This window comes from Chloroflexota bacterium (genome assembly GCA_016219275.1).
Classification (GTDB): Bacteria; Chloroflexota; Anaerolineae; order UBA4142; family UBA4142; genus JACRBM01.
The window spans coordinates 1-57,671 of sequence record JACRBM010000071.1 but is presented as its reverse complement, the minus strand read 5'-3'; the positions used below and the strand labels follow the sequence as shown (position 1 = coordinate 57,671).

Annotated in this window: 47 protein-coding genes (1 of these 47 running past the window's edge); 23 read left to right on the top strand and 24 right to left on the bottom strand. The window is 56.9% G+C overall.

Annotated features, from left to right (window positions below; all coding sequences use genetic code 11):
* The 5 genes from recR to HY868_20175 form a co-directional block, all read left to right on the top strand.
* Positions 1-189, top strand: partial view of a recombination protein RecR gene (gene recR, locus HY868_20195; protein MBI5304465.1) — the end only. Its footprint begins 414 nt before the window's first position; the window shows 189 of its 603 coding nt (coding positions 415-603); its start codon lies off the left edge, out of view; it ends in the stop codon at positions 187-189.
* 83 nt (positions 190-272) lie between these two features.
* Positions 273-974 carry a response regulator transcription factor gene (locus HY868_20190; GenBank protein ID MBI5304464.1) on the top strand — a complete coding sequence of 234 codons (702 nt, stop codon included), beginning with the start codon at positions 273-275 and terminating at the stop codon, positions 972-974.
* A gap of 15 nt (positions 975-989) precedes the next feature.
* The gene (locus HY868_20185) at positions 990-1,235 is read left to right on the top strand and encodes a DUF433 domain-containing protein (GenBank protein MBI5304463.1); all 246 of its coding nucleotides are present in this window, start codon (positions 990-992) and stop codon (positions 1,233-1,235) included.
* Complete coding sequence (locus tag HY868_20180) at positions 1,232-1,588, top strand: DUF5615 family PIN-like protein (GenBank protein ID MBI5304462.1); 357 nt, start codon at positions 1,232-1,234, stop codon at positions 1,586-1,588. The genes HY868_20185 and HY868_20180 overlap by 4 nt, the downstream gene beginning before the upstream one ends.
* A gap of 20 nt (positions 1,589-1,608) precedes the next feature.
* Entirely contained in the window at positions 1,609-3,060 is a 1,452-nt protein-coding gene (locus HY868_20175; protein MBI5304461.1) for a hypothetical protein, read from the top strand.
* 604 nt (positions 3,061-3,664) lie between these two features.
* Here the strand turns inward: HY868_20175 and HY868_20170 are convergent.
* The 4 genes from HY868_20170 to HY868_20155 form a co-directional block, all read right to left on the bottom strand.
* Entirely contained in the window at positions 3,665-4,030 is a 366-nt protein-coding gene (locus HY868_20170; protein ID MBI5304460.1) for a transposase, read from the bottom strand.
* 963 nt (positions 4,031-4,993) lie between these two features.
* Complete coding sequence (locus HY868_20165; protein ID MBI5304459.1) at positions 4,994-5,539, bottom strand: hypothetical protein; 546 nt, start codon at positions 5,537-5,539, stop codon at positions 4,994-4,996.
* Positions 5,540-5,761: 222 nt separating this feature from the next.
* Positions 5,762-7,051, bottom strand: a complete 1,290-nt coding sequence (locus tag HY868_20160; protein ID MBI5304458.1) for a PrsW family intramembrane metalloprotease — start codon at positions 7,049-7,051, stop codon at positions 5,762-5,764.
* 483 nt (positions 7,052-7,534) lie between these two features.
* Positions 7,535-13,267 (bottom strand): hypothetical protein, encoded by a 5,733-nt coding sequence (locus HY868_20155; GenBank protein ID MBI5304457.1) that lies wholly within the window; start codon positions 13,265-13,267, stop codon positions 7,535-7,537.
* Positions 13,268-13,666: 399 nt separating this feature from the next.
* On the opposite strand from HY868_20155, the gene HY868_20150 reads away from it, so the two are divergent.
* The 12 genes from HY868_20150 (at position 13,667) to HY868_20095 (ending at position 28,258) form a co-directional block, all read left to right on the top strand.
* Positions 13,667-14,203 (top strand): helix-turn-helix transcriptional regulator, encoded by a 537-nt coding sequence (locus tag HY868_20150; GenBank protein MBI5304456.1) that lies wholly within the window; start codon positions 13,667-13,669, stop codon positions 14,201-14,203.
* A gap of 171 nt (positions 14,204-14,374) precedes the next feature.
* Complete coding sequence (locus tag HY868_20145) at positions 14,375-16,396, top strand: hypothetical protein (protein ID MBI5304455.1); 2,022 nt, start codon at positions 14,375-14,377, stop codon at positions 16,394-16,396.
* Between the two features lie 362 nt (positions 16,397-16,758).
* Positions 16,759-17,745 carry an ABC transporter permease gene (locus HY868_20140; protein ID MBI5304454.1) on the top strand — a complete coding sequence of 329 codons (987 nt, stop codon included), beginning with the start codon at positions 16,759-16,761 and terminating at the stop codon, positions 17,743-17,745.
* A 58-nt stretch (positions 17,746-17,803) separates the two neighbouring features.
* Positions 17,804-18,919, top strand: coding sequence for an ABC transporter permease (locus HY868_20135; protein MBI5304453.1), 1,116 nt, complete (start codon positions 17,804-17,806; stop codon positions 18,917-18,919).
* Between the two features lie 30 nt (positions 18,920-18,949).
* The gene (locus tag HY868_20130) at positions 18,950-19,963 is read left to right on the top strand and encodes an ABC transporter ATP-binding protein (protein ID MBI5304452.1); all 1,014 of its coding nucleotides are present in this window, start codon (positions 18,950-18,952) and stop codon (positions 19,961-19,963) included.
* Entirely contained in the window at positions 19,963-20,994 is a 1,032-nt protein-coding gene (locus tag HY868_20125) for an ATP-binding cassette domain-containing protein (GenBank protein MBI5304451.1), read from the top strand. The genes HY868_20130 and HY868_20125 overlap by 1 nt, the downstream gene beginning before the upstream one ends.
* A gap of 87 nt (positions 20,995-21,081) precedes the next feature.
* Positions 21,082-22,743 (top strand): beta-xylosidase, encoded by a 1,662-nt coding sequence (locus HY868_20120; protein MBI5304450.1) that lies wholly within the window; start codon positions 21,082-21,084, stop codon positions 22,741-22,743.
* A gap of 224 nt (positions 22,744-22,967) precedes the next feature.
* Positions 22,968-23,585 (top strand): aspartate/glutamate racemase family protein, encoded by a 618-nt coding sequence (locus HY868_20115; GenBank protein ID MBI5304449.1) that lies wholly within the window; start codon positions 22,968-22,970, stop codon positions 23,583-23,585.
* Between the two features lie 142 nt (positions 23,586-23,727).
* Complete coding sequence (locus HY868_20110; protein ID MBI5304448.1) at positions 23,728-24,558, top strand: transketolase; 831 nt, start codon at positions 23,728-23,730, stop codon at positions 24,556-24,558.
* Positions 24,546-25,514 carry a transketolase family protein gene (locus HY868_20105; GenBank protein MBI5304447.1) on the top strand — a complete coding sequence of 323 codons (969 nt, stop codon included), beginning with the start codon at positions 24,546-24,548 and terminating at the stop codon, positions 25,512-25,514. Before HY868_20110 ends, HY868_20105 begins: the two co-directional genes overlap by 13 nt.
* Before the next feature lie 6 nt (positions 25,515-25,520).
* Positions 25,521-26,807, top strand: coding sequence for a nickel-dependent lactate racemase (gene larA / locus HY868_20100; GenBank protein ID MBI5304446.1), 1,287 nt, complete (start codon positions 25,521-25,523; stop codon positions 26,805-26,807).
* A gap of 506 nt (positions 26,808-27,313) precedes the next feature.
* Positions 27,314-28,258, top strand: a complete 945-nt coding sequence (locus HY868_20095; GenBank protein MBI5304445.1) for an NAD(P)H-binding protein — start codon at positions 27,314-27,316, stop codon at positions 28,256-28,258.
* A gap of 134 nt (positions 28,259-28,392) precedes the next feature.
* Here HY868_20095 and mreC read toward each other — a convergent pair whose 3' ends face one another.
* From mreC to HY868_20050, 9 genes are all read right to left on the bottom strand, one after another.
* On the bottom strand, positions 28,393-29,316 hold the full coding sequence (gene mreC / locus HY868_20090) for a rod shape-determining protein MreC (protein MBI5304444.1): 924 nt from the start codon (positions 29,314-29,316) through the stop codon (positions 28,393-28,395).
* A 97-nt stretch (positions 29,317-29,413) separates the two neighbouring features.
* Positions 29,414-30,472, bottom strand: coding sequence for a rod shape-determining protein (locus HY868_20085; protein ID MBI5304443.1), 1,059 nt, complete (start codon positions 30,470-30,472; stop codon positions 29,414-29,416).
* Positions 30,473-30,681: 209 nt separating this feature from the next.
* Complete coding sequence (locus HY868_20080) at positions 30,682-31,371, bottom strand: 50S ribosomal protein L25 (protein MBI5304442.1); 690 nt, start codon at positions 31,369-31,371, stop codon at positions 30,682-30,684.
* A 106-nt stretch (positions 31,372-31,477) separates the two neighbouring features.
* Positions 31,478-32,563, bottom strand: a complete 1,086-nt coding sequence (locus tag HY868_20075; protein ID MBI5304441.1) for an aminopeptidase P family protein — start codon at positions 32,561-32,563, stop codon at positions 31,478-31,480.
* A gap of 26 nt (positions 32,564-32,589) precedes the next feature.
* Positions 32,590-34,098, bottom strand: a complete 1,509-nt coding sequence (locus tag HY868_20070; protein MBI5304440.1) for a tetratricopeptide repeat protein — start codon at positions 34,096-34,098, stop codon at positions 32,590-32,592.
* Positions 34,095-34,832, bottom strand: a complete 738-nt coding sequence (locus tag HY868_20065; protein MBI5304439.1) for a gamma-glutamyl-gamma-aminobutyrate hydrolase family protein — start codon at positions 34,830-34,832, stop codon at positions 34,095-34,097. Before HY868_20065 ends, HY868_20070 begins: the two co-directional genes overlap by 4 nt.
* Positions 34,833-34,930: 98 nt before the next feature.
* Complete coding sequence (locus tag HY868_20060; protein MBI5304438.1) at positions 34,931-35,848, bottom strand: fumarylacetoacetate hydrolase family protein; 918 nt, start codon at positions 35,846-35,848, stop codon at positions 34,931-34,933.
* A gap of 112 nt (positions 35,849-35,960) precedes the next feature.
* Positions 35,961-37,757, bottom strand: coding sequence for a M3 family oligoendopeptidase (locus HY868_20055; GenBank protein ID MBI5304437.1), 1,797 nt, complete (start codon positions 37,755-37,757; stop codon positions 35,961-35,963).
* Positions 37,758-37,834: 77 nt separating this feature from the next.
* Positions 37,835-40,123: a ComEC/Rec2 family competence protein gene (locus HY868_20050; GenBank protein ID MBI5304436.1), complete on the bottom strand. Its 2,289-nt coding sequence runs from the start codon at positions 40,121-40,123 to the stop codon at positions 37,835-37,837.
* A gap of 141 nt (positions 40,124-40,264) precedes the next feature.
* On the opposite strand from HY868_20050, the gene HY868_20045 reads away from it, so the two are divergent.
* From HY868_20045 to HY868_20020, 6 genes are all read left to right on the top strand, one after another.
* Positions 40,265-40,582 carry a hypothetical protein gene (locus HY868_20045; GenBank protein ID MBI5304435.1) on the top strand — a complete coding sequence of 106 codons (318 nt, stop codon included), beginning with the start codon at positions 40,265-40,267 and terminating at the stop codon, positions 40,580-40,582.
* Positions 40,583-40,661: 79 nt separating this feature from the next.
* Complete coding sequence (locus HY868_20040; protein ID MBI5304434.1) at positions 40,662-41,714, top strand: hypothetical protein; 1,053 nt, start codon at positions 40,662-40,664, stop codon at positions 41,712-41,714.
* Position 41,715: 1 nt separating this feature from the next.
* Complete coding sequence (gene yhdJ / locus HY868_20035) at positions 41,716-42,582, top strand: adenine-specific DNA-methyltransferase (GenBank protein MBI5304433.1); 867 nt, start codon at positions 41,716-41,718, stop codon at positions 42,580-42,582.
* On the top strand, positions 42,583-43,710 hold the full coding sequence (locus tag HY868_20030; GenBank protein ID MBI5304432.1) for a restriction endonuclease: 1,128 nt from the start codon (positions 42,583-42,585) through the stop codon (positions 43,708-43,710).
* Positions 43,707-46,157, top strand: coding sequence for a hypothetical protein (locus HY868_20025; protein ID MBI5304431.1), 2,451 nt, complete (start codon positions 43,707-43,709; stop codon positions 46,155-46,157). The genes HY868_20030 and HY868_20025 overlap by 4 nt, the downstream gene beginning before the upstream one ends.
* A gap of 103 nt (positions 46,158-46,260) precedes the next feature.
* Positions 46,261-46,839 carry a hypothetical protein gene (locus HY868_20020; protein MBI5304430.1) on the top strand — a complete coding sequence of 193 codons (579 nt, stop codon included), beginning with the start codon at positions 46,261-46,263 and terminating at the stop codon, positions 46,837-46,839.
* On the opposite strand, the gene HY868_20015 is transcribed toward HY868_20020, so the two are convergent.
* From HY868_20015 to HY868_19965, 11 genes are all read right to left on the bottom strand, one after another.
* Complete coding sequence (locus HY868_20015; protein MBI5304429.1) at positions 46,836-47,180, bottom strand: methylated-DNA--[protein]-cysteine S-methyltransferase; 345 nt, start codon at positions 47,178-47,180, stop codon at positions 46,836-46,838. The genes HY868_20020 and HY868_20015 overlap by 4 nt on opposite strands.
* Entirely contained in the window at positions 47,180-47,485 is a 306-nt protein-coding gene (locus HY868_20010; protein ID MBI5304428.1) for a hypothetical protein, read from the bottom strand. Before HY868_20010 ends, HY868_20015 begins: the two co-directional genes overlap by 1 nt.
* 12 nt (positions 47,486-47,497) lie before the next feature.
* On the bottom strand, positions 47,498-48,325 hold the full coding sequence (locus HY868_20005; protein MBI5304427.1) for a HEPN domain-containing protein: 828 nt from the start codon (positions 48,323-48,325) through the stop codon (positions 47,498-47,500).
* Positions 48,326-48,375: 50 nt separating this feature from the next.
* Entirely contained in the window at positions 48,376-49,380 is a 1,005-nt protein-coding gene (gene tsaD, locus HY868_20000; GenBank protein ID MBI5304426.1) for a tRNA (adenosine(37)-N6)-threonylcarbamoyltransferase complex transferase subunit TsaD, read from the bottom strand.
* A gap of 107 nt (positions 49,381-49,487) precedes the next feature.
* The gene (locus tag HY868_19995) at positions 49,488-51,866 is read right to left on the bottom strand and encodes a hypothetical protein (protein MBI5304425.1); all 2,379 of its coding nucleotides are present in this window, start codon (positions 51,864-51,866) and stop codon (positions 49,488-49,490) included.
* Between the two features lie 113 nt (positions 51,867-51,979).
* Positions 51,980-53,221, bottom strand: a complete 1,242-nt coding sequence (locus tag HY868_19990) for an efflux RND transporter periplasmic adaptor subunit (protein MBI5304424.1) — start codon at positions 53,219-53,221, stop codon at positions 51,980-51,982.
* 37 nt (positions 53,222-53,258) lie between these two features.
* Complete coding sequence (locus HY868_19985) at positions 53,259-54,209, bottom strand: ABC transporter ATP-binding protein (GenBank protein MBI5304423.1); 951 nt, start codon at positions 54,207-54,209, stop codon at positions 53,259-53,261.
* On the bottom strand, positions 54,202-54,723 hold the full coding sequence (locus HY868_19980; GenBank protein MBI5304422.1) for an isoprenylcysteine carboxylmethyltransferase family protein: 522 nt from the start codon (positions 54,721-54,723) through the stop codon (positions 54,202-54,204). Before HY868_19980 ends, HY868_19985 begins: the two co-directional genes overlap by 8 nt.
* Positions 54,720-55,658: an ABC transporter ATP-binding protein gene (locus HY868_19975; GenBank protein MBI5304421.1), complete on the bottom strand. Its 939-nt coding sequence runs from the start codon at positions 55,656-55,658 to the stop codon at positions 54,720-54,722. The genes HY868_19980 and HY868_19975 overlap by 4 nt, the downstream gene beginning before the upstream one ends.
* On the bottom strand, positions 55,655-56,776 hold the full coding sequence (locus HY868_19970) for an ABC transporter permease (protein MBI5304420.1): 1,122 nt from the start codon (positions 56,774-56,776) through the stop codon (positions 55,655-55,657). The genes HY868_19975 and HY868_19970 overlap by 4 nt, the downstream gene beginning before the upstream one ends.
* Positions 56,773-57,432 carry a TetR/AcrR family transcriptional regulator gene (locus tag HY868_19965; protein MBI5304419.1) on the bottom strand — a complete coding sequence of 220 codons (660 nt, stop codon included), beginning with the start codon at positions 57,430-57,432 and terminating at the stop codon, positions 56,773-56,775. The genes HY868_19970 and HY868_19965 overlap by 4 nt, the downstream gene beginning before the upstream one ends.
* Positions 57,433-57,671: the final 239 nt, after the last annotated feature.

The following is a 57,671-nucleotide window of genomic DNA, read 5'->3' as shown; positions in this document are numbered from 1 at the left end:
ACCGAAATCGTGCTCGCGACGAATCCGAATCTCGAAGGCGAAGCAACCGCGATGTATCTCGAACGCCTCATCAAGCCGCTCAACATTCGCATGACGCGCCTCGCGCGCGGCTTGCCCGTTGGCGGCGATTTGGAGTACGCAGACGAAATCACGTTGACGCGCGCGCTCGAAGGACGACGCGAAGTGTAGCAAAGGATGAAGGATGACAATTTACAATTGACAAAATTTCATCCTTCATCCTTCCGCCTTCATCCTTAATTTAGAGAGGAACCATGCGACCCGCAAAAATTTTAGTGGTGGACGATGAACCGCATCTCGTCAAACTGGTACGCTCGAACCTGGAAGCGCAGCATTACAAAGTGGTCACCGCGATGGACGGACCGACCGGTCTTTCGATGGTTGAGAAAGAAGGACCCGATCTCGTCGTGCTCGACATTATGATGCCGGGGATGGACGGGTTCGACGTTTTGCAAAAGATTCGCGAATTCTCGACCGTACCAGTGATTATGCTGACCGCGAAAGATCAAGACGTGGACGTGGTCAAGGGTTTGCATCTCGGCGCGGACGATTACGTGCGCAAGCCGTTCAGCGTGCACGAACTGCTCGCGCGCGTCGAAGCGGTGCTGCGCCGCGCCGCGCCCAGCGACGACGTGCAAGCGCGTCCGCCGTTCAAGTGTGATGATTTCGAAATGGATTTTCAGCGCCGCCGCATCACCGTGCGCGGCAAGGAAATCAAAGTCGGTCCGACCGAGTACAAACTTTTGTCGCAACTCGTGCAGAACGCGGGACGCGTAATGTTGCACGCGGACTTGCTCCGCAAAGTGTGGGGACCCGAGTACGGCGGCGAGACCGAGTACTTGCGCGTGTACATCAGTTACCTTCGCAACAAGGTCGAGGAAAACGCGGCGCACCCCAAGTACATTCTCACCGAGCACGGCGTCGGTTACTTGTTCAAGCGACCGGATGAGACGTAACACGGAGAACGAATAATGCCACAACCAGAAACACGCAAATGGATTCATTCTGATCCCAGGATAATGATGGGCAAACCGGTCATCACCGGCACGCGAATCACCGTCGAATTGATTTTGGAAAAATTGGCGGCGGGTGAAACCTGGGAGCAGATTCTGTCCGAGCATCCGCGACTAACCAGCGAAGGTATTCGCGCCGCCCTCGCCTTTGCCGCAGAAGCGCTACGCGCCGATGTGATCTATCCGCTTGAGGTCGCCGCGTGAATTTGTTCGCCGACGAAAGCGTTGACCGTCAAATTGTAGACCGTCTCAGGCAAGCCGGGTTCAGCGTACCTTTTGTCGCGGAGATGGAATCCGGTATTTCTGATGACATCGTACTCGACCGCGCCAATCAAGCGCAAGCTGTATTGCTAACGGCGGACAAGGATTTTGGTGAATTGGTCTATCGCCAAAAACGAATTGCGCGCGGCGTCATTTTGGTTCGCTTTGCCGGACTCCCGCCCGATCGCAAAGCTGAGATTACGATGACGGCTATTCGCCGACACGAAAACGAACTAGCCAACACCTTTACTGTGATCACGGCCGGTACTGTCCGCGTCAGACACAACAGATCTTGATTGCATTACGGAGGTGGAAAATGCCACACTCGCACCGAGCAGTTTTTCTGCGATCCTCGATTTTTGGGTGCGTTATTTTCCTCCTCTCTGCCTGCGCCTCCGCCCCCACACCGACCGCACCAATCGCGCCAACACTTGCTCCCACACGCGCGCCGAGTGCAACCGCAACGTTCGCTCCCACCGCCACTCCTACACTCTCTGCAATTCCTACTCCGACATTTACACCGACGATCACGCCGACTCCCGCGCCTGATACAACCGCCGCGCTCGCATTAGCCCGCGCACAGATCAAGGGTTTCAACGAGCAAGATTTTTCCGTCCGCGCGGACTGGCTCGCGGATAAACGCGTGGTCGTTGTCATTCAATCAAAAACATTACCCAACGTGTGGATGCTTTTGCCCGGCGCGAAAGAGTTGACCCAGGTTCCTACATCTGCAGGCATTGACAACAACGTCAAACTCGACCGCTTCGCGGTTGAAAATGGCAAAATAGTGGCATTCACCGCCGAGGGAACAAGAGTTTTTTGGTATCCAGAACTGGCAGATCCACAAAAATATCCCGACGGTCGCTGGGCGCAAATCAATCGCAAGGAATATGTTCGTCTCGAACCAGGCAAAGAGTTTGGTGCCTTGAAAGAGTGGATGGCGCGGGTAAAAGTAGTTGGTGGGGATATGAAGTTGGAACGAGAAGGAAGTTATACAAATCCCCAGATGGTTAAAGAAAAAACAGTGGTTGAGGCGTGGGCTGTGACTTCGTACGGGCTAAACCGCTATGGTCCGTTCGTTTCTGGTCCCAGACCGATCACCCCAGAAATGGGCTTGCCAAAAAATGTGGTTGATCAGATTGACCCGATGGTCACTCGCTCGGCAGTAGAAAACCTGGTCAACTTTGTCGGACGAGTGCGGTTCGTCTCTCCCAGCGACACCCCTGCCCCGTACTCCCAGATCGCCGCCGACGGCGTCGGCGAACTCGTCATCCCGTTTCCCCCAAAGACTTTTGTGGAGAAATTTGGTTATAAGCCAGTAACCATGACTGGTTATGGAGGATTCCCCGATGGATTAACGACTAGGTATTGGCCAGCGATGCTTTCGGGCATAGTCCTCCTTAGTGCTGACGAAGCAACTCTTTTGGCTGTTACCCCTGGCCCAGATGTGTGTAGCTTTGAAAAAATTCCGCGTGTGATTACCACTCCCATCCAATACTCCGAATATAACTATTTTTCTAGGTTAGATAAAGCTGTTCATGACAATGAAACTAACCAGCCTGGAAACCTCGACCCGCTTCTTATTAACTTCTCTGGTGCTTTTCAGGGCAGAAATACAGCACTCAACGGTTTCAGTCAAGGATCTAAAAGCTATCTGCAATCTGGACAGAATCAGCCAATTTGTATCCAGACTGCCGAGGGGTTGCGTGTGGCTGGCGGGGCGCACGTGAATGGAGTATTATCCAACAAGGTGAGTTGGGGAAAATAATTTCCCTCCCTTGATTTTTCTCCAACAAATCTTCTATATTGGATAGAGATGAGAAAAGTCCTTCTTGGTTTTCTGGTGCTTATCGTTTCGGTCTTTGGCTTCAGTTTGATTCTGGGAACGATAAACCATACGTTTGCCTGCCCCCCCGACTCGCGTCCGTGTATGGGTGAATGGGACACGGGTGGTGGTGGCGACGGAGGAGATGACCCTTGCCAGTCTTGTGATGGGCAGGATCATGATGAAACTGACAACGCTAGCAGTGGTGATACCTCCGTCCCGCCTGATGTGCAGGCATTGGCTGACACAGCGAGAATATATGGGGGAACGCATACCTCTCCTGATGGCACAACGACGACGGTGTCAGGGGATACGATATCAATCCCCATACGCATCAAGCTAATACCTTCTCACCACAGGCGAGCAGGAGTTGATACAAATTCGGTTTAGTTTTGCGAGTGTTTAGGCGTGCACCTTTCGCCAGACAGGTTTGAATCGTGTGCAATACTTTGGTCATCTGTTCTTCGGAACCCAGGGCACTGGCTAACGTGATGACGTATTGCCGAATCGCTTGCGCGGTTTTCAACCAACTGCGATTTGGATGTTGTCAGCCACAGGTGATGGCGACCCAGTGCTGCATCAGCATGATCAACAACTTGGCATACACTTCGCACAGAATGCGATACGGCTTGGCACTGCGCGATTCATCGACGCGCCCATAGGATTTCCAAAGTTTGAACAAGAGTTCAATTTGCCCACGGGCGCGTGCGAGGACGAGCACTTCCGCAACACTCAAGCGTTCGGATGGCACATTGGTCAAGAAGATCACCCAATCGCACAACGCCAATTGGCGCGCACTCGGCGTGCGTCCATCGTCTTTCGCCTCGGCACGTAATTTGCGCCGACGTTCTTCCGCGACCTGGGAGGGGACACGCACCGCCACTAACCGACCCGTCAGGCGCTGGGCCGTCACTTGCACCCTGCGATCCAGTTGCGTTTGTTCCGAGGCGGGCAATCAGCGCAATAGGTCAAGTGGTTGGCCTGCTGCATCAAACAGCAGGAGAGTGGCTTGGTAGCGGGTTAGCCAAAATACCCCTTGGTGATCATAAGCCGCCAACACCGGAATTGAGAAATAACCTAAGTCGGCAATACGGAGCGCACCTTTGGGCAACGCGGCAGTTTGCATGGCATCAGGCAGACCGCAACGACGCCGCCAACGCTTTGCGGCTGGCACAAGCAGCCTCCGCCAGGACAATCGCACGGCGCTTCGGTGCACGCCACGCGCAATGGCGAAACTGAGTCACTGATCTAAAACGCCGGCGCGGCGTGATCACTCGCGTTGCTCGATGTCGTCAACGAAGGGAGCACGGTCGCCATGACGCCGACGAGCAACAACGCGACGACTAGACACACGACTAGGGTCTTCAATTGTTTTCTCCTCTTTTGTTGTGGTGATTCGCTTGGTTTTAGTTCAGCGAACCACGAAACTTGTTTCTGGGAGTACTCCATCCGAAAGCCGTCTTCAGCTTTCGCAGGTAGAATAACCGCGTGGTGTTGAAGAGAACATCTTTTTTTTTGAAATTGGCTTCCGGTTTTATGAAGAAAACTTGAGAGGACCAAGGATGAGGCAATACGACTAGCATTCCGGAGAGCGAGACAAAAAAGATGCATGTGTTTCCAATCCAACGCACCGCGCATACTCTAACAAGTTGAGCAAAAAAGACAGTTTAGAAGAGACTGTAGCATGCCCGCCGGTAAAATGGCAATTGAAATTGCCCCGCGTGAGCCGTTGGCTGGTCGGTCGCCATGTTACACTGTCGTTTAGAACGCGGGTTTTCGCGGATTCTTGCGGATAAGATAATTATCCGCGTTCATCCGCGTTTATCCGCGTCCCAATGGTTTATGCTTTTTGCGCGACAATTTCGTTGGACACGCACTATCGAATCACCCCGCGCACGACGACGATGCCGTTGCCCCACTCTGCGGATGTGAAGCGCACTGGCAACGCGTCTGCGCGACGCAACTGCGATTGAATTTCATCATCGAGCGCGCGGCGAATCGGCGCGGGGAGTGGCAAACTCAAATCCACAATCTGCACAACCGGCAAGCCGTTCGCGAGCGTGATGCGCGCTTTGCCGCCGACATGCACGCGCAACCCGGCAATCGTCGCGTCGCCTTCGCCGCTGACGTAATCGGGCGTGAGCTTGACGCGTGGATGCGCGAACGGAATTTGTGGATAGCGTTGCAGATACCAGGTAATCGTTTGTTCCGCTTCCAACTCGGTCAATGTAATTTGCCAGGTTTCGCCGGAATGAGTGCCCGCTTGGATGTACTCGAGCAACGCGACGACTTCAGGATCGCGAATCGGCGCGACGACGTACGGCGCAGCCGTCGCGAGCAGTACGTTCGCCCACGCGTACGCATTCGCGACAATGAGAATTGTCGCGATCCAAACATTCAAGCGATTGAAAAAAATTCTCATCAATCTATTTTTCATAACCCAATTTTTTGCCCACGAAGGACACCAAGGTCACATCGAATTCATCAAGCACAGATTACACTGATTTCACTGATGAAAAAAACAAAATCTGTGCAATCTGTGAAATCTGTGGTTGACTATCGGTCAGCGTGCTACAGCATCAAAAAATTCGTGTTCTTCGTGAGAGAAATGTAGGGAACGCTCGCCGTAGCGTTCTCCTTCGTGTCACCGCAACAACGCGCGCAACGCGGTCACGCCAACCGGCACAATCGCGACCAGGCACACGAACGCCCAAATCGTCACCGCGCGATCCGACACGACGAATTGCGCTTCGCCTTCCGATTCGATTTCAAACGCGAGCCGCGTGCCTCGCACGACCGTGCGTCCCATCCACAACGCGGCGAGTCCCAGCACGATCACTAAGGCGAGCGTCGTCCCCGCCGCCGACAGACCCAGCACGTCGAGCTTGGGCGGCGTCGCGCCAAAGAATTGCGCGCCCGCGAGTGTGAGGACGATCAACGTGCCGCCGTTCCACAACGCATGTATCCCCACCGCGATGCCGAACCGCGCGAAACCATATCGCCACGCGTCGCGTTCGCCATTCAGAATATCGCGCCAACTCAAACCGACCAGCCCCGCGCCGAGCGGATGTAGCGCGCCGCCAATCGCGCGCAAGACGAGCACGCCCGACCAGAGATATGCACCGAAACTCGTGTACAACACATTCTCCAACGTGGCGAATCCCGCGCCCGCCATCGCCGCGACGAGAAACGCATCGCGCCGCGACAAACGACCCAGGATTGGCAACGTCACGAGGGGCTTGGCGATCTCTTCGGCAAGCGGCGCGATGACCGCGACCTGGATGAACGCGTACACAAATCCTGGGGTCGTGAGTGCGCGCGCGATTTGTCGCCCGGCTAAATCGGCGAGCAAATTCTCCACGCTCTTGACCACGATGTTGCTCAGGTTCCCGATCAACGCGAGTACGGTGAGTGGCAACACAATTTCGAGCGCGAGCGCGATGAGCACACTCACGGTTGCGCCGCCAGCGAATGCGACGAGCGCGCGGCGAAACGTCAGTCCCTCCGCGCGCGGGTACGCGAACCATGCCATCGCCAGCAACGGTGACATCGCCGCGGCGATGAACAGAATCGGCGGAAAGAAAAACGCGGCGAGCGTTTCGTTGGTTCGCGTGACGATGCCCGCGAAGATGCACAATCCAAAGATGCCAGCCATCATCCACGCTGGCGGCAAGCGCAACGGGCGCGACGCTTTGCCCTGCAAGCATTGCAACGCGTGCAACACGACCACGCCACCCGCGCCAAAAGTCAGAACAAGCAACGCAAAACTTGTCATACCGATGGTGAGCGCATCATGCCGCGAACTCAGAATCGTCAAGGGCACCAGGCACGCGTATGGCATCGCGATGATTATGCCCGGCACGAACAACACGAGACCCGCGATGAGAATCGCGGTCTTCCAACTTTTGGGCATTGGCTCAGTCAAGTATCTCATCGCTACTCACCACGGTTCAGTAGGAATAATCCGTCATAAACAGATTGCCAGTTTCTGTGTCTACAAAAACAAAAAACTACTTTTGGGGTCATCCCAGACTTCATAAGTCTCAATGGGCTTGGGTAGGAACCATTGAGGCGGACTGTAAATCTTGTTTTTCACTGTCGCGGTATCTTTGCCTTCAAGTCGAATCATTTTGTTGTGTGTGAGCAGTTCCTGTTTCATTTGCTCACTGACTTTGACCTCAAAGAAGTAGGCGAACTCCTATGACCAATGCGGTGAACGCCAGTACTTGGAATGCACTACTCGAACATCCGGTGGTTTCTTGGACTGAAACGCGCGTTCCTAATTGCCGGGATCATCCTCCCAAGCGCCACTTGAAAGATAGCCGCACATACAACAGGGATGGATCAGCAATATCGCAAAAATGAAAGCCACGATTTTCATCGTCATCCTCACGCATCACGCGTCATGTTTCACGCTTCACTCCCACGTCTCCAACACTTGCCGCCACGCCTTGATGTCTTCCATCTTGCGCTCGATCACAATTGCGAGGATGACGACGACCAATCCAATGCCGCCAAACACAAGCCACTGATTCACGGATTGCAACGAGTTGATCAACTGCGCGACGGTCGCGAGCACGATGCCCATCAAGCCCGCGTAGAGAAATCGGCGCAGACGACGCGCGCTCCCCCACCAAAACGCGGCGAATCCTTCCGCACCCAGCATCAACGCAAACGTCCACCCGTACAACAACGTCTGCCAAAACAATGAACCCATCATCAACACGACCGCCGCGTAATCCAACCAGCGCGCGAAATTTCGGTTGCCGCGTTGCCATTCGAGAAACGCGATGCCGAGCAGATACATCCCGGCCGGCAGCGCGTACCACTGCACGTTCGATGTCCCATCCCAGATTTGCACGTAGAACGCGTGGAGCATCCACGCGCACAACAACATCGCGACGGCGAAATAGCCGACGCGCAATCGCCGATGATTGAACGCCGCGGTTACGTAGAGCAAGCCCAGCAACGCCAACACGTTGACCGCCATCTGCGCGACGCGCACATCCACGATTTGACGGAACGGCAGACCCAGCATCGCACGCACGGTCCACTGTGCGAGATTGATACCCAGGATTCCGGCGAACGCGAGGACGCCGTACGAAACCAAAATGCCCGACCACTGCAATGACGTTTCCCAAATGGTAAGCCACGCCGGAATTTCGCGTCGTGTGCGCGTGAACGCCAAGCCATAACCGAGCAACCCATACGCCAATGCCAACTGCGCGAGCGGCGTCGGCGCGTTGATGATCGTCCCAGGTTGCGTCGTCATGTATTGCACGAGTGCGATCACGCCCAACGCCGCGCTGGCGTGCGGCAAATTGCGCGACGCCCAGAACGATGCGAGTATTGCAATCAAAATCGCGTGCGCGAGCGAGATGACCGCGCCTGCGTTGGCATCGTACGAACTAAACGTTTGCCCGGCGAAAATATCCACCAACGCGATGAAATACAACGGACGCGACCACGCCGCGCCAGAAACATCAAAGCGCGTCGGCGGCGACTCGTTCCGCCGACGTTCGATGACGAGCGCGAGCAACGCGGTGAGCACCGTGACCGGCAAAAATCGCGCGGCGAGGTCTGCCGGGTAACGCGACCAACCCAGGTCGTTGAGATAGAGCAATACCGCGAAATGTCCGGCGAGTACGGTCGCGATCAACCACACACGCAAGCGAAAACGATAAATCGCCCACGCGCCGAACGGCATCGCGAGCAAACAGTTCAACGCGGCGAGACCTGGCTTGCCCTGAGTAAAGAATGGACTCGCCGCGATCAATCCAAAGCCGAGCGCGTACAACGGGAGCGCCCACCAATTCAATATTCGCTCCGCGAGTGCGACGCCCCAACGTATCGGCTCGCGCCAGGGGAAATCGCGCCACGTACCGAGCCGCGTATCCACCACCCAGCCGACTGCCAACGTGATGAGCGCGCCGGGGAAGAACGCCAAACCGTAATACTCTGGCGTCAACGCCGATTCGAGCAAGCCGACCGCGTACGGCACGACGATGAGCGCGCACGCTGGCGTCAACAACAACGGCTGGCGCAACCATAATGCACTCAACGCGTACAGAATCGCGGTGCTCGCATAACCCCAGAACGCGCCGACGCGATCCTGGCTCGACGGCGGCAACGCGAACGCGAGCAACGCGAACGCGAGCATGAGCGGCGCGGTACTGTACGGCGCGAGTCGCGCGCGGCGCAACGTCCACGCGCTCAACAAATAAATCGCGGCGAGACCAATGAGCCACCAGCCATGCCGATTGCCTGGCACGTTCGCTTGATTCAACGCGAGCCAGAACGAAAACGGCGCGAGTGCGGACGCGACAAACACCCACAATGGATTTTTGAACAAGCGTGCCGCGACGAGCATCAACAACGCGTCGTATAAAATCGCGAGCGACATCAACACCGGGTCATGCGCGACGAGCAACGTGCCGACCATCGCCGCGACAAAGCCGGTGAGGTACGCCGGCAATCCGTACCGTCGCGCAATTTCGACATGGGACGCAACACGTTCGAGCGATTGTCCAGCGAGCAACCCGAGTGCGCCAAATGTCAACAGCATCAATCCGAAATGTTCATGCCGCGCGCCGGGAAGCAGGTTCAACAAGTACACACACCACACCGGCACGAGTCCGAGCGCGGGATACAAGAATGCAGTGCGTTGCGATTGGCGCAACTCGCGAATCGCTTCGAGCGCGTACAACACAATCGCGAGCATGAATGTCACGCGGCTTGTGCTTGCGTCCGCGATGCCCCACAACAACGCGAACGGCATGACGATGTGTGCGAACACGCGCAGCGGCAACGCGTACCCCACCCTAGCCCTCCCCTTGTTAAGGGGAGGGTTGGGAGGGGTTGCTTGATTCATCGTTTTGACCGGCGCGAATCGCCGCACGACGAGACCGATGAGGTACGCCAACCACGCAAGCGCCATCCAACTGATCGCGAACGCCGCCGTCCTGGGTCGCTCGGCGACGAGCCAACCCAGGTTCGTCAGAATCGTCCAGGGCACGAACGCGAGGAACGCGGCGAACCACACGAACCGCGCCAACCGAAACATCCGCGCCGAGAGCGCGTACAGCGCGACGATCATCGTCAGTCCGACGACTGCCCAGATTTGTTGCGTGCGTCCGCCGCCGAGCAAAATCAAATTGCGACCGAGCGCGACGCCGATCACCGCGACCGAGGTGAGCCAGCCCGCGACCAACAATGGACGCCGATACAATCGCCACGCGAGCCAAACGTACGCGCGCACGGGCGAACCCAGGTTTGCGCGTCGCCGTGCCGAAAACAGCGCGCGCTCGGTGAACACGTATGCCAACGCGCCCAACGCCGCGCGCGCGGCAAGCGACCCGGAGCCGGTGCTGTAACTGATCGCGACAAGACCGCCGCCCGCGATGAACAACCACGCCGCCGCGTGCGCCCAGTATTCCTGGAATGTGTTCCACGCGTAGAGCGCGTAGACGATGCCGAGTAAAACAAAACTCGCGGCTTGCCACAAACGCATCTCGTCCGTCCATGCCGCGCGATAAATCAGTTGCGCGAGCGGCGAATTGGTCGCGCGTAGAAGCACGACGAGCGCGAGCGCGTGACTCGCCCAATACAACGGCGTGAGAAATTCGCGTGTAAACACGCGCGACCGACGATGCTCGTACCACAACCCCGCACCCACGTACAGCGCGATGAGCAGCGTCACGGCGAACGTGACCGCGTCGAAACTCACACGCGCGTGGTCGAGCAACCACACCCAGCCCCACGCCGCGACGAGCGCGCCCGGCAACAATTCCCAGCGTTGCCGTTTGGAAATCGCGTCGGCGAGATAAAGCGCGCCAGCCGCAAGGATGCACAACGCCGGCGTGTATCCTCCGCGCGCGACGACGAACGCGAGCATCGGCGCGAGAACGCTGACGAACAGACCGGCGAGATACCAGGGCAGGTCGCCGCGCGCCACAAGAATTTTGAGTGGTGCGAGCGGCTCGCTCGTACGGGCGGGCGAGCCGCCCGCCGCCACACGGTAACTCAGCGCGACCATGCCCCACGCCAACGCGCTCAACGCGAGCGGCGCATCGTAACCGAGCGGTCCGCGATTCGCAAACAGAATCAGAATCCACACCGGCAAGGGCAACGCGGTCATCCAATGAAAGCGCGTGCGTCCAAACCCAGGTTGCCCGGTGTGCGCCAAGCGCGCCGACCATGCCGCGAGACCCAGCCAATTGCCGAGCGCATACGCGAGCGTGTTTCCATCGTACGGGAGAAACGGTGGGACGAGCGCGAGCGCGGCGATGACAAAACCGGCATTGACCAACGTTGTCGTCACGCGCGAACTGAATTCGCCGCGCGCGCGCGAACCGATCACGACCGCGCCCACGAGGTAGACAATCGCGAGCGATGACCAACCAATCGCGAATTGATGCGGCGACAAATTCAACTCGGTCATCGCAAACGCGCTTGTCGTGAGCGCAAAGAACGACGCCGCGTACAAAATCCGCGTGCGTCGCCACAACATCAACGCGAGAAACATCGCGGCGCACAACACGGCATGGCTTGCCGCGGCGGCGGCGCTGCTCGTCAAATTCGTCAGCGACCACAGCGCGGCGACGACCGTGAGCGCGATGCCCCACCCGGTCGCGGTGCGTCCATGCCCGCGCAAAACCGTGTCGTCGGCGCGCGCGAGCAGTTGGTTGCCCGCCGTGAAATAAATCGGCGTGAGCCATGCCAAACCGAACGCGTGCCACGCCGGACTCGTCCGCGTTTGATCGAACAGCGCGGCTTGCGCGAAGAACGTCGCGACCGGCAACGTGAGCGCGGCGAGAATGCCGAGTGTCCGACTGCGATAATGAATCGCGCCCCAACCAAACAAGAAACCGCCGAGCCACCAACTCGTCGTCATCGAAGCGTGCAACGCGTCGAACGTGTGACGATCAATGTAGCGCCAACCAAAACTCAGCAGCATGATCGCACCGGCGGCAATCAACGCGAGATTGCGAAACGGCTCCGCCAGGATGCGCCACCGATTCGGCTTGGCGCGCGTCCACGCGGTCGCGAGCAACATCAACACAACCGCTAATGCCGCAAGCGCCGCGGCGTTCCAATCGCGCGCGAGCGCGAAATGCTGATGCGCGATCTCGACGAGTGCGCTGACCGTGCTGCCCGCCGCCGTTCCGACGAGATAACCAATGAACGCGCTGCCGGTGGAGAAAGTAATCGCGATGTACGCGGCGAGACACGCGAGCGAGGTAATGAACCAAAATGCCGGCGTGTGTTCGGGCGGAATGTGAAAGTTGACATAGAGCGTGTAGAAATCAATCGGGATGAGCAACGCGCCGATCGCGGTGAGCGCGATGCCGGAACGATACATCCGCGTTTGCATCCGAACGTACCAACCCAGTCCGAGAAAGAGCAACGTAAACGCGGTCGGAATCGCGACGCGCAGTGGCGCGGAAAAACCTTCCCAGCCCCAGAAGACGAATGAGATTGCGGCGGAGAAGAGCAAAAAGATTCCCAGGAAAAGCATCGCCTGCAACGTGCGCTCGGACAACAATGTGCGCCAAAAACGATCGCGCAGTGGCGCGGGTGGCACGCGCGGCGCAGGCGGTGTTGGTGTGGCTGGTACTAGTTCAGCAACACGCGGTGCGGCAGGTTGTTCGAGCGGCTTAGGCGCAGGCATCGGCTGTGGTTTCCGCCGACCCAGTTTCGTCTCGAGGTTTTCTTTTTCGACCGCGAGGGCAGTGCGAACGTGCTCGGTCGCCGTACTCGAAACAAACGCGTTACGTTCAGCGAGCGAGTCCATCGCGTTCAGTAGAAACTCGACGATCACGAGCCGTTCCGAATTTGTGAGCGGGTACGTGGGCGTCTGATAGCCGTCGAGTTGCCGCGTTAGATCGCGGATTTGCTGGCGCAGTTCGGCGATGATCGGTTGCGCGTTGTCGCGATGAATCCAATTTGCCGCCGACCACGTTTCCAGAATTCTTTGGAGCAACGTTCGAGCGTGAACCAGGGATACGTTCATCGCGCGCAATTGGTCGAGTGTGAGCGATGGCGCGCGCAAGCCGAGTTGCGTTTCGAGCGCGCGACGACGCGTAGTGTAGTACTCGGCGAGGCGCACGGTACGCACACCGTTGTGATTCAGTACATCAATCTGGCTCAACAACCACTGAACGTGGGAGAGTTCTTGAACGAGGTCGGGATCGCCAACAAATTGGCAATGGGGACAAGGTTGGTCAACGCGGGAAATCGGTTCATCACATTTAACGCAACGCATCGCATCCTCGAATGATTTGATTACGCGCCGCACGTAGAACCACAACTATTCTACCACAAATCGCGTTACAATCAATTACTCAATTGCGCTTTGATCTGCACCTGGGTGCTTGACAATGATTGTTTCGATCTCACGACGACAGAGACACTACCCAACATTGAAGCTGCCTTGAAAAAGCTCAACTTGCAGACCCCCTTGACGCCCCCACCATTATCGTGTATGATTCAACAAAGTTGAATGATATGAAACTAGGTTGCGCGCTGTTGTTGATAATGGGAGTCCAAAGTGGATATAGGAATCCACATTCGCAGTATCCGAACCCAGCAGGGACGAACGCTTGACGATCTAGCTCATGCCTGTGACTGTTCCAAGAGTCTACTCTCCAAGATCGAGACAGGTAAAGTCGTTCCTGCTTTAGCCACGCTGTCCAAGATCGCGAATGCCCTGGGTGTCCGTGTGTCTGTTTTGCTGGAGGACGGCAAAAATATAGGTCCCGCGCTTACTCCCAATCTGATTGATCGCCCCGCTGCCTTTGTCGCGACAGACAAGGGTTACACCATCCATGCAGTTGCCCCACACTTTCTGGATAAGAAGATGCAGCCGGTTCTGGTTTACGGTCGCAAAGGCAAAGTGAAACCACACTCGGTTACCCATGCCGGCGAGGAATTCATCTTGGTCTTGCAAGGTGAAGTGAAAGCCCACATCGGGGGCACCGAGTATCACCTCAAAGAAGGCGAGAGCATTTACTTCCACTCCGTGGAAGAACACGGGTTCGTGCCAGTCACCGATTGCGCAGTCTACCTGGACGTGTTCGTTGAATAGACGAGCGATTTCAGGACATCACCGGCTTGGTCGTGTCAGCCCGGTTCTCGCAAAGAGAAAGGAGGAGAAACGAATATAGCGATCGCACTGAACTGACTTTTCTGACGATCATTGTGCAAGGATGCAATGAGCCACCCTGGCGTGCAGAAAACTCCAAGGAGGAGGAGAGCGATGAAAAGGACAGTGTTGTACCTGGTGATTGTGGTGTCGCTTACGTTTGTCGTGATGGGCTGCGGACCGACGGCGACTAGCCCCACGGCAGCACCACAACAACCCACCAAAGCTCCCGTTGTAGCGGCACCCACCAAGGCGCCGGCTGCAGCGGACCCCACCAAAGCACCCGCGGCTGCTTCGACCCAGCCACCCGCACCGGCGGCTGGCAAGTACAATGAAGCGCCCCAGCTTGCCGAATTGGTCAAGCAAGGCAAGTTGCCCCCGATTGATCAACGCTTGCCCGCGGAACCAAAAGTGGTCAAGCCACTCAAGGAAGTTGGCAAGTACGGCGGCACCCAGCGCGGACCCGCGTACGGTCCCAAAATCGGTCAGCTCGATACGAGCGCCCTGCGCCGTCAACCCCTACTGTCGTGGGAGACCGATTTGAAGACCATCAGCCCGAACATCCTCAAAGATTACAAGGCATCGGACGACTACAAGACCTGGACCCTCACCCTACGCAAAGGCATGAAGTACTCGGATGGCGCACCCTTCACCGCCGATGACTTTATGTTCTGGTACGAGGATATCCTGCAAAACAAGGACCTCATTCCGAGTCTGCCGGTCACGTTTGCACCCGGCGGCAAGCTGATGAAGATGACCAAAGTGGATGACGTCACCCTCAGAGTTGAATTCACGGACCCCAATCCGAACTTCGACCTGACCATGGTCATCAGTTATGAAAACAACTCCATGTTTGCCCCCAAACATTATCTGAAGCAGTGGCACATCAAGTACAACGACAAGGCGAACGACGTAGCCAAGTCTGAAAAGTTCGATACCTGGGCGCAAGCATTCCTCTATCACGTTGACCGCTTTCAGTCTCAGCAGGATACCAAACTGCCGGATATCGCCCCGTGGGTCCTGAGCAAAATTGATGACCTGGGCAACAAATACTTTGACCGCAACCCGTACTACTGGGCGGTAGACACCGCCGGGAACCAACTCCCGTACATCAACCAGCAGATTGCCCTCATGGTCAAGGACAAGGACGTTCGTAACTTGAAGTTGATCGCCCAAGAACTCGACAACGCCGGCGAGAATCCACTGCCGCTCAGCGACTTTACTCTGTACAAAGAGAACGAAACCAAGGGCAACTACAAGGTCTTTCTGTTCAACAATACTCGCGGCGGCGACGTTGGCATCTCGCTCAATTTGACGCACAAGGACCCCGTCCTGCGCAAGATCTTTAACGACCTCCGCTTCCGCCAAGCCATGTCCATGGCGATCAACCGCAAGCAGGTAAACGATGTGCGCGCCTTTGGCAAGGGGCTGATCCGCCAAGCCACCATTCCGCCATCGGTCTCCTTCTATGAGGAGTGGATGGGCAACTACTTTATCGAGTACAGCCCCGATAAAGCCAATGCCTTGCTGGATGAGATGGGGTTAAAGTGGGATGCCGCCAAGAAGGTGCGCCAGCGCCCAGACGGCAAGCCGCTTGAGCTCGTGATCGAGACCTGGGAAGAGTTTGCCCCGTTTGCCGAGATGGTTGCAGAATACTGGACCCAGGTTGGCGTCAAGACCACCATGAAGCAGGAAGAACGCAGTCTGTGGGATCAGCGCATGCCGTCGAACGAACTGGACGCGATGGCGAACCCCTATGATTTCATCGCCGAGCCAGCCCTGCGCGCGAGCGGCATGACCAAGCTGCGTCCCGGTGGATACACCCAGATGCCGTTGTGGAAAACTTGGTTCGACAGCGGCGGCAAGCAAGGCGAAGACCCACCGCAGGAGTACAAGGACCTGCGCGCCTTGTGCGACAAATTCGCCGTCGCCAAACCCGGCTCGGACGAATACATGAAGCTGGGCAAGGAGATCGCCACCATCTACACTCGGAGTCTTACCACGTTCGGCATCTATCTTGGTCCACGCGTGATCATCTTCTCCAACAAGTTAGGCAACGTGCCGACCGAGGGAACCTTTGCCAACGATTACGGCTTTTGGGATCCTTATCGCGGCGATCAGTGGTACTTCAAGTAACGCGTGTAATTACTTTGCCAATGTCAGATTAGCCATAGAGAACATAGGGAACATGGAGACCATAGAGAAAACAAGAAAAATTTCTCTATGCTCTCTATGCGCTCTATGGCAATGAAGAAATGTGACATTGACAAATTACCCGCGAACCTTGCGAAGGTTCGGCAGTCGTCTTCGAATTCTCTCGCAATCTTCGCAAGGTTGTGTACCACTCTGCAAAACGAACCGCTGTCAGTCTCTTGGCGGTGAACGATGCCGCCAAGAGACTCGCCTGAGCCAGAGAGTTCCTTTTTCACACTCGTATAGATGCGGATGAGTGACACCTCCATCCCGTCCGACCATCTGCCGCGTACAGAAAGATAACCATGCGATACTACCTGCTTCGCCGTTTTCAGTATATGGCGATACTCCTCGTGGGCGTATCGGTATTCTCATTCTTTTTGATCCAACTACCCCCCGGCGATTATCTGACGGCGTACATCTCCCGCCTGCGCGACACCCGCGGGACCGACGTAGACGAATCAGAAATCGAATCTCTGAAGCGCCAATATGGTCTCGACCTTCCTCTGCAAGAGCGGTATGTCAAATGGATCACGAATATGTTGCAAGGGAATTTTGGTCGCTCGTTTGCGTGGAACATGGATGTGTCCGACATGATTCGCGAGCGATTGGGGATCACGATCTTTACCGCGTTTCTGACGCTAGTTTTTACCTACCTCATTGCCATACCAATTGGCATCTATTCGGCGACGCACCAGTACTCGATCGGCGATTATTTCTTTACGGGTCTAGGATTCATCGGCTTGGCGATGCCCACCTTTTTTCTGGCGCTGGTGTTGATGTACTACATCAACCAATACACCGGGTTCAGCGTGGGAGGACTGTATTCCCCGCAATTCATGAACCAACCGATGAGCTGGGACAAGTTCGTGGATATGCTCATGCACTTGCCGGTTCTGATTATTGCGGTGGGCATGGCGGGCACCGCGAGTGTGATTCGCATTATGCGTAGCGGTGTGCTCGACGAGTTGAAGAAGCAGTATGTGATCGCGGCGCGCTCCAAGGGCTTGAACGAAGGTCAATTGCTCCTCAAGTATCCGGTGCGGTTGGCATTGAACCCGATCATCTCGACGATTGGCTGGATCCTACCCAACATTGTATCCGGCGCGACCGTGACTGCCATTGTGATGAACATCCCAACGATTGGCGCGTTGTTGTACGAAGCGCTGCTGGCGCAGGATACGTATGTCGCCGCGGCATCCATCATGCTGTTATCTTTCATGACGGTCATCGGTATGTTTATCTCTGATGTGTTGCTGGTCGTGGTGGATCCACGCATTCGTTTGAACTGATGCCACAAGCTGAGTTGGCTTTTTCCGACCTGGTCGGGTCATTCAGATAGAGGGATCAATGGCAGCCATAACTCTTGGAAAAACACGTCTCCGGAATCGCCAGGAAGATATTTTCATCGCGACCCAGTGGACCTTGATGTGGCGCAAGTTCCGCAAGCACAAACTCGCCATGCTCGGCACCGCGGTCGTCGCGCTGTTCTACCTCGTCGCGATCTTTTGCGAGTTCATCGCGCCCCAGGATCCGCTCAAGCGCACCACCGATTATATCTATGTCCCTCCGCAGGGAATTCACCTGATCGGTTCGCGCGGCGTGGGTCCATTTGTGTACGGCTTGAAGCAGGAAGAAGACCCGGTGACCTGGCGCAAAACCTATAAAGAGGATCCGTCGCTCGAAAACCCGCTAACCTTCTTCGTCAAAGGCGACAAGTATAGTATGTGGGGCTTGATTGAATCGGACATCCACTTGTTCGGAACGCAGCAAGGGCAATTCTTTCTGCTCGGCACAGACGACTCGGGTCGAGATGTTTTTTCCCGCGTCGTGTACGGCATTCGCATTTCGATGTCCATCGGTCTGGTCGGCGTGATGTTCACGTTCATCCTCGGCAGTGTGCTCGGCGCAATTTCGGGATATTATGGCGGAGTGGTAGACTTTGTGATTCAGCGCATCATCGAGTTCATCCTCTCCATGCCAGCCATCCCACTCTGGATGACTCTCTCCGCCGCGCTGCCGAAGGAATGGGCGCCGACCGAGATCTACTTTGCCATTTCCATCATCCTATCGCTGATCGGTTGGTGCGGTTTGGCGCGCGTCGTGCGCGGCAAGATGCTGGAAATGCGCGAGGAGGATTACATCGCCGCCTCCAAACTGGCGGGCGCATCGGACGCGTGGATCATCTTCGATCACATGCTACCCGGCTTTATTAGTTATTTGATCGTCAATATCACCTTGTCCATTCCAGCCATGATCTTGGCGGAGACCTCGCTGAGTTTTTTGGGCGTCGGGCTGCGACCACCGGCGATCAGTCTGGGTGTCTTACTGCAACAGGCGCAAAATGTCAGAACCATCGCGCTGCACCCCTGGCTGATGGTTCCGGGCATCTTTATCTTCGTCGTCGTCCTGGCTTTTAACTTTATGGGCGACGGGCTGAGGGACGCGGCTGATCCGTACAAGTAATTCCCCAAACCTTGCGAAGGAGACTCCCCCTTGGACAATGCTTTGATCCTGCGCGTGCGAAATCTGCGGACCCATTTCAAGCTGGACGAAGGGACACTCAAAGCCATAGACGGTGTGGATTTCGACATCCAGAAAAAGAAAACCCTCGGCATGATCGGGGAAAGTGGTTGCGGTAAAAGCGTGACGGCTTTCTCGATCATGCGGACGGTTCTGCCGCCGGGAAAAATCGTGGATGGCACGCTCGAGTTCCGACCCGCGAACGGCGAGGTGATTGATCTGGCGAAATTGGATCCGTTTGGACAAACGATTCGTTCGATTCGCGGTAAAGAAATCGCGATGGTCTTTCAAGAGCCAATTACCAGTCTCTCCCCGGTCCACACCATCGGCGATCAAATGATGGAGATGGTGCAGCTGCACCGGACGAAGAACCGCAAGGAAGCCAAAGAGATCGTCCTGGATATGTTGAACAAGGTCGGCTTGCCAAATCCAACGCAACGATTTTCCGAGTATCCGCATCAGTTGTCGGGAGGCATGTGCCAGCGTTGCATGATCGCGCAGGCGCTGTCGTGCAATCCATCCTTGTTTATCGCCGACGAGCCGACGACGGCGTTGGACGTGACGGTGCAAGCCCAGATCATCGAATTGATTCGCCAGTTGCAGGCGGAATTCGGTATGTCGGTTCTCTACATTACGCACGACCTGGGTGTCATCGCCGAAATCGCGGACACGGTCGCGGTGATGTACCTGGGTCGGATCGTGGAGTTTGCCGATGCCCGGACTATCTTCAAACATCCCTTGCATCCTTATACGCAACGACTGCTTAAGGCGATTCCCACGCTCACGCGGCGGGCGAGCACCTATCTCGAAAACATCAAGGGCACCGTGCCGGTACCGCTGAATCCTCCGCAAGAGTGTGGCTTTTATTCTCGGTGTTTGATCGCCCGGGAGGGACTCTGCAATCGGTCAGTCCCGCCTTTGGAGGAAGTGGAGCCAGGACACTGGGTTCGGTGTTTCGAGGTGTCGAATAGCAAGGGAGGCATGTGATGGATTCCGCTCAACCGACGCCTGTCCTATTGCAAGTCCAGAACTTGAAAAAATATTTTCCAATCGAAAAAGGTTTCCTGAGAAAAGTCGTCGGGCATGTCAAAGCCGTGGACGATGTTTCTCTGTACATCCGCCGGAACGAAACACTCGGACTAGTCGGTGAGTCGGGTAGCGGCAAGACCACGCTGGGGCGTTGCCTCTTGCGCGCGATCGAACCGACCGCCGGACAAATCATGTTCTACCCCGAAGACAGCGCGCCGATTGATGTGGTGGCATTGGACAAACCAGGTCTCAAAGCGATGCGCCGCAAAGCGCAAATCGTTTTTCAGAATCCCTACTCATCCCTTGATCCGCGCAAGACCATTCTGCAGATCGTGGGCGAGCCGCTAATTTTGCACAACGTTGCCAAAGGGGACGAGTTGGTCGAGCGGGTAAAGCAACTGATGAATCTGGTGGGCTTGGAAGTGCAGTACATGAATCGTTATCCGCACGCGTTCAGCGGCGGACAACGCCAGCGCATCGGCGTGGCGCGCGCGCTGGCGCTCAACCCGGAATTGATTATCGCGGATGAGCCGGTATCGGCGCTGGACGTATCCATCCAAGCCCAAATTCTAAATCTCCTTCAGGATATTCGGAGCGAACTGAATTTATCCTTCCTGTTCATCGCGCACAGTTTGAACGTGATCCGGCACGTCTCGCACCGAGTTGCCGTGATGTACGTGGGCAAGATCGTGGAGATGGCGGATGTCGTCGAGTTGTTCACGAATCCGCGTCATCCGTACACCGAGTCTCTGCTATCGGCGATCCCCAAGCCCGATCCGGATCTGCGGATGAAACGCATCATCCTGCAAGGTGAAGTGGCAAATCCGGCAAACCCGCCAAGCGGGTGCTACTTTCATCCGCGCTGTCGCTATGCCAAAGATATTTGCAAACAGCAAGCGCCGGTGTGGGAGGAACTTTCGCCCGGTCATTTTGTGGCTTGCCACCGCGCCAAAGAACTTGAATTGGTGGGCGTGCCGCTTTTGGATTAGCCACGGAGCGCACAGAGAAAATTTCTCTGTGTTCTCTGTGTTCTCTGTGGTTCACGCGAGATCGCAAAAAAAATCTGGAGGAAAAGCATGAGCGCAAATTCGTCGAAGCAAGTCCAAGTCCGAGTGGATGCCGGCAAGTGGCAGGGGGAACTCGCGCACAATTGGAACTATATTGGTTACGATGAGGTCAACTACACCTACACCCCCGAAGGGCAGGAACTGCTCGCCAAGTTTATGGAGTTGCAGGAGAAACCGTACTATGTCCGGGCGCATCACTTGCTCTGCACGGGTAATTGTCACGGCGTCTACAAGTGGGGCTCCACCAACGTCTACCTCGAAGATGATGAGGGCAACCCGGTCTATGATTGGACCTTTGTTGATCTGACCCTGGACACGATCTTGAAGTACAAATGCAAGCCGTTTGTCGAACTCGGTTTCATGCCGCAAGATTTAGCCGACACCGCGCGGTACGACGTCACCAAAGATGAGTGGAACCATCGGCTCTATCGCACCGTCGGGTGGGCTTGCCCGCCCAAGGATTATCAAAAGTGGTACGATCTCGTTTTCAACCTGGTTCGCCATTGCGTCGAACGACACGGCGTCGCACAGGTCAAGACCTGGTACTGGGAATTGTGGAACGAGCCGGACTTGGATTACTATTGGAAGGGTTCCGTTGAAGAGTTCAACAAACTGTACGATTACACCGTCGCCGCCGTTAAAGCGGCTTGCCCGGAGGCGCGCGTCGGCGGACCTGCTACGACCAATCCAGCCCGTGGAGTTAGAGCGGCTGAATTCCTGGACACATTCCTCGATCACTGCGCCAACGGCGTCAACGCCTGCACCGGCAAAAAAAGTACCACGGTGGATTTCGTCACCTTTCATGTGAAAGGCGGCGGATACCGCGCGGACCCCAAGCATCGAAAGCAAACACCGCCATCCGTCAAGCAGATTCTTAGCAACACGCGGACGGGCTATGAGATCGTCAGCAAATACCCAGGGTTCAAAGACCTCGAATGTATTTTGTCGGAGATTGATCCCGACGGATGGGCGGCTGGCGGCGCGTGGGACAACATCAACTTGAACTTTCGTAATACCGAATATTACGCGAGTTTTGTCGCGACCGCCTTCGATAAAGTCAGCCAGTTCGCCAAGCAGAACAACTGGGATTTGAAACTATTGACTTGGGCATTCATGTTCGTGGGCGAGCGCTGCTTTGAAGGTACGCGAACATTCTCGACCCAGGGAATTGACAAGGCGATCCTGAATCTGTTTCGGATGTACGCCAAGCTGGGCGCGCAACAAGTTCTTTTCGAGAGCACCGGCACGAAAGACCCAATGACCTACGCCGATCTTTGCGGTCGAGGCGAATCGCCGGATATCTCCGGCTTGGCGACTCTTTCCGGCGGCAAGCAGTTGGACGTGCTGATCTACAATCACCACGACGACTGGGATGAGAGCGGCGAGTACGAGATCGAACTAGAAATCGCCAACCTGCCGTTCGCCGGGAACAATCTGGTCATGGAGCACTACCGGGTTGATCAGTCTCACAGCAACGCGTACGCCGAATGGGTGCGCCAAGGCAAGCCGATGTATCCCGCGCCAGGGCAGAGAGCCGCGATCAAATCACGCGACGGCTTGGAGTTGCTGGAGCCGCCCCAGAGGATCGCGCTGTACGACGGAAATATCAAATTGAGTTTCAACTTGCCGGTGCACGGCATATCGTTGTTGCGCTTTTCGACAGCCGCGTGAGTGGCTGTCGAAAGTCCATCAGCCGTGCGACCTCATTCTATTACTTGGGTTGTCTTAAAGACTCTCGCCAAGCCGCAAAGAGCGCAATTTTTTATTCTATTTGCGCCTTGGCGTGAGAATCCAGTGCTCCTTTTAAGACAAACTCTCAGGAGACCAAAGTGTCAAAGCCATTGAACCAGAGAACCCTGGGAATCATCCACGCCGTGAACCTGACCATCCGCGCGATGCAGCCCTACATTGACAAGCACATCCCCGAAGTCAGCGTCATGCACTTGTGTGACGATACCATCCAAAGGGATAATATTGTAGCGGGCGTCGGAGTCATTCCCAAGGTCAACTATTTCAAGTTCGCTCAGTACGCGCACAACCTCGAAGAAGCGCAGGTAGATATGATTCTGCTTGCCTGTTCGACGTTCAACTTCGCGGCAGAACTGGGACGCCCCATGGTCAGCGTGCCGATTCAGCAGATTGACCGCCCAATGATGGAACTGGCAGTCAGGCAATTTCGAAAGATTGGCTTGTTGGCGACATTGAGCACGACCGTGCCATCTTCGGAACGGTTGCTTAAAATCGTGGCGCAAGAGCAGGGCAAAGAGATCGAAGTGCAGACGCTCTTGTGCAGCGAGGCGTTTGAATTCATCTCCAAAGGCGATGTCGCGAAACACAACGAACTGCTGTTGGAACAAGTCGAAAAGTTGTCTGCATCGGTCGAGTGTATCGTCATGGCGCAACTCTCTATGTCGGCGTTGGCGCCGTTGTTAGAGAACACCCGCATCCCAGTGTACAACAGTGGCGATACCGGTTTTGCGCGCGTGCGTGAAATGCTGTTGGCGATGAATTAAACGTGCCAAACATGCCAAAGCTGCCAAATCTGCCAAAGCACAAGTTGGTATCACAGCGACCTTTGGCAAGTTTGGGTTATTTGATTTGGGAGTCTCGATGATCATAACTGTCTATCCGTACGGCACAAACCATACCCAGGAAATGATTGCCGATCTCTCGCGTCGCGCGTATGAATTTCGAATCCAGGTTTTGCAGATGGTGTACGCGCGTCAGACTGGACACATCGGCGGCGCGTTTTCGATCGCCGAAGTGCTGACCGCGTTGTACTTTCATCACTTGCGAATCAATCCATCCAATCCGAACTGGGACGACCGGGATCGGTTGGTGTTTTCGAAAGGGCACGCGTGCGCGATGCTGTACACCGCGCTCGCGCATCGCGGCTTTTTTCCGGTCGAAGATCTGATGACGTTTCGCGCGCTCAACAGCCGTTTGCAAGGACATCCAGAGAGACAAAAGACACCTGGCATCGAAGTGCCGGCGGGTCCGCTCGGTCATGGTGTGGCGATTGGGGCAGGCATGGCGCTCTGCGCGCGGATGGACAAATCGAAACGACGCGTCTACGCGATCCTGGGTGACGGCGAAATCAACGCCGGCGTCATCTGGGAAGGCGCGCTCGTCGCGGCGAAATATCAACTCGACAATTTGAAAGTGATTCTCGACTACAACGGGGTTCAACAAACTGGGACGACCACCAAGGTCTTGCCTACCGAACCCATCGTGGACAAATGGCGCGCGTTCGGCTGGCACACGATTGAGATTCACGGTCACAACCAGACCCAGGTTCTCGACGCGCTCGATCAAGCGGACGAAATTCACGGCAAGCCGGTCGTCATCATCGCGCGCACGACGAAGGGCAAGGGCGTGAGTTTCATGGAGAACGATTCCTACTGGCACGGCAGTCCGCCGAACGAAAAACAATTTCAAGCCGCGCTCGCCGAGTTGAACGAAGGAGTCGCGCGATGGCAGAACTAATTCGCGAACCATTTGGCGCGTTAGTTTCGATGCGCAAGGCATACGGCGAAGCGTTGATCGAACTGGGCAAAACGCATCCCAACGTCGTCGTGTTGAGCGCGGACGTTTCCAATTCGGATCACAGCGGCATGTTCGAAGCGGTGTATCCCGATCGTTTCTTCAATGTCGGCATCGCGGAACCGGCGCTGGTGGATGTGGCGGTCGGCTTGGCGAACGGCGGGCGCGTGCCGATTGCCAACACGTTTTCGTTTTTGTTTGCGACCCGCGCACTCGAACAAGTCCGCACGCATCTTTGCTACGGTGAAGCGAACGTGAAACTTGCCGGCGCATACAGCGGCTTGTCCGATTCGTTCGATGGTCCGACGCATCACGCAATCACCGACATTGCGATCATGCGCGCGCTGCCGAACATGACTGTGGTCGTCCCGGCGGATCCGCTCGCGGTGAAAAAGCTATTGCCGCTCGTCGCGGATTGGCAAGGTCCGGTGTTCTTCCGCCTGTGTCGCAACGAAGTGCCGGAAATTTTCACCGACGAGTACACGCCCGAAATCGGCAAGGGCATCGTGCTACGACAAGGCGCGGATGTATCAATCCTCTCTTGTGGCGTGTTGGTCGCGCGTTCGTTGCTCGCGGCGAAATGTCTTGCGGAACAAGGCATCAGCGCGCGCGTCGTCGAAGTGCACACGATCAAACCACTCGATCGCGGTCTGGTGATCGCGTGTGCGAAAGAAACCGGCGCACTCGTGACCGTCGAAGAACACAGCATCATCGGCGGACTGGGCGGCGCGGTCGCCGAAGTCCTCGTCGAAAATGAACCCGTGCCGATGGAACGCATCGGCGTTGCCGATACGTTTGCCGAGAGCGGACCTTATTCCGAATTGATGGACAAGTACGGCTTGAGCGTGAATGACATTGTGAATGCGGCGCACCGCGCGGTTGCGCGCAAATGCAAATGAGGAAATATGGACAAAGAAATCACCCTGCCGTACGGGCACGACACAAAAACGCTTTGTGTTCCCGAAGAAAATCTTGCCTGGGTCGTCGCGCCAGAAAACGCGGCGGCGGTTCTGGATTTGGCAGCCGCCGTTCGTTCCGCGATTCATTCGCCCATTGGATCGCCGGCGTTGCCGGAACTTGTCGCGCGGTACGGTACCAAGACCGTAATTCTAGTTGATGATGGGACACGTTCGACGCCGCAACAAGCGATTCTCCCAATTCTGCTCGACGAATTGAACGCCGCCGGTGTGCCCGACCGCGACATCATTGCCTTGATCGCGCTCGGCACGCACCGCGCGATGAACGAAGCAGAACGCATCGCGCGTTATGGCGGGACCATTTGCGCGCGCATTCGCGTCGAGAATCTTTCATCTGACCCGGCGGATTTTTGCGATCTCGGTGTGACGCCGCTGGGTGTCCCGATCTTTATCAGTCGTCGCTATTTGGAAAGCCAAATCAGTATCGCGGTCGGCAACATTATCCCGCACATGTACGCGGGCTGGGCGGGCGGCGCAAAGATGGTGCAGCCCGGCATGACGAGTCCGCTCACCACCGCGAAGACACACTTGATGGCGGGACCGCGTGTCTACGAAATTCTGGGAAACGTGGACAATCCGGTGCGTCGCGAGATGGAAGAGATCGCGGTCAAATCGGGACTAAAGTTCATCGTCAACGTGGTGCTCAATCGCGATGGTGATGTTGTAGCGGTGGTCGCCGGCGATGCCATCAAAGCGCATCGCGCGGGTGTGGAAATCGCGCGCCCGATTTACACCGTCGCGGTGAACGAAAAACCAGAGATCGTCGTCGCGAGTTCGCATCCGGCGGATCGAGATTTGTGGCAAGGTTTCAAGCCAATCAATAACTGCGGCATGTTCGTCAAAGATGGCGGCACGTTGATTCTGGTGATTCCCGCGCCAGAAGGAATCGCGCCAGACCACCCGCAACTAATCGAACTCGGGACGACGCCCGGCGACAAGGTACTCCAATTGGTCGAGCAGGGAAAAATTTCAGACGGCGTGGCGGCGGCGACGTACCTGGCATTCGATCAAACGCGCAACCGCGTGAAGGTGATGCTTGTCACCGATGGCATTACCGATGTCGAGGCGCAAAAGATCGGAGCGACCGCGACCCAGGATTTGCGCGCCGCGCTCGCGATAGCCCGCGCGCGTCACGGCGACCAGGCGCGGATCGGCGTCGTGACCCACGGCGCAGATATTATGGGAGCGTTCCAAGTCGCCGGAACAAATAAATAACCCCAATTGCTACTCTAAAAAGCAAACATAGGACGTGCCGTGAATTACGCCCGTCGAACCCGCGATAACAAAACGTGCAGCAGGTTACAAACCTGCCGCACGTTTTTATGCGGGACTAGATAGTGTCAGCCAATCACTACACTTCCCAGTTTCCAAGGTAGTGTTCAAGGCGAGTCGCCGCGAAGAGGCGCAAGGGGTGTGGGTCATGTTCTTGGGTGGTGAAAAAACCTTGCGAAGGTATTGACGACAAATCAAATTTGATTGCCGTTCAACCTTCGCAAGGTTGAGTGTTCCAAAATTTTGACAGACACCCAGGCGCAAAATTCAGCTTGTTGTCGTGTGGGGTCTATGCTAAAATGTTGCAAGTTCGCACGACTATACCACGCGACAGTCAACATCGCGCGCCATCACATACCCCACAGCTGGACACTCCGTTGATCCGCGACGTAGTAAAAATAAAAAGAAGGAATCGGATTTCATCCGATGCTGTCGAATTGAGGAAATAGATGTCTTCTCAAGAATTGCACATAGTTACTGGCGCGTTTGGATATATCGGCAAATATATCACAACGCGATTGCTAAAGGGAGAACACCTCGTTCGCACGTTGACGAATTCGGTACATCGCGCGAATCCGTTTGGCGGCATGGTCGAAGCGAATCCTTTCAACTTTGATGCGCCTGACAAATTGGTTGAGTCGCTACGGGGTGCGACAGTACTTTACAACACATACTGGGTACGTTTTAACTACAAGACAGATTTCAAACACTCGATGGCAGTTGAGAACACGCTGAAGCTGATTCAGGCGGCAAAGCAAGCCGGCATCCAACGCTTTGTGCATGTCAGCATCACAAATCCATCCGCGGACTCGCGGCTGGAGTATTTTAGCGGAAAGGCGAAACTCGAGCGTGCATTGATTGAGTCGGGTCTGTCATACGCGATTCTGCGCCCGACGGTTGTCTTTGGAAGGGAAGATGTACTCATAAATAATGTTGCCTGGATCCTCAGACACCTGCCGGTCTTTGGCGTCTTCGGTGATGGGCAATACAAGTTGCAACCGATCTATGTGGATGACCTCGCCGCACTTGCCGTAGCGCAAGGCGCGAACCGCGAGAATCTCATCATCGACGCGATTGGTCCTGAGACATTCGCCTATCGTGAACTCGTGAGTCAGATCGGTGAGATTATCGGTGTGCGTCGCCTAATCATCTCGGTGCCGCCTTGGTTCGGCTACGTGGTCGGATCCGCGATTAGTCGTTTGCAAGGCGATGTGTTTATCACGCGCGAAGAGATTGACGGCTTGATGCACGGCTTGCTCTGCACAAACTCGCCGCCTGCTGGTGAGACACGGCTCACCGATTGGGCGCGAGTCAACTCGGCAACGCTTGGCGTAAAGTATGCCAGTGAACTCGCTCGGCGGCAGAACCGCAAGACCGCTTACGAAAATCTCTAGTCGTCAGGATGGTTTCCCTTTTGGGCGCACACACGCGGCGACACTCGGCGCGCGGTACGCGAATGAACTCGCGCGGCGAAAATGAATTTGGGCGCGTGCACTCCCACCGGACTGTCGAACAATCGAACGGAAACTCAAGGACTCGGCGTTGGCGTCACGGTGCGTGTGGGGCGCGGCGCGGCAGTCGGAGTCGGGGTCGGTTCTTGCGTGATGTCAGACGGGGTAAACTTTTTCAGAATCAACACGAATTCGAGGCGCGTAAAATCTACGGTCGGTTTGATCGCGGCTTCTTGAAACAATTCAATATCGCGTTTGTGCACTTCGGTCACTTGTCCGATCACAAGACGCTTGGGGAAATTGCCGCCCATCCCGGAGGTCAGGATCAAATCGCCGGGTTTGATCGCCTCGCCTTGCGGCACGTACTTGATGATGACGTTGCCGTTTACGTCGCCTTGCGTGATGCCGGTCGCGCGGGTGGATTGCACGACTGCATTCACCGAACTTGAGGGATCGGTGATGAGCAACGCTTTCGCCCAATGGGCGCCAGTCGCGGTGACGCGACCGACGAGTCCTTCGGGCGTGACGACCGGCATACCGACCTTGACGCCTTCGGCGCTGCCCTGGTCTATGATGATGAACCGCGCGAGGTTCGACGGATCGCGCCCGATCACGCGCGCAAGATCAATCTCGCGTTCGAGCACTGCCGCGCCCAGCAAATCGAAATCGGGATTGCTTTGTTTGTAGCGCAACTGTTGGCGCAATTGTGTATTTTCGTTTTCGAGTTCGCGCACGCGGACGCGTTGAATCTCGGATGCGTTGACCAACCCTTGCAAGCGTTTGACTTCGGCTTGCAACGTTGCGACATCCGCGAGTGTGCCCGTCACATTCTCCGCGCTCTGGGTGATGCCGAGCGCGCCGCGCAGTAATGGTTGAATCCATCCAAGTGCGAGGTCTTGCGCAGGCGCGAGTTGCCCCGTCTGGTAGAGTAGCAAGGCGAGAAAGGCAATCACGACGAAGAGGACGAGCACGGTTGCGCGATTACGATTCGAGGAAAACATGGGGGAATTTCAGATTGCAGATTTATGATTTAGGATTTACGGCTGTGCGGAAATATTTTCCAAATCAGAAATCAGAAATTATAAATTATAAATTCCACTAGCGTCGCGTGGAACGGGTCGGCATCACAACTTTGTGGAGAACGTCGAGTTCTTCGAGGATTTGACCTGCGCCGCGCACGACGCACGTGAGCGGATCTTCCGCGACGTAACAGTGCATCTTGGTTTCTTGCGACAAACGGTCGGCGATACAGCCGAGCAACGCGCCGCCGCCGGCGAGCGCGATGCCGTACTGCATCAAGTCGGACACGAGTTCGGGCGGGGTTTCGTCAATCGTCGTTTTGAGTGCGTCCACGATTTGATTGACCGGATTGGCGAGCGCCTCGCGAATTTCGACCGACGATACTTCGATCCCTTCGGGCAACCCAGTGATGAGATTGCGTCCGCGCAACACCACGGTGCGTTCTTCGGGCATGGGGAACGCGGAGCCGACGCTCACCTTGATGTCTTCCGCCATACGGTCGCCGACGAGGATGTTGTACTTTTCACGCGCGTACCGCACGATCTCTTCGTCCATCTCGTCGCCCGCGACGCGAATCGAACGACTGACGACGATGCCGCCGAGCGAGAACACCGCCATCTCGGTCGTGCCGCCGCCGATGTCTACGATCATGCTACCGACCGCTTCGGTAATCGGCAAGCCCGCGCCAATCGCCGCCGCCATCGGCTCTTCGACGAGAAAGACTTCGCGCGCGCCGGCGTTGATCGCCGCGTCGTGCACCGCGCGTTTTTCTACTTCGGTCACGCCGCTCGGAATGCCGATGACGATGCGCGGACGATGCGGCAAGGGCAGTAGAGAATGATCGTGCACCTTGCCGATAAAGTACTCGAGCATTTTTTCGGTGACGTCAAAATCGGAAATGACGCCATCGCGCAGAGGACGAATCGCGACAATGTCGGCGGGTGTGCGTCCGACCATTTGCTTCGCTTCGGAGCCAATCGCGAGCACACGCTTGGTGCGTCGCTCGATCGCGACGACGGAGGGTTCGTTGATGACAATACCGACGCCGCGCACGAGCACGAGCGTGTTCGCCGTGCCGAGGTCAATCCCAATATCGCGCGAGAATAATCCCAGGAGCCAATTGATGGGGCTAAACAACGAGAACTCCAGATTTTTAGTCGAATAGTCACATTGTCAAACTAGTGCGAATTCCGAATCAGTTTACAGAGTCCGTAGGGGCGTTCAATTGAACGCCCCCTACGACGCAACTTGTTGACGAGCGGACTGGTCGGCATTATACCACAAACCGCATAAACACAAAAAGAGTGGGGTAAAGAACACCCCACTCTTTCTCCGTATCCAAACGGTTATTTCTTTTCTTCCTTTTTGGCTTCGCCAGCCGGAGCTTCGCCTTCGGCGACTTCTTCTTCCTTCTTCTTGCCAACCACTTCGACTTCGGCGGCAGCCACCGGCGCTTCGGTCGCGACCACTTCTTCCTTCACCGCGACGATCTTGGCAACCATTTCGTCGCCGGGGGTGAGGATTTGAATCTTGTCGGTGGTCTTGAGATCGCGCACGAACAGACTCTGGTTCAGACTCACGAGCGCGGTCACGTCCACTTCGATATTCGGAATGAGATCGGTGGGAAGCACGCGAATCTGCACCGTATCAATCCCGTGAATCAACAGACCTTCGCCACGCGTGACGGCAGACGAGGTGCCGACGAGCACGAGTGGCACTTCGGTCGTGATCTTTTCGGTGAGCGAAACTTCTTGCAAGTCCACGTGAATGATGCGTTGCGTCAGCGAATTGCGTTGCACTTCGCGCGCCAAAACAAGACGGGGTGCGCCGCTATCAATCGTCAGTTTAATCAGGCGATTGCGTCCGGCGGTGGCAACCACCTGTTTCAACATCTTTTCATCGAGTTTGATCACGATCGGCTTTTCGAGGTGGGTGCCGTACAAAATGCCCGGGATCGTCCCGGCGCGGCGCATGGCATTCACCTGCTTGCCAATCACATCGCGCGTTTGCGCGCTCAACAAAATATCGTCAGCCATTTTCAATAGACCTTTCTCTGAAAAATTGCTGGGCTATTATACGGGGAAAGGGTGTTTTGGTCAAATACACGTAGAGACGTTGCATTGCAACGTCTCTACCGATTGATCACACGCGAATCACCGGGTCTTTGGGCGCGCGGCTCAAAATCTCCACGCCGTCCTCTTTGATGACGACCAAATCTTCGATGCGGATGCCGCCCCAACCGGCGATGTAAATGCCCGGCTCGATAGTCAGCGTCATATTTTCGCGATACACGTCTTTGCTCAATTTGCTCGCGCGCGGACCTTCGTGCACGGCGAGTCCAACGCCGTGTCCCAAACCGTGTCCAAACGTTTCCGCCCATTCGGTCTTGCCGATGACGTGGCGCGCGAAGGCGTCGGCGCGTTTGCCTTTGACGCCCTCGCGAATTTTCTTTTCGGCGGTTAGCTGCGCTTTCAACACGGTGTCGTACACTTTTTTGAATTGCCCGTTCGCCTCGCCGAGCACGACCGTGCGCGTCATGTCCGAGTGATAATGATCAATCCGGCAACCGATGTCTACGACAATCGGCTCGCCGCGTTGAATCACGTAATCGGTTGGGCGCGCGTGCGGCAATGCGCCGTTCGATCCCGCGGCAACGATCAACTCGAACGCGACCTTATCCGCGCCGTGTTCGCGCATGTAGCGTTCGATGATCCACGCGCCTTGCTTTTCGGTCATGCCCGGTTTGAGCTCGCGGCAAAAATGCGCGAATGCCTCGTCGGTCAAATCCACCGCGCGTTTGATCTTGGCAAGTTCGTCCGCGTCTTTGACGATACGCAATTCTTCGACGATACCATCCACGGGCTTGAGCTTAAAGCCGGCTTTACGCGCGGCTTTGCTCCAATCCTTGAACGTCGCAACGGTGAGATGCGCCATTTCAAACCCGACGGCTTTCGGTTTGGTGTGCGCGCCAAATTCACCGAGCGCTTTGTTGCGGTCGTACCCGGCTTCAAACAATTTGAAATCGGGCGCGTGGAGTTTCACTTCCTCGTAGTAACGCGAGTCGGTCGAAATCCACGCGTGCTCGGCGGACACGATCATCGTCGCGTCGAGATATTCGCCGCCGCCAAAACCGGACAGATAGTATAGATTTTCAGGTCGCGTAATCAACAGCGCGTCGAGTTGATTCTGCGCGATTTTTTCGCGCAGACGCGCGAGACGTTGATTCATTCATTGCTCCTTCGAGTAGGGTGAGTTTACTTGGGCGCGCCGAGCGTCGGCACGAGCGCGGGGATTGCCGGCGGTGTTGCGGGCGGCAACGCCGGCGTTTTGCCGGCGCGGCAATCTGCCAAACCGCGTTGCGCGAGCGAACTGTTGGGGTTGAGTTTCAGCGCGAGATCAAAATAGGGAATGCCCTGCGCGCATTGATTCGCTTTGCCGAACGCCAGACCCAGGTACGTGTACGAATCGGCGTCGTTCGGATCGAGCGTGATCGCGCGGCGGAGATGCGGCACGGCTTGCAACGGTTTGTCCGCCTCGATCAGCGCTAAGCCCAATTGTTGAATCGCCGGAATGTACGCGCCGTACAAGCCCACCGCTTTTTCGTACGCGGGAATCGCTTCGAGCGGATTGCCGAGATAGACGCGCAATGCTTCGCCGTACTCGAAAAAGCGAAAGTACGAGTCCGGCTCCAAGACGGTCGTCTGTTTCCACGCGGCGAACGCGTTTTCTTTTTGCCCTTGCAGAGTCAAGACCCAGGCTTGCGCGCGTTGCGCTTCGGCGCTCGTCGGCGCAAGTTGGAGCGCGAGTTGCGCTTGCGCGGTCGCGTCGTTCTTGCGTCCCGCGTGCAAGTACGCTTCGGCGAGATACGCGTGCGCGTTCGCGCTTTTCGCATCGAGCTTGATCGCTTTTTCGCACGACCGCAACGCGTCCTCGACTTGATTGTTCCACAATTGCGCGCGACACAGTTGCGCGTTCGCTTCGGCGTCTTCCGCGCCGCGCGCGATCGCTTCTTGCGCTTTGGCAAGCGCCTCGCGCAATTGACCGCGCATTGCCAACGCGCGTGACCAGCGCGTCAACGGCGCGGGATTCGTCGGCGCGAGTTGTGACGCGGTTTGATACTGGGTGATCGCGGCATCCACGCGACTTTCGGCGAGCAGTTTATCGCCTTGCGCGAGGAACATGCCAATGTTGCTTGTCGCGGCGGGCGGGGTCGCAGAGGTCGGGACGACCGCCGCGGGCGTGCGATTGGTCACCTGCGCGAAAAAACTGCTGATCGGTTTGGTCGGCACGGCGAGATCAATCACGAGCCACGCGATCAACACGACGATGAGCGCGGCAAGCGCGGCGACGATGATGAGCAGAGGTCCGGTCAACGCAAGCGAGGGCAACGCGCGCGGGAGATGGGCGGCGCGGGCGGATGGTGGTGTGACGAGCGGCGCCGGCGTGCGCGTGACCAGTCCGGTCGTAAGATGTTCGGGACTGGCGGGCGCGTCCATGCGCGGCGATATGGCGACAGACTCGATGGATTCCTTCGGCGTTTCGGGCTGCGGCGGTTCATCTACCGGCGGCGTGCCGGGGAGCCAGCGCGCGCCGTCGTTCATGTACCACTTGCCGCTTTGCGCGCCAATCATCCACCAGCGATTTTGTTTGTCTTGAAATCGCAGTGTCGCGATCTCGGATTTGAAATCGTCTTCGCTCATCGCGCCGACATCGAACTTGCCTTTCAGTTCGAAAAACCGACGCTCCATTTCCTGCACGTTCATCCAGTGCTCCCATTACTTGCTGTGACGAACGCGCGAAAAAGTTCGAGCATCCGCGCGTCGTCGTCCTGCAACCATTCCGGGTGAAACTGTACGGCGACCGCAAAATTGCCGTTGTCCGCCTCGATGCCTTCGACGATGCCATCGGGCGCGCGCGCGACGATGTGGAAACCGGGCGCGACTTGTTTCAACGCTTGATGGTGCAGACTATTCACCTGAACCTGGGTCGCGCCGAGCGCGCGTCCGAGCGTCGAGCGCGGATCAATCTCGACCGCGTGCGCGAGGTAGTTGTACGGATTACCTTTTTGATGTGGATGGCGCAGCGGATTCGCGACCTGGGCGTCAATGTCTTGGTGCAGTGAACCGCCCGCCGCGATGTTGATCAATTGGATGCCGCGACAAATTCCCAGAATCGGTTTTTGTTCGGCGAGCGCCCATTGCGCGAGATTCAGTTCGACCGTATCGCGCGCGGGATCAATCTCACCGCAGAACGGTTCGACCGATTCGCCGTACACGTTGGGGTGCACATCTACGCCGCCGGGAAAGAGTACGCCGTCGAGCCGCGCGAAAATCGCGCGCAATGTGTCGTCGCTCAGATTGAGCGGAATCAACACCGGCGCGCCGCCGGCACGGGCGATGGCGCGCGTGTACGTCTCGTTCATGCCAAAACGCGGAATGCCGTCTATGCAATCGCTCGCTTTAAGCGTGCGCGTGGGAATGCCAATCAGGGGTTTCAATGCAAATCCTTTCCGTTAATACATTCGCCAGAATCCAGGTTGCTCCCCTTCGGGGAAACCTGGATTCTCTCTTGCCGGAACGGAACAGCGTCCGTTCCCTACACAATCGTATTCGTCAGTCGTCCCAGTCCTTCGACCTCGACAGTGACCACATCGCCCGGTTTCAAGTACACTGGCGGCAACGCAAAGTGTCCGACGCCGGACGGTGTGCCGCTCGCGATAAGATCGCCGGGCATCAAGGTGATGCCCTGGGAGATGAACGAAATCAACTTGGCGACGCCGTTGATCATGTTGCTCGTGTGCGAATCCTGACGCGCCTCGCCGTTGACCCAGCATTTGATCGCGAGATTTTGCGGATCGGCGATTTCATCGCGCGTCGCGATGAACGGACCGATCGGGCAGAACGTGTCGAGCGATTTACCCCAGCCCCATTGTCCGCCGCTTTTCGGATGAAACTGCAAATCGCGCGAACTGATGTCATTGAGATTGCAATATCCGAACACGAATTCGAGCGCCTCGACCTCGGAAACGCGATGCGCGCGTTTGCCGATGATGACGCCCAGCTCGGCTTCGTAATCCACTTTTTTTGTCAGCGTCGCGTCCCAGGTTACCGGCGCGTCGGGTCCGGTGATCGAGTTTGGAAACTTGGGGAACAGAATCGGCAGGAATTCTTCTTGCTCCAGAATATCTTGCTCTTGCCGATGCGAACCATAGTTCAAACCGATCGCGATGATTTTCGGCGCGGTCAGAATCGGCGCGAGCAATTTTACCGCGTGCAGCGGAAACACAATCCCATCCACCGCGCGGCTGCCGAGAAATTCGAGCGTCTCATTCGCCGCGTCCCACGCGTCCTCGCCCTTGCCGATGAACGCGAGCGCGTCGTGCGCGAGGTACTGAATCTCTTGTCCATGCGCCGCGAGAAACATCGCGCGCGCGAGATTGAGGTCAATCACATTTTCGCCGCGCAGAGCGCCCCAATGTGTTTCGCCGGCGACTTGAAAGGTCACGAGTTTCATTCTGCCTCCAGCCGTGTCGTGTATCGCGTGCCGATTTTACACCAACTTGGAACGCGGCGCAAAGCACGCCCTACGCAATCCATAACACGAATTGCGTAGGGCGTGTTGCATATTAGGTCTTCCGCGCGTGCTTCTTCGTCGGCAGGGCTTCGAGTTCGTTCATCCACTCGGCGATCACGTCAAATCCGCCTTGCCAGAATGACTTGGAGGTCATATCAATCCCGGCTTCGGCGAGCATATGCGCCGGACTCGCCGAACCACCGTACGTCAAGAGTTTCAAATAGCGCGGCTTGAACGCGTCGCCTTCTTTGCGGTACTGTTTGTACAGCGCGAGCGTCAACAGATTTCCAAAACTGTACGCGTACACGTAGAATGGGGTGTGATAGAAATGCGGGATACTGACCCACTCCCATTGAAATTCCTGGCTCACATCCACCGCATCGCCGAATTGCGCGTGCAGATTTTCGAGATAGCGCGCGTTCAGTTCTTCGACCGATTTGCCCTGCGCGATCAATTCGTGCGCGTCGCGCTCGAACAGCACAAAGAACGCCTGCCGCAGCACGGTTGCGTACGTGTCATCCAATTTCGTCGCGAGAATATCGCGGCGCACGTCTGCGTTCTTTTCGTGCGCGAGCAATTTTTCCGTGAGCAACATTTCACCGAACACGGACGCGGTCTCGGCGAGCGGCAATGCCGAGTGAAAGGTCAGCACGGAATGTTCGCTGGCGAGCAACGCGTGAATCGCGTGACCGAACTCGTGCGCCATCGTCGCGACATCGCGCGCCTTGCCGGTATAGTTGAGCAACACGAACGGCGCCATGCCTGGCAGAACGCTCGCGCAGAACGCGCCGCTCGCTTTGCCCTTGCGGATTTCCGAGTCCACGTGTTGTTCCTCGAACACGCGGCGCGCGTGGTTCGCGATCACCGGCGAGAATGCGTTGAAACTATCGAGCACCATCTCCACGGACTTGTTATACGGATATTTTTTGTCGGACGACGCGAGCGGCGCGTAGATGTCGTAGCGGCGCAATTTACGCACGCCCAACCATTTGGCTTTTTGTTTGAAATAACGTTGGAACACCGGCGCGTTCGCGCGAATCACATCGAGCATCGTGTCCACCGCCGCGTCGGGAATATCGTTCGAGATGTTGCGTACCGCCATGGGCGACGCGAATTTGCGGAGTTGCACTTGCTCGGTGCGCCAATCCTGCGCGCGATACGCGTAGATTTGCGCGAGCGGTTTGCCGTGCGCGCTGAACACGCGATACAATTCGCGGTACGCCGCCGCGCGAATCGCTGGGTCTGGATCGCGCACGTACATCATCAACGCTTCACGCGTCAGTTTTTTCGTTTTGCCATTGACTTTCAAGTTGAACTCGTACGCGTTCGTCAGCATCGAGTACAGCGTGATCAAACCATCCATGCCGTTCACGTCTTTTAGGTTGATCACTTTTTCTTCTGGTTCGGTGAGCGTGTGCGGCTTGAACAGTCGCTCGCTTTCGAGATAGTAGCGTAGGTCGCCGGAATTTTGCATCAAGCGCGCCGCCGCATCGTCGCGCAGTGTTTTCCACCACAGCGAAAAGAACAGCGTGCGATTGCCCAACTCGGTGAGCATTTGGCGCGTGCTCAGTTGAAACGTCAGCGCCGCGCTCGATTGCGTGTCTTCGGAAAACCACAGTCCACTGTACGCGCCGAGTCGCCGCGCGACCGTGTTGAGCGATTCGTACTCGCGCAGAATCGCGAGAAACTCGGGTGCGTCCATTTCGTCGGACAATTTCGCGCGATGCGTTTCAAAGTTGGTGACACGCGCTTTGAGGTCGTCAACAATGGCATCAAACTCGGGACCGCTTGTCGCGGGCAGAATATCGTTTAGATTCCAGCGACCTGGCTTGAATGGTGCAGAAGACATTTGTCCACTCCTTGGGAAATTTGGAAACGCGCACGATGATAGCACGGCGCGGCGAGTGTGTCAAAGGGGGGCAAAAATCACCGCGCCGTCTTGACCGCGAGCGATTGCGCGTCCACGATGAACTCAATCGCGCCGCGTTCATCGGTGCGGAGAATCGTTGCGGGCGCGAGCGTGGCGAGGAGATCGGGTGAGGGTTTGTCGCGTGCGGTGCGTCCGGCAAACACGAGCGCGAATTGCGGATTGACCGCGCCGAAAAATTCCGGCGCGATTTTCTTTGGCGCGACGAGCACAGTGCTCGCGTCCGTCATCTCACGCACGAATGTTGCTTGGTCGTTCGTCGTCGCGTTGTCCGCGATCAAAAACGTACTCCCACCCGCGCGCAGACGCGCGGACGCAATGTTGTTTGCCAGTCCGGCGACTTCAAGTGTCACCTCGCGGTCAAGCGCGATCTGTACACCATCGCGCGCGGACAAAATCGCGACGCGTTTTTGTGCGAGCAAATCGTTCCACTTTTTCTGCGCGTCATTTGGTTTGGCGGGCAAATCAACTTGAACGACGCGCGGTGCGTCGTACCGTTCTAATGTGGTGACGAGACCGGCGAGATGCGCGTCGTCCGCATTCGTCAACACAACCAAATCGAGCGTGCGATCCCAGAATGGCAAACGCGAACCAAGCGCGGCGACAGTCGCACTCGGCGACTCGCCGCCGTCAATCAAGATTTTCGCGCCGCTCGGCGTGCGAATGAACGTCGCCGCGCCGCCGCCGTCGAGAAAGACCACGTGCGTCTTGCCATCGGGCGCGGTGACCGCGAGATTCCACACCCAGATGCCGAGCACGAGCATCGCACTCAACGCGATGGCTGGTTGCAATCCGATGCGTTCGCGCAGTGCGCGCCAATCCACGAGCGTCGCGCCAAAAATAATCGCGTAACACAAAAACAGCGCGAGTACATCCAAGCGCCCGATTTCCATCGCGGGAACGGGCAACGCGGCAATCGTTTGCACGACCCGAATCGTCCATTCGAGGAACGGCAATGCGAGCCACGCGAGCACCTGACCGACCGGTTGCACGATCAGCGCGACGAGCGTGGCGGTGCCGCCCAAGAGCATCACCGCGGGCTGCACCCAGAGCACGAGAAAATTCGCGAGCAAGCCGACCGGGGAAAAACGGTGGAACGCAAAGACGATGAGCGGCGTCGTTGTGATTTGTGCGGCGAGCGTGACGATGAGTGAATCGCTCAACGCGCCGACGATTTGTTTCGCGCGGGCGCTCGACGTGAATCGTGTGAACATGTTTTCAAACGCGCGCGTGAGCGGTGTGACGTACAAAATCAAACCCAGGGTCGCGAGGAAACTGAGTTGAAACCCCATGTCGTACAGTGTGAACGGATCCCACGCGGTCATCGCGATGGCGGACGCGGCGAGCGCGTTGAGTGCGTCGTTCGGGCGATGCAACGCGCGCGCGAGCACGGAGAGCGAACCCATCACCGCCGCGCGCACGACCGACGCGCTTGCGCCGACGAAGAGCGTGTACGCGACGAGTCCCGCAATCACGATGAACGTCGCGCCGCGTTTCGTCACGCGTCCGGCAAGTTGCGTCAGAATCCCGGCGATGATCGCGATATTAAACCCGGAAATCGCGATAATGTGCGCGGTGTTGGTCGCGCTAAACGCGTTGTTCAACTCGCGCGGAATGCCGGACTCGACGCCGAGCAAAATCCCGGCGAGGAGCGATGCCGACGGTTCCGGGAAAATCGCGAGAATCGTATCGTGTGCGCGGTCGCGCACCGCGTAGAGCGCGGCGAAGAACGGATTGCCCTGGTCGCGTTCGAGCGTTTTCACGCCGCTGTAGATGCGGACGAGCGAATGAATGCCTTGTCGCGCGAGGTACTCTTTGTACGACCAGTCTTCAAATTCTGGCGGTGTGGTCGGCTCGCCGTAAATCTGGATGCGGTCGCCGTACCGCACGTCGGACTCGCGCGGCGCGTTGACGAGTGCGAGTCCATTCACCGCGCACCAATCGTTGCCGATGCGCACGCGCGTGATCGCGATACGAACCTGGGTCGAGTAATCGCGTATTTCGGGCGGGTCAATTACGTCGCCGATCATCGCGCGCGCGCCTTTGTCGTTCCACGCGACGAGCGCGTTTTCATCGAACGTGGGTCGCGCGAGCGCCAGGCGCAGCGCGCCGAGGAGAAACAAAAGCAGGCAAAGATGCGCGCGGGTGAGGCAAGGATCGCGTCGCCAGATGAGGAGCAAACCGAGCGGAAAGAAAAGCCACCACGCCCAGATCAGCGCGGGGAGCGCGATGAGTGATGAGAGAGTAATGCCGACCACGAACGCAAGCGCGAGATAGATGAGGAGCATCGTGACCTCGTGAAGGCGCGCGGATTTTCGCTGCCGATTCTAACCCAGTTTCTCGACGCGCGCAAGCGGACGCCTCACGTGTGGTTGACCGAAACGTACTAGCGTGATAAACTTGCGCGGCACAATCGAAAGGAGCCACCCATGCCCGGACTAATCGGAAAAATTCTCGAAGGAAACTTCTCCTCGCCGCTCACGCTCGTGTTCGTTTTGTTCACCTTGCTCGCATTCTATTTTTTGTTTCGGCTCGGCTGGTTGTTTTTCGCGCAGGGCGAACAAGTAACGGAGAGCGTCGAGGGCAAACGCCAGATCAAAAGTCTCGTGCGTTTGCTCGCGGTGAGTGTGTTCATCGCGTTCTTCACCGGTTTCGTGTTCGAGTTTCTGCGCGCGGGACGCGACGTCGCACAATCCAGCGCGCCCGGCGCGGCGCAAGGGTTCTTTAACTGGTTGTTGGGCAAGTAAATCGAATGCGGATGAACGCAGATGAAAAAATATATCCGCGTTCATCCGCGCAAATCCGCGTCCCAAAATATCTGTAACGATGAAAACACATTTGGGGGTTGTGGTCGCGATGCTTGTGCTTCCGTTCCCCTTCGCGCCGGTCGCGCACGCGCAAGGACCGAGCGGGGACAACACGAGCAAACTGACCGCGCTCGTGCGCGTCCTGCTCGACACGCTGCAAGGCACGCCAACCGTGAATGCGAACGCGTTGATCGAGCAATCGAAAACGTCCGCCGCACAGTGGCTCAATCTGCCTGCCGCCGAATTGTTCTTTCTCGATTTCGGCAATCCCGCCTTGCCGCTCAACCAATTCGCCGCGCAACTCGCGGGGACGTTGCTGTTGCTTACGCCGCTCTACGCGCTGGGGTACTTCGGGATCCTCGCGCTCAACGTGTGGAAAGAACGTCCGATCCCGAACCCGATTTTGTACGGTGCGCTCGTGATCGGCGTGATGATTTTTCTCGCGGCATTCTCGGTCATCACGCAAGGCGTCAGCGAGTTGGGTCGCTTTGTCGCGATGGCGCTCGGCGGCGCGGGCACGGCGATGTTTCCGCGCGCGACCCTGCTTGACACGCTCTTGCGCGTCCTGCTTGTCTTGCAAAAAAATGCCGGCGGACTCGCGCCGTTCGTGCTGATCGTCGCACTCGGCGAGATGGCGATCATTCTCGTGCAACTCGCGTATCGCGGCATTTCGATGGCAGTGTGGCGATTGTTTGGCGTGCTTTTCATTCCGCTCTCGGTGTTGTTCGAGGGCGTCAATCCGAAAACGGCGGGCAAGATTGTCTCTGGATTTTTCGAGGCGTGGCTCGATATGGTTGGCAAGATCACCTTGTTGCTCATCACGTTGTCACTCGCCACATCCGACGCGATGGCGAATTACGTCGCGTTCATTCTGCCCGCGGGATTGCTCGTCGTGATCGTGTCGTGGAAATTTTTCGGCATCTTGTTTGCGATGATTCGCGATGGTGTTACGCGCGCGTGGAGCAACGTCGCGCCCGCGGCGATTTCGCCTTCTGACACGTTGCCCGCGTCCGCCGAAGCCGCGCGCACGAAAGAGATTGACGAAGAACGGCGAAGGATGATGAAGGAGTAGCATGAAGCCGAAGATACAAATCTTTGAGAAAAGCGAACACAAGATATTTTGGGGTGATGCCCTCGAAGTACTCGCGCGCGAAATTGAGGACAACTCGATTGACTTGATATTTGCTGATCCTCCATACAACATCGGTAAAGATTTCAACGGCAGAAAAGACAAATGGAAATCTGACGCCGAGTACCTCGAATGGTGCTACCGTTGGCTCGATTTATGCGTGAGCAAACTCAAAGCGACCGGCAGTTTGTATGTAATGGCGGCTACACAAAACATGCCGTATTTCGATATCCATTTGCGTAGCAAACTGAACATTCAATCGAGAATCGTTTGGTACTACGATAGTTCTGGCGTACAAGCAAAACGTTATTATGGCTCGTTGTATGAACCGATTCTGTTCGGCGTCAAGGACAAGGATCACTATACCTTCAATACCAGCGATATTCTCGTTGAGGCAAAAACAGGGGCACAACGCAAACTCATAGATTATCGCAAAAGTGTTCCCACGGTGTACAACACTCAAAAGATTCCTGGGAATGTATGGGAAATTCCGCGTGTACGATACCGCATGAATGAATACGAGGAGCACCCGACGCAAAAACCTGTCGCTTTGCTCGAACGCATTGTTCTCGCGAGTTCCAATGTGGGAGACCTAGTCCTGGATCCGTTTTCCGGCACCTTCACGACATCATTTGTCGCCAAAAAACTAGGACGCGCGTCTATCGGTATCGAGATCGAAGAAGAGTACGTCAAAATCGGACTGCGGCGACTGCAAATCCAGAGTCACTACAAAGGCGAAGAGTTGCGCCGCGAGCCGCGCGTCTATGAAAAATCTTCGCCTCATCAACGCGTGTTGTTTGAGAGGAAATAAATGGAACACGAGTTTACCACACAGATCAAGCAAATCCTTGTCGCGCAATTCGGCAAATCTGCCGACGCCGTTTACGCGGCGAGTTCCTTGTTGCAGTACTTGAACATCAAAACCAAATCGGCTGCACTTGGATCAAAAGCGCGCGGGAGTTTCGCCAACCTTTATGCAATTTACGTGCTAGCCGAAGATTACTTGAAACACAAATTCGATCAGCGGAAAAACTATCGCGAGTATGCGGGAGCAAAATTCTCCGATCTATTCCAACGCCAAAGAGAACTGCCGTTTGGAAGCAAGCTACAGAATCACGCGCTCAACAGTCGGATGAACGAAGAATTTAAAAAGTACTTTCCGCAAGTCGAATACGTGCCGATTTTGCGCAACTTGGAAACTAACCGTTATTGGATCAATGAAAATTTGTTGAAGGTAACGGTTGGCAAAAAGGCCTACAACATCGCGCGAGCAGTCGTTGCCGTTGTTGATCGTTATGTTGAGACCAAGCGAGATGCCTTTGAACGATTCATCGAAACGTGTGAACGTCTGAAGGAGATTGCCGGGCAAGACGACCAACAAGTAGAATCGTTCATCACTGGATTACTAGCGCCGAATGTTGATGCGCGGATTTTCGAGATCGTTAGCTTTGCCATTCTCAAATATTTTTACCACGACCAAACCGTTTATTTCGGGTCCGATCTGGATAATCTCCAAGAGGAGAATTTGAAGCTTTTCAAGACGGGACGCACTAATGCCAATGATGGTGGAATTGATTTTGTGATGCGTCCACTGGGGAGATTTTTCCAAGTAACGGAAACACTGGACGCGCGCAAATATCTGCTAGACATAGACAAACTGGAGCATTATCCTGTCTCATTCGTGATTAAATCAGAAGACAGCGTCGAACAGCTAGAACAGATGCTAAGAGATGGAGCGGAAAAACGTTATTCCATCGTGGCTATCGTTGAAAGGTATATGGCTTGCATCGAAGAAATCATAAACCTTGCTGTGTTACGCCAGCGATTCAAGCAAGCGGCGCAGCAAGGATATCTCAGAAATATTCTTGATGAAATTGTTCTCCAAAGCAAAGTCGAATTTAACTACGAAGATGACGCGAAGGAATTTTCTACGCCATGACCCTCCGCTCCATCTTCCTGACCCGTCTCTGGTCGTTCCTGAACTATCGCACGCGCGTCGGCTTGACCTGGCTCGAGCTGCTGACCGCGAGCGGTGTCGGCTTGCTCGTCGCGTGGATCGGTCTGCGCGAGTGGAGCGGCGCGACAATCATTATCCCGCTCGCGCTCTACCAGCTTGCGCTCGGTTTTTATCGCGAGTGGCACATCCCGGTCGGCTGGTTGCGCGGACTGCACGACTGGCTGTTCAAGCCGCTGGATGTCAGACTCGTGTCGGCGCAGAAACTGATTTTGCTGTTCTTGTTCCTCGCCGCATTGATTGTCGCGATTGCATTGTGGTTTATCGAACCACGCATCGCGCTCGTATTCGTCATCGCGATGGCGAGCGGCGCGGTTCTGCTCTGGGCGATGCATGACCGCGCGACCCAGGGCGGGTTGCACAAACTCGACACGGTCGCCGCGCGTGTGCCGGTGCGCGAGATTCTCAAGGATGGGGAACTGCTTAGCCGCGATGCAACGCGCGCGCGTGTTTCGATCATCACGCTCGGGCGCACCGGCTACAAGCCCGCGCTCAACGCCGCCGACATCGCGGACATGCTCACGAAATTTCTCGCGTACCTCGCGCAACATGAAGACGGCGGCTTGCCGGTCAAAATTTTTTGGCTCGCCGACTACCACCTGGGTCAACTCGATCTCGAAGCGAGCGACCGCACCGCCGACGAGTACTTGCGCGAACTACGCGCGCTCGCCGAATCCGGCGCGCGGCGCGCGCGCGTAGTATTGACCGGCATCGTCTACCCGGCGCACATCGAAACGCGCGTGCGCGAGTGGCTCGCACAACTCGATTTCAATATCTCGCCACTTGGCGCATTTGCTGCCGAGTCGCTCTTGCGAATGTTGTTCGGCGGCGAGAGTTTCCTCGCGCAAACCCAGGAAGCGATCCTGGCAAATGATGGTAAACTGCCCACGACCGCGCAGCGCGGTTACGTGCCGGAGCAATTGCGTTTCGATCATCGTCTTCGCACGAACCGCAACGTGCTCACCGTCTCGCGCGTCAACACGCCGTTTCCCGATGCGCGCGACGCGTTGATGCGCGCATTGCACGCGGTAGACGCGCTCGTCGTCATTTCGATCACGCCTCTGCCGCGCGACACGATCGCGACCGAACTGCGCGGGCAGATGCTCGCCGCGCGCGTGCCCGGGCTGGGGCGCGAGGATGAAGCGCAATCTCTACGCGAGATTCTCCGCAAGCTCGAAGACCGGCGCGGCTTGGAGTACCTGTTCGATACGCACACGCATTTGATCACGTGGGGGCGCGATGAGAAGACCGCGCAGACGAATCAGTCGCTTGCCGAATCGTACCTGACCGCACTGTCGCTAACACCGCTCGCGCATCGCGCGCTCGAAGACGCGTTCGACGATTGGTTGCCAGTGTTGTGTCTGCCGCGCTCGACGAGTGGTTTCACGCGGCTGATGAACTGGCTAACCGAGCCGCCGCGCGCGCCGCGCCAACGCCTGCTCAGCGCGCAAGCGATCACGACACTCGCGAATGAAGAAGGCAGCGATATTTTTCTCGCCGACGCGCGCGACCGGATTTTGCTCGGTCGCAGCGTAATGCTCGGCAAAGAGGGTTTGCGCTACGCGGACTTTCGTTCGGATACCGGACCGGTTCTGCTCGTGAGCGATCAAGGCGGCGGCAAGACTTCAACGCTGATCGTGTGGTTCATTCTGCGTTTGCAACTACTCAATTACAAGATCGTCGCGATCAATTTGAAATACTCGGCGCGCATGCAAGCCGCCGTCGAAAAAATCGGGGGCATCGTTCTGCATCCGCACGACGACCTGAACAAATTCGCGGATGAGACACGCGCCGCGCTGTTCTCAGATGGCGCGGTGATCTATCAGCCGGTCAAGGGCACGCGCCCGATGCCGATTGCGGACGATCCGTGTTTGCGCGTGTTCATGCAGATTTTCTACGAAGAGTGGCTCGCGAATCGCGACACGCCCGCCGCGCTCGTGATTGACGAGATTCACCGCTTGATGCCCAAGGACGCGCCGCTTTCCGAAAACGCGTCCCAGGTCGCGACGCTCGTCGCCGAGGCGTTCAAGGATTGGGCGGAGCGTAAGCTCGTCATCGCCGCGGCGACGCAAACATTGCGCGATTTGATGGGCAGCAACCTGGGTATCGCGCTGCAAAAATTTCGCACGGTCGCGTACTTCCAGGTTGGTCCCGAAGACCGCGAGATGTTGATCGAAAAAGGGTACGAGCCGGCGTTGATAGATTTGATTATCGGCGGACGACGACGCGCGCGAGGGTATTGCGTGCTTGTGATGCCGGATGGATTTTACACGACGGTTAAAATACTCGTGACCGAGGACGAACGCACGATCATTCAACGGCTCGACGTTGAAGAGACTTCGGACACGACGCCGCAACTATCGTTCAGGTGATTCCCAGAACCGTTTCCCTTATTTCCCTCAGTTCCCTCATTTCCTTTTGCAAGCGAACTCAGGGAACTGAGGGAGATGAGGGAGCTGACTACCGAGACTTGTTATGCCGAATTCACGCGCTTGGCACGATTTGATTGCAGTGATGGCATTGGTCGCGCTTGCCGCGCTCGCCTTGCCGCTTCTGGGTTCGTTGACAAATGACGCGGTTCCGCAACGCGCGCAACCCACCGCGTTGGCGCGCGTTTATCTGACGCCGTTTCGCCAAGTGTTCGCAATCGGCGCGAGCGAACCGTTGACGACGACCCAGGTCTTGATGTACGAAAATGGCACCGACGTGTTTCAGTTGATCGGACGGCGCGACGCGTTCGCGCATTTGCAAACACTCGATGCGAGCATGACCTTTTGGACCGCGCGCGAGAATGTCGTTTACACACCGCCGATTGCCGCGCAGTACGATTTTACCGATCGAGGAAAGACCGCGCGCTTGGATCGCGCGCGAGGGATGGCGTGTTTGCACAAAGACGATGCCGCGCCGCCGTTGAGTGTGTGCCAGTCGCCGACGGGACTGACGAGCGCGACACTCATCGCGCGCATTACCGCACAGGACGCCGCGTTTTTCTTGGTCGAGGTGGACGGACGCAATTATTTCGTTTCACCGGAGGCGGTGCTGCAAGTGCGTTAAACGCGTTTCCAGCCGTAGCGGTCGAGGTTCACTTTGCCATCGCGATTAAAGCGCACGCCTTCCGCTTTCAAGCGCGCGCGTTGTTCGTGATAGCCGGTCGTCGGGCGCAAACTGATTTCGCCGCGCGCGTTGATGACACGATGCCAGGGTACTTGTTCGGGGCACGCGCGCATCGCCCAGCCAACGGTGCGCGCCGCGCCCGGCGCGCCTAGCGCGCGCGCGATTTGCCCGTACGTCGCGACCTTGCCGCGTGGAATTTTGCGGACGAGGGCGTAGACGCGGGTGAAGAAAGTTTGGGACGCGGAGGAACGCGGAGGAACGCGGATTATTTTTCCATTCATCATGCCGCGCGGCTAAGGTAATCCTTGGGTGCACGATTTACGAGCGTGTCAACACGTACTCTTTTTGCGCGTGCGCGCTTGGTAAACTCGTTGGCAATTTGAGGATCCAGCGCTACCTTGAGTCCTGGTTTGTGTTTCAAATTGACTTTGAAATCTACTTCGTGCCAGACATCTTCGTAATCGGTCAAATCATGCGTTTCCCAGAATTCGGCGGCTTGTTCGATGCTAGTAAATTCTTCGGGAGTGGGATCGCGTTGTGGAATCCAGAATTCAGGAGCAAGAATACTGAATACTGAATTCTGGATTCTGAATTCTGACTACTTTCCCACTCCCAGTTTCGCACGCACAAACTTGCGAATTTGCTTTGCCGTTGCAACTGCCTCACGCGCTTCGGTGATTTCAATGACACGACCGGGATAACGTGTTTCAACCGCGTAGGGGTTGAGCAACTTTAGCCAATCGGTGATGAATTGAAATGTGCCGTCCACCGCAACACACAAATCGTTCAATTCGCCAAGTTCGTGTGTCCGCTCAAAGTGGACATTGTGTTGTAACAAGAACGCTTTCAAATATTTTTCGGCGGATTGCTGGCAATGATAGCAAACCATTGCCGGCATGGGGCGCTTGCGTTGCCGCAAAAGGGTCTGTGCCGCGTCATAATCGTCTTCGCCTTTCTGAATCCACTCGGCAACCAATACCGGTTCCGGCATACGATTCCTCCATTCTCTGGCATCAAAGCGATAGCGCGAACCACGCCGCCGATATAGCACCGTTCCTTTCAGAGTTACTTCACGGAAAAAGGGATCGCCAATTTTTAGACGATAACGTAATTCTGCCGGCGAGCGTACAAGGATGTCCATTCCGCGAATCTGTCCGGAAGGAATTGCCGCGCGAGCAATATCGCTAACACGCCGGTCGCGCACAAACACACTTTTATTTCGCATCTTGTTCGAGACCACCAACAAATCCACGTCGCTGTGAATCGTCGGCTCGCCGTACGCATACGAGCCGAAAAGAATCACGCGCTCCGGCGCACACTCTTTCACGATTCGCCGCGTGATTTCTTTGAGCAACTCTTTCGTCACCGGCGTGTACCACTCCGGCGTCGTTTCGTTTTCTGAAATCGCAACCGATTTGATAACCATTTTCCGTCGTCCGCCAATTACCAATTACCAATTACCAACTACAATTCTCTTCACGACAATCTGAGCGCCGGCACCACATCCAACTCCCACCCACTGCGCTCGCCGCGTTCCCAATGCCGCCACGCCGCTGCCGCGATCATCGCGCCATTGTCCATGCACAACTTGATCGGTGGAATCACGACCGGCACCTCCGCGCGTTCGAGCATTGTCTTGCGTAAACACGCGTTCGCGGCGACGCCGCCCGCCAGCACGATCTGCGCCGCGCCAAATTCATCCGCCGCGCGCACTGTCTTGGCGACGAGCACATCCGCCACCGCGACCTGGAAACTCGCGGCGATGTCAGCGACCGGCACGCGCGTGCCCTCGAATTTCTGGACGAGATGCAGCGCCGCGGTCTTGAGTCCGCTGAACGAAAAATCGTACGTGCCGCGCAACCATGCGCGCGGCAGTTTGAACGCGCTCGCGTCGCCTTGCTGCGCGGCGTGTTGAATCGCGGGACCGCCAGGGTATGTGAGACCCAGCAAGCGCGCGACCTTATCGAACGCTTCGCCTGCCGCGTCGTCGAGCGTGCAACCTAGTTGTTGATACTCGCCGTGCCCGCGCATTAGCGTCAACTCTGTGTGCCCGCCCGACACGAGCAACGCGACGAGCGGAAACGGATTTTCCAAAGGCATGTGCGTCACGCCGTCGAGCCAGCTCGCGTAGATGTGTCCTTCGAGGTGATTGACGCCGATGAGTGGCAGATCGTTCGCGAACGCGATTGCCTTTGCCGCGTTCACACCGACGAGCAGCGACCCAGCCAACCCAGGTCCGTGCGTCACCGCAATCGCGGCGAGATCGGCGAACGTGACGTTGGCGGTCTTGACCGCTTCTTCGATGACCGGGATTATTTTGAGCACGTGCTCGCGCGAGGCGATTTCCGGAAACACGCCGCCGTACTGCGCGTGCAGATCAATCTGCGACGCGACGACGTTCGACAAAATCGCGTGTCCATCTCGCACGACCGCCGCAGCGGTTTCATCGCAGGAGGTTTCGATACCGAGGATCAGAGTCATTTTCGATTTTCGATTTCTAATTTTCGATTTTCAATTTCCGAGCATCTATACGCCAAATCCAAATCGAAAATCGAAAATCGAAAATCCAAAATTCCAAAATTCCAAACTCACTGGGGAATGGCGGCAAAGTACGCTTGATTGCCGTTGATGAAAATGAAACGCCGATTCGCTTCGTCCGCCGTCAACGTTCTGAGCGACGCAAATGTCTCGCGTACCTGATTGCTCGGTTTGAACTGACGCACGAACCGACCGTTGCCTTTATCAATCTGCACGATGCGTTGATTGCCCGCATCCGCGATGTACAATCCATTCATGCTCGCGCCGGTGACAATCGCGACCGGATTTTTGAACGGCACTTCCAACTCGCGCAAGCGCAAATCGTTCGGCTTGCCGGAGGTGTACCGAAAAATTTCGCCGTTCCCGCGCAACAGATAAACATTTTCGTCGAGCACCATATCGGCGACATTCGTCAAATCCGCGCGCACATCCGTGGCAAAGTACGTCGTCGCGGCAGTCCACACACCTTCCGTCGCCGCGGTGTACTTCATAATTTGATTGCGCCCCGCGTCCGCCAAATACAAGTTGCCGCTGAAACTACCGACCAGGGTCACGTTCTTCCATTGCGTCGCGTCCGTCGCCGTGCGCGAACTCCACTGCGAACGCGCGGGATCGTACTGCAAGAACGCGCCGCCGCGATCAATCACCACCAATCGCCCCGCGTCAATCAATGTCATGTCCACCATCTCGCCAATTGTGCGACTATCCACCTTATCGCCGGCTTTGAGGATGATGCCATCCGGCGCGACGGGCGTGAGCGTAACGCCGGTGTCGTTGAACGTGTACCGATAAACGCGCTGCAAGCCGCGATCCAAAATGAACACATCGGGTGAGCGTGTGAGCACGCGCGTCACATTCGCTTTCGGTTCGGCGAACGTCGCGAACGAAACCGGAAACAAGACCTGGACGCCGTTCAATTTATCGAGTTCGTCTTGCGTATCGTTCGCGATTTTGCGCGCCTCCGGATGGCTCGCGTTGAGCGCCTTGACTTGATCGGTGAGTTTGAGCGCGCCGAGGAATTGCTCGCGCGCGGCGACGCGATCCGTGCGGGTCAGCACGCGCCCATTTTCGAACGCCTTCGCCGCGTCTTTGACCCAGGATGCGATTTGCTCGTTCTGCAAACGAACCTGAGTCGCGCGATACGATGCCCACGTCCAACCGCCGAATCCGATCACGAGGAGCGGCAGCACGAGCGCGGCGACTTGCCACGCCGGTTGCGGCGACGCGCCGGTTGCCGCGCCGCGTCCCGCGCCGGGTTTGGGTTCGCCCGGCGAGACGCGCCCAAAAAACAAAATCAGGAATTGCACGATGCCGCGCAAGAAGATTGTGATCGCGCGATCAATTCCCGCGCCAATGCCTTGCCAATTCACGCGCGTGAAAATCGCGGCGAGCACAGCAGTGAAGGTGGCGCCGCCGCGCAACATTGCGTTGCGCGCGGGCGCAAGATCGAGCGGCGGACGCGGCGGACGCGCGATCGGTTCGCGCGCGGGAGTTTCTTCGCGAGGCGGTGGAACGGGTTCCGGCGCCGGCGCCGGTTCCGGCACCGGTTCAAGTTCGGACAAAGTTGAGGCTTCGAGCGCGGTGGGTATATCCAACGAATCCAATGCCGGGATCGCCAATTCCGGTTCCGGCGCTTCAGTCTCGCTCGGCTCTTCGTCGGTCGGCGGATGCAACGGCAGCGGATTGAGATTTTCGCCGGGCAGACGAATGACGATCACCGCCAAGTCTGCCGCGCCGGCAAGGTCTTCGAGACTCGAAACGATTTCGTCCGGATGATGCTCGGCGAGTGTGTCGAGCACTTCGTCGTTCGAGAGCAAATAGGCGAGCGTGCGCGTCGAGAGGATGATGCCGTCCCCGGGTTGCAACGCGACGCGAAACGTGTCTGCCATATACTCGCGACGAAAGCCGAGCGGCGCGGAACCCGGCGTCGGAAAATTGCGCGCGGCGAGCCACTCGCCCAACTTGGCATCATCCGCTTCGAACCAGGGCGATCCGTCCGGGTAACGGCGAAATTGCCGGACGCGTTGGACGCACGCCAATCCCGGACCGGCTTGCGCGATAAAAATTTCATGCTCGCGCAAGATCGCGATGGTCATCCCGGCGATGCGCCGCGCGTCGGGCGCTAGATTCGCGTTGAGATTGTAGAGCGTGTCGTTCGCCACGCGCACCGCTTGCCGCAACGCGAGCATGATACTGCCGCGACTCGCACCATATTCGCGTCGCGCGGCTTCGATCAACTCGCGTGCGATTTCGTCGCGCCCCTCGGTCTCGCCTTCGACTTGCGCGACGGCGAACATGCGTCCGCGCCCCGTGCGCGTGCCGAACAGCGCCACTTCATCGAACTGGGCGATTTGATCCGGCGATTCTTGCCATCCGCCATCCGCGATGGCGAGTTGCGCGATTGCAATGTCTTCTGTCACGCGCGACATTATACACTGTGCCACGCAGATTGTAAATTATGATTTGCCGGCAAACCAGAAACCAGGTTTCTCGCCGAAGGCGGAAACCTGGTTTCTGTCACGCCTCCGCAAGGTTTTTGTTTTCAGCGCACTGCGTCTGCGGGCATGCCCGGCTTGAGTTCCTGATTGGGGTTCGGAATTTGCACGCGCACGGCGAACACCGTGTTCACGCGTTCGGTCTGACTCTGCACGTTGCGCGGCGTGAACTCGGCTTGCGTCGCGATGAACACCACTTTGCCAGTGAAGGTTTTATTCGGGAACGAATCCACCTTGACCGCGACTTGATCGCCGATTTTAACATTGCCGATTTGCGTCTCCGGCACGTAGATCGTCAGTTTGACCGATTCGAGATTTGTCACGGTGAGCAAGGTCGCGTTCGGCGTCACCGTTTCGCCGAGATGCGCCACGCGCCGCGCGACGATGCCATTGACCGGACTTGTCAGTATCATCTTGCCGGCTTGCACTTGGAGCAGATTCAGCGCGGCTTGCGCCTGCTTGACGCCGGCTTCCGCCACCGCGATTTGTTCTTTCGTCGCGCCGGCTTTGACCGCGTCGAGCCGCGCTTGCGCAACATCCACCGCCGCCGCCGCCGTATCGTACTGCGCCTTTGCCGCATCCACTTGTGTATCGAGCGTCAACGGATGCGCGCGCATGTCTTGCAAAATCTGCAATCCTTTTTCCGCGCCTTCAACATTCGCTTGCGCGGCGAGCACGGTCGCCTCCGCCGCCCACCAATTATTCACCAACACCTTGCCTTCGATGCGGACCTGGTCAACCCCGCCCGCGCCGTCCACGCGCGTCCGCGCCGAAATCGCGTTTGCCGTCGCGGCTTCGAGTTGCGCCTTTGTCGCTTTTAACTGCGCTTCCGCTGCCGCGATTCGCACATCGAGTTCTTGCGGATTCGCGCGCACGGCTTGCGTGTTACTCCACGCGCGTTTCGCACCTTCACGCGCGGCAACCGCTTGCGCAAGCGCGGCATCGGCTTGGCGAACATCTTCGGTGCGCGCGCCGGCTTGCACCTGCGCGAGTTGCGCGCGCGCGGTGTCTACCGCGGCTTGCGCTTGCGCGATTTGCGCGTCGAGCAACGCGCGATCCAGACGCACCAGTTCGTTGCCGGCAGTGACCGCGTCGCCTTCTTCGACGAGCATCGCGTGTACGCGCCCGCCGATCTCCGCCGAGATGATCACTTCTTCGCCTTCGATAAAACCAGATGCGGTGCTCGCATTCACGCTCGCTTTGCCGATGGTGTTCGAATACAAATAGTATCCACCCGCCAGCAACGCGAGGAGGACGATAATCGGAATAATTCGTTTGCGATGTTCCATGCTAACCTCCGGATAAAGTGGGACAGTGAGACCGTGGTCACGCGTCGCGTTTGAGATGGTTGCTCGCGTGACGCAGACGCGCGATGAACACGTCTTCGAGTGACGGCAAAATGAACTCGATATTTTTTACTGCGATGCTTTGCGTCATTAACAAATCGCGCACGGTTGAAATTTTCGCGCGCGCGTCCGCGCCAATCGCGTGGATCAACGATCCGTAGAGCGCAACCTCGTCGAACAAATTCGCGTCGCGCAACGTCGTCAGCGCCACGTCGAGCCGGTCGCATTCGATTTCGAGTACCTCGCCGATCATTTGCGCCGATTTCATTTCGTACGGCGTGCCTTCCGCGACGAGTTTGCCCTGATAAATAAACGCGAGCCGATTGCAGTTTTCCGCTTCGTCCATGTAATGCGTCGTCACGAGAATGGTCGTGCCGCGTTCGGCGAGATCGTACACCAAATCCCACAGCGTGCGCCGCGAGACCGGATCCACGCCGGCGGTCGGCTCATCGAGAAACAAGAATTCCGGTTGATGCGCGAGCGCGCACGCGAGCGCGAGCCGTTGGCGCGAGCCGCCGGCGAGCGCGGTAACGCGCGTGTGGGGTTCGTTCTCCAAGCCGACGAGCGGCAGCACCTCGCGGCGTCGCGCGGCGATCAACTCGCGCTTGAGTCCGTAGACGCCCGCGTAGAAATCGAAATTCTCCGCGACGGTGAGGTCGGCATAGAGCGCGAATTTCTGCGAGACGTAGCCGACGCGCTGGCGCACCTCTTCGGCTTGGCGCACGATGTCGAATCCCAGCACCGCGCCTTTGCCCGAGGTTGGCGCGAGCAAACCAAGCAACATGCGAATCGTCGTCGTCTTGCCCGCGCCGTTCGGACCGAGCAAGCCGAAAATCTCGCCACGGTGCACGGCGAACGAAATGCCGTCTACGGCTTTGAAACTGTCGAAATGCTTACGCAGGTTTTCGACAAAGAGTGAAACGTCATTCATCGTCAGACCTTGGTTCCCAGGGTTCGCGGCGCGGAATCCACCGCGGCACGTTGCGTTGATACTCCGCATACGCGTCGCCGAAACGCTGTTGCAACCCAGGTTCTTCAATCAGTGCAATGTAAACGAGATTCATCAGCAGAAAAACCGCGAACCAGACGAACAAACCCAGGACACCCAAGCACATCGCTTCGCCGAGCAAAACGCCCAAGACCCCGGTGATCATCGGGTTGCGCGTCTGCCGATAGATGCCGCGCACCACCAGTTTTTGCGGCGGGTCCCACGGCGCGAGCGTGCCCCGCCCAACGTTCGCGAACAACGAAATCGTTTTGACGATTAAAGTCAAGCCCGCGCCGATCAAACCGATTCCGAGCAACGGCGGCGCGAAATTCAGCGGCGGCGTCAACGACCAACCGATATTGACCGCGCCATTCGAGCAAATGACGAGCGATGGAATGACGACGGTCACGATAAACGGCAACATCAGGATCGCGAACACATGCCGCGCGATTGTCACGGCGCCCCCTCGGGTTTGCGTTCGCGCTGGGTCGTCATCAACACGAACGCATCTTCGAGACGCGGCTTGACGACGCGCACATGATCTATCGCGATGCCATGCGTGTTCCAAACCTCGCGCAGTTCCGCTTCACGTTCCGCGCGATCAACCAGCACGCGCAGCGAATCGCCGTGCGTCGAAACGCTCAACACACCTGCGCCGGTTTCGATGGCGCGCCGCGCGAGTTTCGCCTGGGACGATTGCGCTTCGAGGGCGACCGCGCCGAGATGTTCGCGAATCGCGCTTGGGGTATCGCACGCGATCATTTCGCCGCGATACATCAAGCCGACGCGCGTGCACCGTTCCGCTTCGTCCAAGTACGGCGTCGCGATGATGATCGTCACACCTTGCAAATGCACCTCGCTCAACAAATCCCAAAACTCGCGGCGACTGATCGGGTCTACACCGGTTGTCGGCTCGTCGAGCAACAAGACGCGCGGACGATGCATCAGCGACGCGGCGAGCGCGAGTTTTTTCTGCATCCCGCCGGACAAGTTGCGCGCGAGGCGCGTCTGAAATTCGGTGAGCCGCGCGAAACCCAACAAGCGGGCGATGAGCGCGAGACGTTCGTCGCGCGACGCGCCGAATAAATCGGCAAAGAAATTCAAATTCTCGAGGACGGTTAAATCGGGATAGAGCGCGAACCGCTGCGGCATGTAACCGATCACCTGCTTCGCGGCTTCGGCGTCGCGCACCGTGTCGCGTCCATCCACGGTGACCGCGCCGGACGTGGGATTCATCGCGGTCGCGATGACGCGCAGTGTCGTCGTCTTGCCCGCGCCATCGGGACCGATCAAGCCGAAAATTTCGCCGGCGTTCACGTCGAACGAAAGATTTTTGACCGCGACAGTTTCGGCGAATTGCTTGGTGAGGTGGTTAAGTGAAATCATGTTTATTCAAGCGACTTGCGAAAACGCAATGACGCGCCGATCAGAATCAGAGGACCAAGAATCACGAGCGCGATGACTGGCTCTTCAAACGAACCGATGCCGGCGCCTTTCAAGATGATGCTGCGGAGAATCACGAGCATGTAGCGGAGCGGCACGGCATAACTGATGGCTTGCAACCAACCAGGCATCGCCTCGAGTGGAAAGAAAAAGCCGGCAAGAAAGATGCTTGGCAACATCGTGAGGAACGCGAGGAACATCGCCTCCTGTTGACTGCGCGCGACGGACGATACGAACAAGCCCATGCCGAGCGTCGTGAGCAGAAACAACAACGACAAGCCGAGGAGCAGCGGAATACTTCCGCGAATCGGCACGCCGAACAAAATGACTCCCAGCACCAACACTTCGAGCAGATCGAAAAACGCGATGCCGACGTACGGAATGACTTTGCCGATGACTAGTTCCCAGGATTTGATCGGCGTGACGACGAGTTGCTCAATTGTGCCTTGCTCGCGTTCGCGCACAATCGCCAGCGCGGTGAACAGCATGGTGAGGAATTGCAAAATCATGCCCATCACCGCGGGAATCATATAGTTTGCGGATTTTAATTCCGGATTGTACCACACGCGCGGGCGCACCTCGATGCCGCCAAGCCGCGTCACGTCAATGCCCAACCGTTGTTGCATCACCTTGACGCTTTGCGCTTGCCCGACCGATTGCGACGCCGCAAATGCGGTGGAGGCGACGCTCGGATCCGAACCGTCAATCAGAAACGCGACTTCGGCAAGTTGCCCTTTCGCCAACTTGTCGCCGTACCCGGCGGGAATGATGATGCCGGCGCGCGCCTGACCGTTATCCAGCCATTCGGCGATCTGTGACTCGTTTTGCGCGTACTGCGTGATGAGAAAATAATCGGAGGCGCGATACGCTTCGATCAATTGACGACTTTGCTGAGTGCGATCCGCGTCCAGGACGACGGTGTTCAAGCGGCGAATGTCGGTCGTCGCGGCGTACCCCAGCAAAACGAGTTGGATGATCGGAATGATGAACATGATTGCGAGCGTGCGCCGGTCGCGCAAGATGTGGATGACCTCTTTACGCATGATCGAGAGGAGACGGCTATTCATCGCGCTTTCCTTTCGCGCGGGTCGGCCAGCGCGCCGCGCAAGAACAAGGTGACGAGTTCGGGAATCACCTGGTCATAATCCCATGCTGGATCAACATCCACTTGCAAAATATCGCGCAACATCACAAAGGGAAAAAACATGCCGATGAACCCGCGCGCCGCCACCGCCGGGTCCAGGTCGCGCCGAAACCTTCCTTGCTTGATCTGTTCCCGGAAAATACCTTCGATCAAGCTGGTGCCATACAAGACCACTTGCTCGAGATAGCTCTGCCGGGTTGCCTGGTTCATGCTCGGCAATGCCGTAACGAGAATGCGAAAGATGTGCGCGTTTTGGCGAATCGTCGCGACCAAGGTCTGCGCGCCGTCGGTGAGGATTTGCTCTGGCGACGCGTCAGTGTCGAGTTGCGGAGCGGCTTGGGCGCGCACGGTCGTCACCGCCGGCTCGATCGCGTGGCGCGGAATGCTGACGAGCAGGTCGCCCTTGTTTTTGAAATAGTTGTAGATCGATCCCTCGGCGACGCCGGCTTGGCGCGCGATGTCGGCAATCCGGGCGCGCTCAAAACCCTTGGCGGAGAACACCTTGACGGCGGCGGCGAGGATTTGCGCCTTGCGCTCTTCCACGAGCGCGCGGCGCGCGTTTGGAGTTAAACGAGACATGGTTGGTTTTCCATGAATATCTGCTCACTTTGAATGAATACACATTCAGTATTATTCTACACCAAGCGCAGGGGTTTGTCAAGCGCGAATTTCAAATCGAGTATACCGCAAAAGTGTCGGGGCTTGCGTAGAACCATCTATTGAATAAACTGCAGGTGCGTGTGAATCTTGCGCCAGGAGTCAAGCAATGTCTCGTCAGCAATCACGCCCACAACGGGAAGCCGCATTTTTAGGACTCG

Bases quoted from the DNA above. Each gene is read 5' to 3' on its own strand.
- HY868_19985 (MBI5304423.1), bottom strand. From the start codon at position 54,209: ATGAATGACGTTTCACTCTTTGTCGAAAACCTGCGTAAGCATTTCGAC.
- HY868_20185 (MBI5304463.1), top strand. From the start codon at position 990: ATGCCACAACCAGAAACACGCAAATGGATTCATTCTGATCCCAGGATA.
- HY868_20135 (MBI5304453.1), top strand. From the start codon at position 17,804: ATGGCAGCCATAACTCTTGGAAAAACACGTCTCCGGAATCGCCAGGAA.
- HY868_20120 (MBI5304450.1), top strand. From the start codon at position 21,082: ATGAGCGCAAATTCGTCGAAGCAAGTCCAAGTCCGAGTGGATGCCGGC.
- mreC (MBI5304444.1), bottom strand. From the start codon at position 29,316: ATGTTTTCCTCGAATCGTAATCGCGCAACCGTGCTCGTCCTCTTCGTC.
- HY868_20190 (MBI5304464.1), top strand. From the start codon at position 273: ATGCGACCCGCAAAAATTTTAGTGGTGGACGATGAACCGCATCTCGTC.
- HY868_20115 (MBI5304449.1), top strand. From the start codon at position 22,968: ATGCAGCCCTACATTGACAAGCACATCCCCGAAGTCAGCGTCATGCAC.
- HY868_20050 (MBI5304436.1), bottom strand. From the start codon at position 40,123: ATGCTCCTCATCTATCTCGCGCTTGCGTTCGTGGTCGGCATTACTCTC.
- HY868_20105 (MBI5304447.1), top strand. From the start codon at position 24,546: ATGGCAGAACTAATTCGCGAACCATTTGGCGCGTTAGTTTCGATGCGC.
- HY868_19965 (MBI5304419.1), bottom strand. From the start codon at position 57,432: ATGTCTCGTTTAACTCCAAACGCGCGCCGCGCGCTCGTGGAAGAGCGC.
- HY868_20015 (MBI5304429.1), bottom strand. From the start codon at position 47,180: ATGAATGGAAAAATAATCCGCGTTCCTCCGCGTTCCTCCGCGTCCCAA.
- HY868_20140 (MBI5304454.1), top strand. From the start codon at position 16,759: ATGCGATACTACCTGCTTCGCCGTTTTCAGTATATGGCGATACTCCTC.
- HY868_20075 (MBI5304441.1), bottom strand. From the start codon at position 32,563: ATGAATCAACGTCTCGCGCGTCTGCGCGAAAAAATCGCGCAGAATCAA.
- HY868_20020 (MBI5304430.1), top strand. From the start codon at position 46,261: ATGCCGAATTCACGCGCTTGGCACGATTTGATTGCAGTGATGGCATTG.
- HY868_20070 (MBI5304440.1), bottom strand. From the start codon at position 34,098: ATGAACGTGCAGGAAATGGAGCGTCGGTTTTTCGAACTGAAAGGCAAG.
- larA (MBI5304446.1), top strand. From the start codon at position 25,521: ATGGACAAAGAAATCACCCTGCCGTACGGGCACGACACAAAAACGCTT.
- HY868_20045 (MBI5304435.1), top strand. From the start codon at position 40,265: ATGCCCGGACTAATCGGAAAAATTCTCGAAGGAAACTTCTCCTCGCCG.
- yhdJ (MBI5304433.1), top strand. From the start codon at position 41,716: ATGAAGCCGAAGATACAAATCTTTGAGAAAAGCGAACACAAGATATTT.
- HY868_20055 (MBI5304437.1), bottom strand. From the start codon at position 37,757: ATGTCTTCTGCACCATTCAAGCCAGGTCGCTGGAATCTAAACGATATT.
- HY868_20145 (MBI5304455.1), top strand. From the start codon at position 14,375: ATGAAAAGGACAGTGTTGTACCTGGTGATTGTGGTGTCGCTTACGTTT.
- HY868_20005 (MBI5304427.1), bottom strand. From the start codon at position 48,325: ATGGTTATCAAATCGGTTGCGATTTCAGAAAACGAAACGACGCCGGAG.
- HY868_20160 (MBI5304458.1), bottom strand. From the start codon at position 7,051: ATGAGATACTTGACTGAGCCAATGCCCAAAAGTTGGAAGACCGCGATT.
- HY868_19990 (MBI5304424.1), bottom strand. From the start codon at position 53,221: ATGGAACATCGCAAACGAATTATTCCGATTATCGTCCTCCTCGCGTTG.
- HY868_20040 (MBI5304434.1), top strand. From the start codon at position 40,662: ATGAAAACACATTTGGGGGTTGTGGTCGCGATGCTTGTGCTTCCGTTC.
- HY868_19995 (MBI5304425.1), bottom strand. From the start codon at position 51,866: ATGTCGCGCGTGACAGAAGACATTGCAATCGCGCAACTCGCCATCGCG.
- HY868_20175 (MBI5304461.1), top strand. From the start codon at position 1,609: ATGCCACACTCGCACCGAGCAGTTTTTCTGCGATCCTCGATTTTTGGG.
- HY868_19970 (MBI5304420.1), bottom strand. From the start codon at position 56,776: ATGAATAGCCGTCTCCTCTCGATCATGCGTAAAGAGGTCATCCACATC.
- HY868_20030 (MBI5304432.1), top strand. From the start codon at position 42,583: ATGGAACACGAGTTTACCACACAGATCAAGCAAATCCTTGTCGCGCAA.
- HY868_20125 (MBI5304451.1), top strand. From the start codon at position 19,963: ATGGATTCCGCTCAACCGACGCCTGTCCTATTGCAAGTCCAGAACTTG.
- HY868_20095 (MBI5304445.1), top strand. From the start codon at position 27,314: ATGTCTTCTCAAGAATTGCACATAGTTACTGGCGCGTTTGGATATATC.
- HY868_20080 (MBI5304442.1), bottom strand. From the start codon at position 31,371: ATGGCTGACGATATTTTGTTGAGCGCGCAAACGCGCGATGTGATTGGC.
- HY868_20110 (MBI5304448.1), top strand. From the start codon at position 23,728: ATGATTGCCGATCTCTCGCGTCGCGCGTATGAATTTCGAATCCAGGTT.
- HY868_20025 (MBI5304431.1), top strand. From the start codon at position 43,707: ATGACCCTCCGCTCCATCTTCCTGACCCGTCTCTGGTCGTTCCTGAAC.
- HY868_20165 (MBI5304459.1), bottom strand. From the start codon at position 5,539: ATGAGAATTTTTTTCAATCGCTTGAATGTTTGGATCGCGACAATTCTC.
- tsaD (MBI5304426.1), bottom strand. From the start codon at position 49,380: ATGACTCTGATCCTCGGTATCGAAACCTCCTGCGATGAAACCGCTGCG.
- HY868_20060 (MBI5304438.1), bottom strand. From the start codon at position 35,848: ATGAAACTCGTGACCTTTCAAGTCGCCGGCGAAACACATTGGGGCGCT.